A 56167-nucleotide genomic window follows, 5' to 3' on the forward strand; every position below is an offset into this window, starting at 1 on the left:
GAGAGGCACCCATGCCGGATCAAAACCGATCTGAACAGACCGACGTGCTTGTCATCGGAGCCGGCATGGCAGGTTACGCGGCGGCCATCGCCGCACGGGAGGCCGGCGCACGGGTCATCCTCGCCGAGAAGATGGATCACGACGGCGGCAGTTCGATCCTGAGCGGAACGACCTTCGCCTTCGCTGGCACGCCGCTTCAGGCGACGCAGGGAATCGAGGACGACGCCGAGACACTGAGAGCCGACCTGCTTGAAGTTGGCGGACACAAGAACGACCCTGCCATGGTCGATCTCTACGTTGCGCATCAACTCGAAACGTTCGGCTGGTTGCGCGACATCGGGGTCGTCTTTCAGGAGGTGCAACTCAGCTCGAACATGTCGCGGCCCCGCAGCCACCCGGCAGTGCCCGCGCAGATCTTTCAAAGCCTGCGTGAGCGCGGGGCGGCACTCGGTCTCGATCTTCGCACCGGCTATGCCGCGCGGCGACTGATCCAGAGGTCCGATGGCACCGTGGCGGGTGCGGAATTCGACACGCCAGACGGTCCGCTCGACATCCGCGCAAAGGGCGGGGTGATCCTGGCGACCGGCGGTTTCGCCCGCAGCGACAGGCTGGTTCAGACCTTCGCGCCCGATCAGGCCCCCGCGCTCCGCCTCGGTGGGGCAGGGTCGCACGGAGACGGCCTGACGATGGCCTGGGCGCTTGGCGCCGACATGGCCGACATGGGCTATGCCAAGGCGACCTTCGGTATCGCCTATCCCGATTACCCGGGGTCGGGCCGCGCCGCGTTCGAGGACGACCGCGCCCTGTTGCATGCGATGTATCGCGGCGCCATAGCCGTGAACCGCGAGGGGCAGCGCTTCATTGCGGAGTCGGCCTCCTACAAAGTGCTGGGCGACGCCTGCCTGAAGCAGCCCGATGCGCTGGCCTTCCAGATCTTCGACTCGCAGGTCATGGCGGAATCGCGAGAGGCCCCCCGCACCCACAACTACCGCGCCGCCGAGGCCGCCGGGGTGCTGATCCGGGCCGACACGATCGAGGCGCTGGCCGACGCGGCCGGACTTCCGGCCGAGGCGGTGACCGCTGCGGTCTCCGCCTACAACGCCGCCTGCGACGGCTCGCAGCCGGATGCCTTCGGACGCACGACGCTCGGCATGGGCTACGGCGCGCCGCGTCGGATCGACCAGGCGCCGTTTTACGCCTACCCCTGTACCTCGGGGCTCTTCAGTACCTATTCGGGGCTGCGGACCGGAGCCGACCTTCAGGTCCGCAGGGTCGACGGCACCACAATCTGCGACCTCTACGCCGCCGGAGAGGTCCTGGGCGGCTTTCATGGCAAGGGCTACATGAGCGGATCGGCCATGGGCAAATCGGCGGTCTTCGGACGCCTCGCCGGCCAGTCGGCGGCCAACAAGGCGCTCGCCGCCAATGCGCGTTACGATGAGATCGACGCCCAGTGAAAGAAGCTTGATCGCTGAAGACAGCCAGCGGGCCCGGTTCGGCACGCCGACCCGGCAGGAGAACCGTCTTTTGGCCGGACGTCAGCAGAGCGCACCCGATGGCACACGGACGCGACATCACCCGCAGCAGGATCCAGGCGCTTTCCCGGACGCCATCATCCGCCCGGCAGAGGGTTGCCGGCCCGTCAGGAACCGGCGATCAGGTCCTCGATGTCGCACTCGCCCAGTTCGGGCACATGCGGCCGCACGGTGACGCTGCTTCCTGTCATCCTGAAGGGCAGGTTGGGCACCAGGAAGGCGCCGCCCTTGTCCACGACCTTCTGGAACGCCTGCCGCAGCGCAAGCTGCGGGTCCTGCATCGCTTCGCTGACGGTGCGGTAGCGCGCACAGGGCACCGAGGCCGCAACAAGCTTTTCCTCGCAGGCCTTCGACGTGCGCTCGGCCGTCCACTTTTCGACCTCGTCAAACAGCCGGTCGAGATGGCTGCCGCGTGCCTGCGGGGTGGCGAAGTCGGGGTCGTTCGCCAAGTCGGGGCGACCGATGGAGGCGCACAGGTTTTCGAAGTTGCGCTGCGTGTTCGGCACCAGGATGACAAAGCCGTCCGACGTGCGCAGGGGCCGGTAGATCGGGCGCATGGCCCCGGTCGGAAACTGCGCCTCCTGCACCTCGTAGGGCATCATGTTCATCATGCATTCCATCAAGGACAGGTCGATATGCTGCCCCTCGCCGGTGCGCGTGCGCTGGTAAAGCGCGCTCGCGATGGCGCCCAGCCCGTAGACCGCCGACAGCACGTCCGCGAAGAAGAACAAGGGGTTGATCGGGCGGTCGATGTCGCGACCCACCTGGTAGGACAGGTTGGCCAGGTCGTAGCCCGAGGTCGCCTGGATGATCTGGGCGAAGGCGGGACGCTCGGCGCCCTCGCCCTGCTGGCCGAAGCCCGAGATGGAGCAGTAGATCAGCGCTGGCTGATCGCGGCGCAGGGTCTGATGATCCAATCCCATGCGCTTCATCACCCCGGGCCGGAAGTTCTCGACCACCACGTCGGCCGTGGCGATCAGCCGACGCACCGCGTCCACGTCCTGCGGGTTCTTCAGGTCTAGCACGACGCTTTTCTTGCCCGCGTTCAGGTGGCCGAAATAGGTGCTGGCACCATCGCGCATCGGTTTTTGGGTGCGGATGAAGTCGCCGCCCGAAGCCTCGACCTTGATCACTTCCGCCCCCATGTCGGCCAGATAACGGGTGCAGTAGGGGCCCGCCATGAAGGTCGTGAAATCGACGATGCGGATCCCCAACAAGGGGCGGTCTTCGGCTTGTTGCGTGGTCATGTCATCTCCTCACATGGCCGCATTGGCGCGGCCGCCGTCGGCCAGGATGACCTCGCCGGTGACATAAGCCGCCTTGTCGCTGGCAAGATATGCGACCAGGTCCGCGATATCCTGCGGCTGTCCCGCCCGGCCCAGAGGCGTGACGGCCAACCGTTTCCGAACGCCTTCCTCGCCGATGTTCTTCACGGCGGCGGGGGTCTCGATGAATCCTGGCGCGACGCCGTTGACCCTGATGCCTCGGGCGCCGAGGTCCGTGGCAAGCTGCCGGGTGATGCCGGTCACAGCGGCCTTGACCGCGCAATACCCAATCGAGTTCGGGGTCGCGCGAATGCCGGCGGAGGACGAGATGTTGACGATGGCGCCGCCACCGGCAGCGGCCATCGGCCCTTCGACCGCCTGGCACATCCAGATCATGCCCTTGACGCCCACGTTCAGCATTCGATCCAGGGCGCGCTCCTCGACATCGGCAAGAGGTTCGTACCGGATCCAGGCGGCGTTGTTCACCAGGATGTCGATACGCCCACCTTCCTCCGAGATGGCCGCCACGCCCTCGTGCACGGCGGCGCGGTCGCTTATGTCAAGAACGCGGTACTCCGCCTGACCACCGGCGTCGCGGATCGCGCCGACGGTTTCCTTCAGGTCGTCTTCCTTCAGGTCGAGGCACCAGACATGGCAGCCCTCGGCTGCAAGCGCTGCCGCAATGACCCGACCGATGCCGCGACCGCTCCCGGTGACGAGCGCGACGCGGTGAACAGTGTCACGTGTCATGATCTCTCCTCACGCCGCCGCCAGGTTGCGCCCGATGATCATGCGCTGGATCTCGTTGGTCCCCTCGAGGATCTGGTTCAGCTTGGCGTCGCGCATCATCCGCTCGACCGGGTATTCCTTGGAATAGCCCGCGCTGCCCATGGCCTGCACTGCTTCGGTTGTGACTTCCATGGCCACGTCCGTGACATAGCACTTGGACACGGCCCCGAGCATAGCCAGACGGCTGTGATCGCCCGAGTCGATCTCGGCACAGACCGAATAGAGCAGCGCCCGCGCCGCTTCGGTCTTCATGTGCATATCCGCGAACTTGAACTGCATGCCCTGAAACTGGGAAACGGCGCGCCCGAACTGGACCCGCTCCTTCGCAAAGGCCAGCGCCGTGTCGAGCGCGCCCTGTGCGAGACCCAGAGAGGATCCCGCGACGGTCGGCCGGTTGAGATCGAGGATCTTCATGCAACCCTTGAACCCGGTTCCCTCCTCACCGAGCATGCAATCCGCCGGGACCACCATGTCCTCGAAGAACAACTCGTGGTTCGGCGCGCCGTTGCGGCCCATCTTGCGTTCCTTGCGACCGACGCGGAAGCCGGGAGTTTTCGTGTCCACTAGGAAGGCGCTTATCGAGTCCGACGAGGTGCCCTCGGAAGTCTTGGCGAAAACGAGCACGTAGTCGGCAACCCCGCCCCACGTGATCCAGCTTTTCTGCCCATTGATGACATAGGAATCGTTGCCCTGCCTCTTCGCAAAGGTCTTCATCGAACGCACGTCCGATCCGGTGCCGGGCTCGGTCATGCCGATCGCCGTGATGACCTTGCCGGAGGCCGAGATCGGAAGGTACTTCTGCTTTTGCTCTTCGGTTCCCATGTGCAGCACGGGCAGGATCAGACCGATGGAATTGTTCGCAGCCAGGGCCGAGGCCGTCAGCGACGCGCGGCCAAGCTCCTCCTTGGCGATGCAGACGGTGGTCAGGTCGCCGCCCGCCCCGCCGTATTCCTCTGGCACCCAGAGTGACAGCAGGCCCAGCTCACCGAACAACTCGGCCAGCTCGTACGGAAATTCATCGGTCTCGTCGATCCTTGACGCAATTGGCGCGACTTCCTTTTCGGTGACCTTGCGCAGCATATCGCGAAAGGACTTCTGTTCTTCGGTGAACATGTGATGTCTCCAGTGTTGCCCCGAAGCCGATGAGACCGGTCCGGGATGTGAATTTCAGGGTCGTGCCTCTCAGGCAACGTGGCGCGGGCGTTTCTTCATAAGTGCGGCCCGTCCTTCCGCGCAGTCCTGGCCCAAGACACGGACCTTCTGGTGGTCGTCATCCCGCTTTTCCGCCAGCTCGGTCACCGCGGGCAGGGGGCCTGAATGGGGCACCTCGAGGCGCCGCAGCTTGTCAAAGCTCCAAACCCGGAGCCTTGTCTCACCCGCTGTCCGTGCCGTTGTCGTCAACCCGAAGCCTCCCCTTCGGCATCCAGCAGGTCCAGCGCGGTCCATGCGCCGCCGAAGGCCGCTCCGATGTATAGAACCCGTTTCACGTAATGGCCGATGGCCGTTTCATCCGACATTCCTCTGCATCCATGCATTTGGATCGCGGCTTCGCCGATCCGCCGCCCATGGCATGTGGCCACGTAACGCGCCTTCAGAAGCTGGCGGCGAGGCTCGTCCATGGTCTCTGCGGCGAAACTCGCCAGATCGGCCATCGAACTCACCATTTCGAAGTCCATGTGCATGTCGGCCGCCCGATGCCGAAGCACCTGAAACTCGGACAGCGCCCGACCGAACTGGCGCGGCTCCTTCAGGTGCTCGACGGTGCGCTTGCATATCTCGTCCAGGGCGCCTGTCAGTTCGTGGCAGAGCGCGGCAGAAGCGACATGCCCGGCCCGCTCGAGCGCGGCATCGGCAGTCGCACCTTCCGCGATGACCTCGTCCGGTTCGACCTCCACCTCCTTGAGCACCAGTGCCGCCAGCGGACGCCCATCGACGGCCCTGTAGGGATATGCGGACAGGCCCTTGCGGTGGGTCGGGAGCCGAACGAGCAACCTTTCCCCGCCAGGCGCGTCGAGACCCAGGATCACGTCGGTGGTCGCGTCGGAGTACTCGCAGGCCGCGACCCTTCCTCTCAGCAACAGCCGGGCGCCGCGTTCCTCGGCCTGTACGCGCACGTCAGTGCCGTTCGGTAACCCGTCACTCTGTGCCGAGACGGTCACGATGCGGTTCCCTGCCGCAATGCCGGAGAGCAGGGTTTCCACCAGCGCGCGACGCGGGACATATGACAGCAGGGTGGCCGCCACGATGGAAGACCCGATGTAAGGCATGGTCACCAGCGCCTCGCCGCACAGACGCGCCAGGGCGCAGGCCTCGCGGAGGGGACGGTTGAGTCCGCCGTCACCCTCGCCGACGCAAACACCCAGCCACCCGAGCTGCGCGATACCGGACCATTCGGACAGGTCGCTCCCGGCTGTCTCGGATCGCAGCCGAACCTTGCGATCCGCGACGAAGCCGGCCGCCGCATCGGTCAGCCTCCTGATGTCTTCGGAGGGCGCGAGATGATCCAGAAAGGTGCCGGGCATGTGCTCAGCCAAGGACCGTTCTCGCGATGATGTCGCGGTGGATTTCATTGGTTGTTCCAAACATGCTGAGCCTGCGGCTGTGCAGATAGTCCTGCATCACCCCTGCCGTTTCGGCGTGGTCGCTTTCATGCGGCACCGGACCGAACGCCACACCGCCGTGACCGACGGAGTCGACCAGCAGCGCGGTCAGATGCTGCTGCATCTCGCTCCCCCGTACCTTGAGCATCGAGGCCGCCGCCGGATTGGGGCCGTGGCTACGCATGCGAATCTCGCAGACCTCGAGGGCTGTCAGTTCGGCGTCCACCCGAGCGACTTCGGTCAAGAACGAGGGCGACGGACGTCCGGACGCACCTTGCATCATCGCCCGGTCCGCGTAGGTTTTCAGGCGCGCAAGCTGGCGACGGCTGCGCCCAGTGCAGGTCAGGCCAATGCCCTCATTCTGGAGCAGGAAGCGCGCGTAACCCCAACCCTTGCCCATGTCGCCGACAAGCCCGGACCTGGGCACCTCGACGTCCTTGAAATGGATCGAGTTCAGACTGTGGCTGCCGTCGATGCCGAGGATCGGACGCACCTCGATCCCCGGGAGGTCCATGTCAAAGACCAGACAGGTGAAGCCGTCCTGCTTGCGCTCTTCCTTCGACGTTCGCACGAGACAGAAGATGCGATCAGCGCAAAGCGCATGGGTGGTCCAGGTCTTCTCGCCGTTGACGAGAAAGTGGTCGCCCGCATCCTCTGCTCGGGTACTGAGACTTGCGAGGTCCGATCCGGCACCGGACTCCGAAAAGCCCTGGCACCACCAGTCCTCACCGGAACGGATGCGGGGCAGATAGAAGTCCTTCTGTTCCCGGCTTCCGAACGTGTAAATGACGGGCCCCACCATACCGGTGCCGAAAGGGGGAAGCGGCGGCGCGGCGTTCGCCCCCAGTTCGTAGTTGAACAGGAACTGCTGCATCGGGGTCCATCCCGTGCCGCCGTGCTCCTCGGGCCAACTGGGCGCGCCCCAGCCCCTCTCGTTCAGGGCGCGTTGCAGCGCCACGATTTCGGACTTGCTGGATGGGAGACCCCGGTCCACGCGCTCGCGCAGGTCTTCGGGAACGGCAGACCGAAGGAAACGGCGCACCTCGAGCCGGAAGCCTCTCAACCCATCATCCAGCAGAAGGTCGATGTGATCGGGCGCGCTCTGGTCCAGATGCGTGCCGGCCGGTTGGAACGAAACAACATTTTCCGGCACCATGACGCCCTTTCCTTGTCCTCTGGTTCAGCAACCTGCCTGCTCGCGGGACGACCGACAAATATCGAGACGCTATCACAGCATTCGGCAACGCTATCCCTCCAGGAGGCCGCAAGCGTGGCATGACCGCAGTCATATCTTTGCCATGGATGATGAAACGGTATCCGTCTCTGCATCGCCCACGGGCTGCGTTGACAGCGCGGGCCCGCAAACCAACGATACGGCATCGTTCACCGGCGGAGGCCGAGATCATGTCCGATGCAGCCTCAGGTGCCATCCTTGCCAAGTCGGACCGCAGCATCATTCGGAAGGAGCAGCACGAGAGGGCGGACCGTGCTTCGACGGGTTTCGCCCCGCTCGGGAGACTGCGTAACCGGTGTCCTGGCGCCATCTGTCGCGCGGCGCTCTGATCTCGGATCGCCGCCGTCGGACCGGATTCTGCGCACTGACCTTTCCTGGCGACATGGCACGGACAGAAATCCGGCAGGACTACGAGCGCGCAGAGTTCCTCCGTATCGCCGTCGAGCGCGTGTTCAGATTGCCCCCAACTACATCATGGAAAACTCAGGAGACCGCCAGCAATGACGCTTGTACTCAATGAAGAAATGGCCCCCGGTGTCGGATTGCTCACCCTCAATCGCCCGGACGTGCGCAACGCTCTGTCGTTCGAGCTGCGGCAGCAGCTCATTGACGCTCTGGCCGACTTCGCGCGAAACGAAACCATCCGCTGCGTGGTATTGACCGGCGGGCCCGACGTCTTTGCCGCGGGCGCTGACCTGAAGCAACTTAGCCGGATGGGGCCAATCGACATGCTCGAAGCCTCGCCGGAGCGATACTGGCAAGCCATCTCCGCGTTTCCCAAACCGCTGATTGCGGCCGTGAACGGCCTGGCTCTTGGCGGCGGGTTCGAACTTGTGATGCATGCCGACATCATCGTCGCGGGCCAGTCCGCAACCTTCGGGTTGCCCGAAGTCAAGCTGGGCCTCCTGCCCGGCGCAGGTGGCACGCAACGGCTGCCCCGTGCGATCGGAAAATCCCCTGCGATGCGCTTCCTGCTGACCGGAGACCCGATACCCGCTCCCCTCGCGGCCGAACTCGGTTTGCTCAGCGATGTCGTGCCGGACGATCAGGTGCTGGAGGCCGCCAGGGAGATCGCCAGCAAGATTGCCCGGCGCCCTCCGCTCGCCGTACGGATGATCAAGCAATGTGTTCTCAACGGCGCCGACCTGCCTCTGGACGCCGGATTGGAAATCGAGCGGAAGTCGCTGCAACTCCTTCTCGCATCCGAAGACAAGGCGGAAGGCATCGCCGCGTTCATCGAAAAACGACAGGCTGTATTCAAGGGACGGTGACAGGCTGTCGAGGCGAATGTCGGTCTCGTCCATTGCACGATGCACTGCCGGGCAGTGATACGAGATCGTGTTCGGCAGGCTCAAGGATTGGCGGCGTGTGGTGATCCGCTATGACCGATGCCCAAGCTATGCCCGTCGGCCCTCGCCCTCGCGGCGACCGTAATCCACTGGTTTCGAATCCTGACCCTAGCCGCGCCGGGGTCCCATGCCGTCGCGGTTCAGCCCAAGCCGCGTTGCATGCCATGACGCCTCGGCACGAGACGAAATGCCGAGCTTGCCGTAAATTGACTTGATGTAGCTGGCAACCGTTGTCTCCGCGAGACCGAGCTCACGCGCCACCTCGGAGTTGCGCAGCCCTCGTGAGATCAGCGCCAGAACCTCTGTCTCGCGATCGGTGAGCCCGTGGGTGGGCGGAGCACTCGGGCCGGTCAGACTGAAATGCTCCATGATGCGTCGCGCGATCGAAGGCGAAAGCGCGGGCAGGCCCAGATGGATCTGGCGCAACTGGTGGGCCAACAGCGAGGCCGGGTTCTCCTTGAGGAGGTAGCCCTGCGCCCCGGCAGAGAGGGCGCCTACGACGCTGGCATCATCACCGAGCACGGTGGTGACGACGCAGATCGTGGCGGCGCGGCTGTCCCTGATCTGCCTCAGCAGGTCGAGGCCCGACCCGTCCGGCAGCCCCAGATCGATAAGCGCCAGATCCTGCGGCTGTTCCAGCAGCACGCGTGCCTGCCGCAGCGTTTCGGCCTGTAGTATCTGCGCGCCTCCAAAAACCTCCTCGACGATGGCACAGAGCCAGCGGCGAGTCTCGGCAATATCTTCGACGACAAGGATCCGCATCAGCCCGCCGCCCTTTCCAGCCCGGCTGTGCTCGGAGCACGCAGCCTTGCAAGCGGCAAGGTGGCGAGCACCCGGGTGCCGCCCTGCGCGGGTTCGATCACGAGCGTGCCGCCGCAGGCCTCTACGCGAAAGCGCAGATTTGCAAGCCCGCTCCCCTGACGCAGCCATTCACCCTTGGTGCCGGTGCCATCGTCCTCGACGATCAGCCTGAGTCTTTCACCTGGCAGGGGAAGAAACCGGAGGCTTACGTTGCGGGCTTTGGAATGGCGCAGAGCATTGCTGACAGACTCCCGCAACAGCGCCCGAAGGGTTTGCGCCTGAAGCGCCGTGAGCGAGATGTGCGGCCTATCCGTGGCGCTTAGGCCGCAGTCCTGCCATTCCATCCCCAGTCCCGCCGCTTCGAGATGATCGCCGATCTCCCGCCGGAGGTCAGCCAGAAGTTGCGCCAGAACCGCTCCGTCCTCCGCCGGGTTCGACACGATCTGTCGCAGGTCCGAGAGGGTCTGTCGGATCAGCAGATCCTTCCGCTCCGGGTCCGAAGAGTGCAGCGCGCCCAGCAACTGAACCCCGATATTGTCATGCATGTCGCGGTTGATGCGGCTGCGTTCGGTTTCGACTGCGGCGTCATGTGCGCGCTGGCGCGCGATGGAGCGGTCGAGCATTCCGACCACACTGCGCGCCAGTCGCTCATCGCGTCGGTTGAACAAAGCGCGCCCCTGCCGCGCCCAGTGCAGGCGAATGCCCGGCAGACGGTGCGGCAACGGGATCTCGAGCGTTTCGCCGCCGTCGCGCAGGCCGACCGCATCGAAGGCCGGTGAGCCGTGCTCGATACGGAGCGGATCGAAAAGGCGACGCAACAGGGCATGAAGCGCGGCATCGCGGTCCTCCGCCCGGGTGGCAAGAGCCACATCGCTGACCAGCGCGAATAGTTCTTCTTGCCCCAGTCCGCGGTCGTTGCGCAACCAGCGGCCCAGCACATCGCGAAGCGGCAGATAGATCAGGCCCACCACGGCGAGCGCGAGGCCGAACGCAGGCGCCCGGTCGAGCGCAAGTCCAAGGATCATTGCCGCGTCGAGTACCAGCAGCAGAAGAACGCCACCCATGTAGAAGAGTATGCGGAAGGACCAGTCCGACAACTCGAAGAGCCTGTAGCGCGCGATCCCCATGGCGAGGCCAACAAAGATCACGAGGAAGAAGAGGAAGGCGTGTCCCTGCGAAAGGCGCGGCGGCGCGCCCATCATCAGGGGAAGCGTGACGGTCAGGCCGAAACCACCGGCACCCACCAGTACAGAAAGGCCGAACCATCCGAGCATTGCCCGCGCCGTGGGGTTGCGCCGGTTCACCACCGCCTGTGCCAGAACCGCGGCCAGCAGCATCAGCATTGCGAGGACGACGGGCGCCTGTCGGTTCTGCAGCGCATCCGGCCAGTCGACAAGGACGGTCAGGATGAAGACCGAGAACAGCGCAGCGACGGACCAGAGCGCCGCCCGCCCGGCAAGTCGTGCCGGATAGATCAGGAAAAGGTTGATCATCCCGATCCCGAAGACCAGCGTCCCTAGGTAGTTCAGCCGCGAAGCTATCGTGAAGACCTCGGTACTGAGCGCAAGCTCCCGGGTGCTGTAGAGCGCGGCCGCGTCAGCGGAGATCATCAGGCCGAGACCTGCAAGCCCGAAGCACTGAACCGCCCGGTCTTCGTGCCGCAATGCCATGACCCAGCCGCCCAGAACGATACCTGCGAAGCCCACGCCAAGCTGGACCCAGAAGACGCCCGGCAGGTCGCCAAGAGGCCGGGAAGGCGCCGGTCGGATCTCTTGCATGACGCGGTCGGGCGCGCCTTGGGGGTGCAACTTAAGATGGGTTGTGGGTGCTGCTATACGCGCGAGCAGCGCGTCCTGCTTCGCAAAGAAGGCGCGCATCTCTTCGGGGTCTGTCAGGGCGTCAGGCTCTTCGGTCAGGTCTCGCGCATTGACCGGCAGGGCCGGGAGGCCGGGCGCAGCAACCGAGAGGAGCGTCGCGCCTTGGGGGACGCGGCCTTCGGCGGGACCGTCAGGATGGACCGCATAGACTATGGCGCTGTTGTCCGGCCCCGCGACGAGCCGCACCCCGAGCCAAGGCTGACTGAGCGCGATCCAGAGCACCAGGGTCGCGACGGCAAGCCCAAGTGCCAGCGCCGACGCAGCGAGCAGAGCCGGAGAATAGGTTTGCTTCATGCGGTGGGTGCCATGTTTCGCGAAACACCAGAAACCAAATATTCCAAAAGTTTAGTGCCAGTATTTTTGCTTGAATACCCCTGAACAGGGGAGAGACAGCGCAATTTCTGGGCGCCAAAAAGATTCATTATCAATTATCAAGGATACGAGGGATGCGCATTGCAAATCTTGGGCGGCTTAGCCTCGCCCTGGTGCTTGGCACATCGCTGTCCGGCTGCCTGCAGGGCAGCAGTGGTGGCGGAGCTGGCGGTGGTGGAACTGGCGGTGGCGGCGGAGGAGGCGGTGGCAGCTCAAGCTTCGACACCGAGTTCGATCGCGTCACGGCCAAGGCGCCGACGTCGAACATGCCGACCGCGATCAACGCATCCTACGCCGGACGGCTTAAGGTTGACGTGACCGATCCTTCCAGCACCATCGGTGAGGTCGAGGGCGATCTGGACCTCGATGTGGCCTGGAATGATGGACAGGCCACCAACCCGTTCACCGGGACCGCGTCGAATTTCACCGGCACGCTGGTGACCGGCCAAACAGGCACCATTGACGGCACTCTGACCGTAGACAACAGCTTCGGCGGGTCCATCAGCCGGGTGGTCAATCCCTCGATGAACGTGGGCGGGGTCACCATCCCCGAGACACAGATCGGGGCGCTGAGCGTCACTCTCACCGGTGAGTTGAGCCAGGGCGGGACCGCTGCCGACACGCAGATAACGCTCGGCGGGTCGTTCTTCGGCGATGCCGGTGAGGCCGCGCTTGGGCCGGTGGTCGGCGGTTACAACCTGCCGAACTCGGGCAATCCGGCGGTGTTCGACGGTGCCATCGCAGGCACCTATTATATCGAACAAAAATGATGACAAGGCTCGCGGCACTTGGCGTGCGGCGCCTGCTCGCGGGCCTTTTTCTTGCACTGGCGCTTGTGTCGCAAGCACCGGCGCAGCAGTCTGACGTGCTTGCCCGTGCCGAGGCGCAGGTAAATGCCGGAGACTATGGCACCGCTATCTCCGCCCTGCAGAGAATGGGGCCTCAAGCGTTGCGCGAGGCCGAGTTGCGCCGTCTCTGGGCGCTGTCCATGGCGCATGTCCGGCAGGGCCGTCCACGCGCGGCACTGCCCTGGCTGGACCGACTGGTCTCCCTTGCGCCCGATGCCGTCACCTACCGTCTGGAACTCGCCAACACGCTCGAGGCTGCGGGGCAGGCAGAGCGCGCGCGCTACCACTATTCCCTGGCGCGCGGCGCCGCGCTGCCCCCGTCGCTGGCCGACGAGGTGACGCGGCGCATCGACCAGATTGATCGTGCCCGGATCTGGGAAGGCAATTTCCGCTTCGCGATCGTGCCCGAGAGTAATCCCGCGAAACGAACCGCGGCCGACACCATCATGATCGGCGACCTGCCCTTCAAGCTCAAGGACGCCTCCCGCGCACAGCCCGCCCGGGGTGTCGAACTTGGCTTCGGGCTTGCCGCCCTGCCCAGGGTGGGACCGGATCTGAGGCTTCGGCTGGGGGCGTCCCTCGATGCACGGCTTTACGAAGAAGGTGCGCCCGACGACGTTCAGGCACGGGCGGAACTGGGGTTGCTGCACTTCGGCGACCGCAACCGCAGACTGGGCGCCGGGATCACTCTGGGAAAGCGCTGGATCGACGGCGAGGCATACGCCAACACGCGTGGCATCTATCTGACCTGGGGCCAGTCCATCGACGCCCAGGCCCGGAGCATGCTTAACCTGACGCTGATCCGCGAGCGCACCGACTATGAACGCCCCGGAACCGAGCCCGCCACCCGATCCGTAGCAGCCGCATCGCTCAGCCACACGGTTACACCCCGGTTGCAACTCAGTTTCGGCTTGCAGGTGGAGCGGACCGAAAGCGCGCTTGCAACCGAAGCCGGGCAGGGGGGGGCGGTGACGCTTGGCGCGCGCTACGCCTTCGAGGGCGGGCTGCTCGCCGAGTTGTCACTGGCGCTTGGTCGGCACGAACGCGATGGGCCTGACCGCCTGCTTGGAATTGTACGTAAGGACCAGCGCGAGAGTCTCACCCTGAAGCTCACACACCGCGACTGGGCGGTCGCGGGCTTTGCGCCGGTACTCGAACTCGGAGCAGAGCGGCAGGACTCGAGCAACGACCTCTACAGCTACGAGAACAACCGTGTGCTGCTGGGCATCACCCGGCGGTTCTGAGACATGCGGAAGGCGATTGCGGCACCCGCCCGTGCTATCCGTGGGTCATTGCGGCCGAAGTTTGCCCGTCACCGGACATTGCTGGTCTTCATAGTGAGCAGATCAGACCGTATCGAAACGCAGGAACCTAGGCGCGGGCTTCAAGGCTCGCGTGGCGTCGAAAACCGTGAAGAGCGAGCGCACTGTGTCGGAGTTGGCCGCTATAATGCGGCGTGCATCTTTGACGGACAGTGCATTCGCACAGCGAATGTCACGACAGGCGACTATGATCCACCAGCGGAAGACGGCTCTCCCCAAGGCGGCAACGGACATCTTTGAACACGGCGGGAAGAAGAAGGCCGAGGTCGCCAAGGAGACTGCGCGGTCGTTGCACGCGGGGATCCGAGAACTGGCCACCCGCTTGCGAAAGGGTCATCCATGCGTCCCTTCCTTCACGAGACCCGCGAAGTGGTCGCCAAGGCGACGCTTGCCAAAGCGCGGCGCGACCATCTCCATCCCGAGCGCGGTCAGGAAGAAGCGCGCCGGGCCGCTCATGCGCCGTGGCAGTAACGGCAGCACCGCGAGTGCTGCGCGACGAAGCGCATCGGGCAGATGGGTGATGCGCGGCGCGGTCCCCAGCGCGTCAAAGGCGACGCGGGCGATCGCGTCCTGGGTCATCACATCGGGACCGCCGACATCGACCCAGCCGTGCCCGGAATCGGTGGCGTCAGCGATGACCTCCGCCAGATCGGCTCCGTGAATCGGGTTCAGCCGTTGCGCCCCGTCGCCGAAGAGCCAGACACGGCCGCCTTTGGCCATCTCCAGGATCTCGCCCATGTCGGAGAAGTACCCCGTCGGTGCGATCACGGTCGCGGGCATGTCGGAGGCCTGAAGCGCCTCCACAAAGGCGGACTTGGCATCGATAAGCGGCACGCCCGCCATGGCATCGGCATGAAGCACATGCACATAGGCAAAGCGCCCGACGCCCGCCGCCTCCGCCGCGCGCAGCAGGTTGAGGTTGGCCTGATAATCCACGTCGCGATAGTCCAGCCCATCCGCCTGCCGCGTGATGCCCAGCGACGAGACGACGAGGTCCACACCGTCCATCACCCCCGTCAGCGTCTCTGGCCTGGTGGCCTCGGCCTCGACCAGCACATCGGCAAGCCCTTCGGCCCGGGCGGTGTTGCGAACCAACGCGGTGACGTGATGGCCGCGCCGCGCATATTCGGCGCAGAGAAAGCGCCCGAGGTAGCCAGTCGCTCCGGCGATGAGAACGTTCATGGGTCTTCTCCGATCAGGACAGGCCGACACCAAGCGCGGCGGCAGCCATGAGAAACAGGACGGGCGTCCAAAGCAGGCGCTCCGGGCGCGAAGGGCTTGCGGCATTGGCGATCAGCGACAGCAGGGTCAGGCCGAGCGCAGGCCAGAACAGCGGTGCTAGCGGTACGGCCACGACACCGGACCGCGCGAGCAACGCCCCCGCCATAGTGCTGAGCAGCGCGGCCTGCACCAGCGCCAGCGCGCGCCAGACAGGAGGAAGCCGGCCGGGGAAACGCCCACCGACCGTCAGCCGCCCCAGCGGTGCACCGGCGGCGTTGGCAAAATGCATGAGCACCGGACAGGCGGCCAGCCCGGCATAGGCGATGGCAAGGGCAAATGGGAGAGGCTGCGTCATTGGTCGGTCCTTACCAAAACCGCAGCCAAGATCGAAGGGAACGACGCGATGTGCGCGCCTGTTGATCCCCAAGATCGATGTTGTGCCCAAGGTATCGGGGCGGATAGGTGCTTTGCCATCCCGGCTGGTGCGGTCCGCCAGTCAGCAGGTGGTGCAGACCGGCCATGCGCGTGTGGATGTCATACATCGCGCCCTCCCTCAATTGACCACCGTGTGGCCACGGCCGCGCAGGCAGTTCAGCACGATGGTCTCGCGCGTATCGCTCGCCTCGGATGCACCCGCCGCTGCGCCTGCCAGCGCGCCGACCACAGCCCCGCCGAGTGCGTCGCCTTCGTCGTCCACTTCGCCCAGAATACCGCCGATCCCGGCGCCAATGGCGGCTGCGGCCATCGTCTCCTGATCGAGTTGCTTCTGACTGCGGGCAAGGCTCCGGCAGGCGGACAGGTCGCTCTGGAACTGCGCGTTCGGAGCACCGTCCAGGATCGGATCCACATTCGTGCCCATCTCTGTGCAGGCGCCCAGAAGGGCGGTCAGGCAAAGCGGGGCAATCAGCATCGGTTTCATATCTTGTTTCCTTCGACTGTGTGTTTTGTCGAAGGGGGGTCTATGCGTCTGTATCGATCTGCGGCATGACCGCAAGGGCCAGAGGATTGACCTCCGGTATCAATTATCGAGCCAGGCGGTGGGACTCATGCCCGTCCACCGCCGGAAGGCCCGTACGAAAGCCGAGGCCTCCGAGAAGCCCAGAAGATAGGCCGTCTCCCCGACGGAGACCTTGCGCGTGCTGAGATAATCCATCGCCATCCGGCGGCGCAGGTCATCATGGACCTCGGCGAAGGTGACGCCTTCGTCCTTGAGCCGGCGGTAGAGCGTCTGCCGGCTCATGCCGAGGTCACGCGCGATACGGTCCATCGAGAGCGTACCCTCGTGCAGATCGGCCAGCACCCGCGCTTCGACGGCGGCACGCAGGGTGTCATTTTCCGCGAGGGCCTGCATCAGGCCATCGGCATGGCGCGTGAAGACGCCAAAGACATAGTCCTTGCCGCCGTCGAAGGCCTCGTCGAGCCAGACCGGATTGATCCGCAGCGCATTGCGCGAGGCGCGGAAGGTCACCGGCACGCGGAACAGGTCGGGGTAGCGATTGGCGTGTGGCGGCGGGGCGTAGGTCACCTCCAGCGCCAGCTCGAAGGGGTGTTCGGGGGCGGAGCGGCGGAATTCGGAGATGAACCGCGCGAAGCTCGCCTCCGTCGCATTCCAGCTTCCGTCGCCGGGGTGGTGATCGATCAGCCAGACCGTATCGCCTTCTCGCGCGATTTCGAAGCGGTCCCGCCCGCCGGGGATCGGCACGTCCGCCATGAGCCGCGCATAGCGGTTGAGCTGACCGAGGCTGTGCGGGAAGGAGGTGGAGGCATGTACGATCTGGCCCACGATGGACATGGTCTCCAGCCGGGTTTCCAGCACGTGGCGCAGAAGCAGCGAGGTATCGTTCAACGCCTCGATCCCCGCGGCGATAAGGGCCTGATAGGCGGCAGTGGGAATGCGGGTGTCCTGATCGGCGAGATCGTCTTCGCAGAGTCGCGCTGTCGCAAGCAGGCCCGCACGCGGCGCACCCTCGGCCACGGCATAGTCGAGAAAGGCCGAGGCGAAACCGGCGGCCATGGTCTGATCGGACATGCGGCAGTCTCCAACCGTCAAGAACTTGGTCCGCCCGGTTATGCCACCACCGAACAGCCGTCGGCAGAATGAGACGAGACACAACGTGGGGACAAGCCCTATGCTGCGCCCCCTGATTGCATTGCCCGTCATCCTGCTCTGTCTCTGCATGCGGATCTTCGCATTCCGGATGTGGATCACTTGGCAGCCACCGGAGGTCTGCGCGACCGCAATCGCTGCCCTGTTATCTTCGCCCTTGCCCGGGTCTGAAACCGGATTTGCGAACCCATGTTCATAACGTCTTGTTCATGGACTTTCAGAGCGCCGTTCGAAGACAGCGAAACGAAGATCGTGCGGACCTCTGGGTGGCCGATCGGCGCAGGGGGCGGCTTTGACAGCCATCATGGGAGCGCGGGCCCATGGGGCTGACGCGCCGGTTCCATAGGTGTGCCGTTACTGCAATTTTCCGCTTGCCAAAAAGTAACGTTATAAAATAACAATCCTCGACATGACTGGATGGGCATGCCAATTTTACCTCGCTAAAGCAGTCCCTTGGCGGGCTTTACCATTGCGACCGACAGTCAGGATGAAACGAGAAAACGGCGCAAACTCTTCGGTACGCCTCGCCGGGCGTCCTGCCTTTCTGCGCCCAAAAGAGAGGGTTCACCATGCAAGACAACGGGCTTCCGATCACGGCGTTGTCAGGCTTTCCGGGTGTAGGAAAGACCACCGTTGGGCGTTTTGACAGTCTGCTCATCGAATCCTTCGGGATGCCCGAGCCGTTCCCCGTGCCGACCACCCTCGCGTTTCGCGACGAGGCTGGCCACAGTCTGTCCGACGTTGCGCGGTTGCATAACATGGTCACGGTGGCCGACGCGATAAATCCGCTTCGCGACTTTTCCGGCCACCATTGCCAGTCGGACAAGGGTGAAACCGCAGGCGGCGGCGACATGCGCACCGATGTGCATCTGCTCACGGACCAGAACGACTTCGCCGATGGGGTGGTGCTGAACCAGGTCACGGATGCCGGCCCTCAGCGCGTCGATGCCGTGCGTCCGGTCGTCGAGGCGGGCATCGACATGCCCAAGTTGCAAAAGAGGCTGGACGATTGCCTGATGGACGGGGCCACCGGGCCGGACGTCCTGCCGGACCCGCCCGATCCCTTTCCGCTTTGGCGCCGCGCCGAGGAGGCGGCGTGATGCTGGATCTGCCCAGGATCGCCACGGCGATGAACGCCAGCGCTGACCCGCGCGTGTTGCAGACACTCGGGATGGACGGGGTCTCGCTGGCGCTTTGGCAGCGGGACTTGCCCGAAGGGTTGGCGGACTGGCTGGACTTACTCTCCCCCGACCAGTTGCCGCAAATGCGCGCCACAATGCCCGCGTCAAAGGTGGCCAAGGCGGTACGCGAGGCCTGCCATGCTGACCACGCGGCAGCGCAGGCAGAGTGCTTTGCCGAAGAGATCGCGACCATCGCGCGGCACGCGACATTGGCACTCGGCGCCCCCCTTCTGGAGGTCCGCCTGAAAGTCGCTACTGGCCAATCCTGCCCGAAATGGCACGTCGATGCGGTGGCGGGTCGGGTGCTTTGCACACTGCGCGGACCGGGAACGGAATACGGCCCGATCGACGCGGATGGCCACGCGCAGAGCGTGCACCAGATGGCGCGGGGCGCGGTGGCGGCTTTTCGCGGCGCACTCTGGCCCGGGCGGGAACTGGCCGGGATCGTGCATCGCTCGCCGCCCGCAACCGACGGCGCACCGCGCCTGCTGCTGGTCATCGACCCGGTGGACGACTGGGGGCGCTGTTGATGCGACCGTGCTCGAACCTCGGGAAAACCCGCCAGCGCCAGAGCCGCCGCAGCGGCGATCCGATGCGCGCCTTTGATGCGCTGCCCGTCCCTTTGCGCCGCTGGATGGCTCAGGCCGCGCTGCCGTGGTCGCCCACCTCGTGTCGCCGCATCTGGACCCGCGCCCGCAAGCGCGGTGAGGCGGTGGAGGTCGTGCTAGAGCGACTGACCCGCGCCGAGGCCGCCTGCCTCGCTCGTGAAAGGTTTGCGCGCCAGTTCTCCGCCGGTGCTGAAGACAACACCTGAAACAAGGATCCGGAAGATAGAACGAAACGCCTCTCTCAAAGCCGCCCTGCTGGCATGATTGCGGCCCTGCCTCTCGCTGTCATGGCGCAAGACGACACGTTGACCGTTGCCGCGCAGTTCGAGCTTCTGCGTCCGGAGCCCTCGACCTCCAGCTATGTCTTCGCCCGCTTGGGGCTGGTCGAGATGCTGGTGAATGCCGAACAGATCCCAAGTCCCGGCCAACAACTGGTAGATGCGCCCGCCCGTTGTGGGGTTGGACGTGATCGTCGACCGTTTCCAGACTATCTGCTGACGGGATAGAGCCGGGGCGGCTCCGATCCGTCCCCGGCACTCCATGGGTCAGTCCTTGCGCAGGTCATCCAGCAGTTTGCGGGCTTCGGCCTCCGTCACGCGGCTATGGGCGCGCAGGCCAGCTGCGACGGCCTCGATCTCGTCGCCTTCCGCGCCGGCGGCGATGGCCACGTTCTGTGCGTGCAGCGCCATGTGGCCCTTCTGGATACCGTCCGTCGCCAATGCCCGCAGCGCGCCGAAGTTCTGCGCCAGGCCGACGGCGGCGGTGATGCGCGCCAGCTTCTCGGCACTGTCGGCACCGAGGATCTTCAGGGAAAGCTGTGCTACCGGATGCACCCGGGTCGCGCCGCCGACGATGCCCAGCGAGAGCGGCAGTTCGATGGTCCCGGCAAGATCGCCCTCGGCGGTCTTCTCCCAATGGGTGAGCGGGCCGTACTGGCCACCGTGCGCGGCATAGGCATGGGCGCCGGACTCGATGGCGCGGGTGTCGTTGCCGGTGGCCAGCACCACCGCAGAAATGCCGTTCATGATGCCCTTGTTGTGGGTTGTCGCGCGGTAGGGATCGGCTTCCGCGAATTCGGCCCCTAGCAGCATCGCCTCCACCACCTCCGGTCCGCCGATCTGGTCGGCGGGCCAGACGGCGCGGGCGCGGGTCAGGCGGCGGTCGGCAAGGTTCGACAGGATGCGCAGCAGAGGCCGCGCGCCCGTCCAGCCTGCCAGCACGGGCGCCACACGTTCGGCCATGGAGTTGACGGCATTGGCCCCCATCGCGTCCAGCGTGTCGACCACAAGGTGCACGATCACCATCGTGCCGGAACGCGCCTCCACAAGCCGCACGTCGACCTCGCGCAGGCCGCCGCCAAGCGAGGTGAGCTGCGGGTCGACTTCGTCGCAGAGCGCGCGGATCTCGTCGGTGCGGCCAAGGATCTGCGCGCGGGCGTTGCGCGGATCGCTCAGGCCGCAAAGCTGCACCTGAGCGATGGTCAGCGAGCCGGAGTAGGAAGTGAAGAAGCCGCCGGTGTCCCGGCAGCGCTTGGCGGAATTGCAGACCGCCGCGATGACGGAGCTTTCCTCGGTCGCCATGGGCACGAGCATCTCTTCGCCATCGACGATCATGTTGGTGGCAAGCCCGAGCGGCACTGGCATCACACCGATGGCGTTCTCGATCAGCCGGTCGACGAGGCCGCCCTCGATCGGGCCGAGGTTGTCAAAGAGCTGCAGCGCCTCGGCGTTTCCGCCAAGCCGTTCAGCGAGGATGCCGATGCGCTCTTCGCGGCTGGCTTGAGCGAAACCGGGCAGGCGGGACGTGTGGTCTGTCATGAGGGGCTCCTGCGAGGGAAGGGCGGGGTCAGCCGCGAATGAGATAGCCGCCGTCCACGGGGATCGCGGCCCCCGTGACGAAACGTGCCGCCGGCGATGCGAGGAAAAGCACTGTGCCGGCCATTTCTTCCGGCAGGCCCCAGCGGCCCAGTGGCGTGCGGGAGGTGACGCGGGCGTCGAGCCCGGGCATGTCCTTGCGGGCCTGCAGGGTCAGCGGCGTGTCGATCCAACCCGGCAGAATGGTGTTGGCGCGGATGCCGTCCGACGCCCAGGACACGGCGAGGCTGCGGGTGAGTTGTACCACCCCGCCCTTGGCCGCGGCGTAGGCGCTGCTGGCCTCGTTCGCGAGAACGGACATCATGGAACCCACGGTCACGATGCAACCCTCGCCGCTTTCCTTCAACAGGGGATAGAGCGCGCGGCAGGTCAGGAAGACCGAGGTCAGGTTGGTGTCGATCACCGCTTCCCAGTCGTCTAGGGTCAGGTCCTCGGGCGGCATCCGGCGGTTGGTCCCGGCGGCGCAGACCAGCGTGTCGAAGCCGCCCAGAAGGTCCGTCACGGCCATTTCCAGCCGCGCCGCGCCGTCTTCGGACCCGGCGTCCCCGGCGACGAAATGCACCGTGCCGTGGGGCGTCAGGGCGGCGAGGGCCTCGGCGCCGCGCGCCTCCGACCGGCCGGTGATGATCACCTCCACACCGGCCTCGAGGAAGGCCCGCGCGATGGCGAGGCCGATGCCGCTGGTGCCGCCGGTCACGACGGCACGACGGCCTTTCAGGTCGAACAGGTCAGACATGGATGTCCTCAGTTTCCAAGCGCCGCGGGCAGCCACAGCACAAGCGATGGGAACAGGATGCAGAGCATCAGCCCGAAGATCTGGATCAGCACGAAGGGCACGATGCCGCGGTAGATCTGGCCGATGCCCAGTTCCGGCGGCGCGATGCCCCTCAGGTAGAACAGCGCGTATCCGAAAGGTGGCGTCAGGAACGATGTCTGGAGGTTGACCGCCACGAGCACCGCGAACCACGTCAGGGTAATGCCGGAGTTGCCCAGCCCGAAATCCAGCCCCGCGATGATCGGCGCAAAGAGCGGCAGCACCACGTAGGAGATCTCGATCCATTCGAGGAAGAAGCCCAGCACGAAGATCAGCGCCATGATGAGGAACAACGTCTGGTAGGGACCCGACGCGATGGCCATCACCGCGTCCTCGATCATGTAGTCGCCGCCCACGCGCTTGAAGATCGCCGAGAAGACGGTGGCGCCGATAGCGACCGACAGGATCATGGCGCTGGTGAGCGCGGTTTCCTGCACGCACTCGACGAGGTTCTTGCGGGTGAGCTGCCCCATGACGGCGGCGAGCAGCGTGGCCCCCAGCGCACCGATGGCGGCAGCCTCGGTCGGGGTGGCGACACCCGCGACGATGGAGCCCAGGACACCCAGGATCAGCAGGACCGGCGCCACCAGGTGCTTGGCCAGCGTGACGATCAGTTCGCCGATCGGGGTGGCCTCGGACTTCGGTGCCGGGGGCGCCTTCGACGGGTCGAGCCAGGTGGTCACGAGGATGTAGGTGGCGTAGAGTCCGCCCAGCACGACGCCGGGTATCACCGCGCCCATGAACAGGTCGCCGATGGAGATCGACAGGATGTCCCCCACGAGGACCAGCATGATGGAGGGCGGAATGAGGATGCCCAACGTCCCCGCGGAACAGATCGTCCCGGCGGCCAGCGACATGGAGTAGTTCTGCTTGATCATCACCGGCAGCGCCATCAGGCCCAGCATGACGACGGAGGCCCCGATGATCCCGGTGGAGGCTGCCATGACGACACCCACGATGGTCACCGACAGGGCAAGCCCGCCAGGTCGTTGCGCAAACATCTTTTCCAAAGACAGCAGCAGGTTCTTGGCGATGTCGGATTTCTCCAGCATCAGGCCCATGAACACGAAGAGCGGCACCGCCAGCATCAGCCAGTTGGTGAGCGTGCCGGTGAAGATGCGCGACGACACCGTGTTCAGGAACAAAAGCGGCACGTCGCCGATGAAGGTGAAGAGGATGCCGACACCCGCCAGCACGAAGGCGACCGGGTAGCCCGAGAAGATGCCGGCGATCAGCACCCCGACCATGGCAAGGGGAAGCACGTATTCAGCCATTCCGGTCCTCGTGTGCTGCGTGTTCTGCGTGCGCGGGCGAGAAGATGCGCCCGAGATGGATCAGGATGCGGCCGATCCCGGTGATCCCGAGAAAGACGAACCCGAGCGGCAGGAACGATTTGATCAGGTAACGGTCGGTCAGCCCGCCGTAGTCGGAGCGTTCGCCGGTGTTAAAGGAAAACTCCACGAAGTTGAGGCTCAGCCAGCCGATGATGACGCAGAAGGGGAGCAGGAAGATGACGTCGCCCAAGAGGTCGAGCACCGCCTTACCGCGCGTCGAGAGCTTGTCATAGACAAGATCCACCCGGACGTGCTGATCCTGCGCGAGGGCATAGGACATGCCCAGCATGATGATGATGGCCAGAAGGTGCCACTGCAGCTCGGCAAGGCCGGTCAGGGTCAGCTCGGTGCCGAACAGCGGCAGGTCGGTCTGCCACGTGGCGATCTGGCCCACATGCATGAGCGACCCGATCACGGCCACGAGCACAAGCGCGATCATCGGCAGCAAGAGCCACGCCGCGGCGCGTCCTGGCCATGCGCCCGTTTGCACGAGCGCATGGCCGACGCGCTCCAGTCTGGAACGCGAAGTCATGGCAGGATCAGTTCGCTGCGGGGATCTGCTGCAGGTCGTTCCAGACCTGTGCCTTGGCCATGTAGTCCTGGATGGACTGGTACGCCTCGGCGACGATCGGGTCGGCGGCGGCGGCCTCTTCCAGAACTTCGGTGGACGCTTCGCGCAGCGCGGCCAGAACCTCGTCCGGGAAGCGCTTGGTCTCGACGCCCATCGAGCGGAACTCCTCGATGATCTCGCCCTGCGGTTCCGGTGCCGCGGCCAGCGACCAGGTCACGGTCGCCTTGCAGGCAGTCATGATCTGCTCCTGCACTTCTTCGCCGAAGCCGTCCCAGACGTCCATGTTCACGATCAGGGAGTTCCAGCTTGCAGGCTGATGCCAGCCCGGGAAGTAGTAGTACTTCGCGATCTCGGCAAAGCCGAGCGACTTGTCCACCACGGGCAGCGAGAATTCGGTCGCGTCGATGCGGCCACGTTCGAGCGCGACGTACAGCTCACCGCCGGGGATCAGCTGGGTCGATGCGCCCAGCTTGTTCAGCACCTGGCCGCCCATGCCGGAAATCCGCATGCGAAGGCCCTGCAGGTCCTCGACGGTGTTGATCTCCTTGTTGAACCAGCCGCCCGGCTCGGGCGCGGTGACGTGGCAGGGCAGCAGTTTGACGTTCAGCGGGGTGTAGGCCTTCTGGACGATCTCCATGCCGCCGCCTTCCCACATCCAGCCGGTGAACAGGTCCGGGCCGGGGCCGAAGGGCATGGCACCTGCAAGCGCGGCAACCGGGATCGTACCCCCCCAGTAACCGATGAAGTCCCAGCCCGCCGGGATCGCACCGGAACTGACCTGGTTCAGCACTTCCAGCGCCGGGACAAGGTCGCCCGCGCCGTGCACGCGCAGTTTCACTTCGCCATGCGTGGCAATATCGATGTTCTTCGCCAGAACTTCCGCGCCCTCACCGAGGAACGGCATGTTCTTGGGGAATGTGCTGGCTACGTCGAGCGTCTCGGCCTGCACGAAGCTGGCGGTGGAAATGGCGAGCGCTGCAGTCAGTGTCGCAACAGTTTTCAAGTCGTGTCCTCCCAAATAGGTCCGCCCGGTGTCTCCTCCCCGGGTCGGATAGATCTGATTCGCCCCAGCAAGGGGCCGGTGGCATCGCAGGTTTTCCTTGCCTCGCTTGACTTTGCCCTAGGCGCTCGGCACACTGCGATCTCAGATCAACGATAACCAAAGGGCGCCACGATGCAAGGCGATTCCGTCACCGGCCTCGATTCCATTACAACGCCCCTTCAGCGCGACAGCCTTCAGCAACAGATCTACAACAGGCTCTTCAACGGGCTTGTGACGGGCGCCTATCTGCCGGGCGACGTCATCTCTTCGCGGCGGATGGCGCAGCAACTCGGGGTCAGCGCGATGCCGGTGCGCGAAGCGTTGACGCGGCTCACCGCCGAAGGCGCGCTGGAACTGACGAGCAGCCGCACGCTTCAGGTCCGCACGCTCACACCCGAGAATTTCGACGAGGTCACCGCCCTCCGCATCGCCAACGAGGGCATGGCCGCCGAACGCGCCGCGCGGCAGGTCACCGCCGCCGACATCGGCCGTGTGCGCGCCCTCCACAAGGAGCTTTCGCGCGCCGCGGAAGGGCAGGAGACCGACCGTTACCTTGCCGCGAACGCTGCGTTTCACGGCGGGATCTACCGCGCCGCGCACTGGCCGCTTCTGATGGACATCATCAAGCGGCTGTGGCTGGCGGTCGGCCCCTCGATCCGGGTGAGCGTGCCGGACCACCATCATATGGCGACCTCGATGACGTTTCACGACGCAGCACTTGCCGCGCTCGAAGCGCGCGACGCGGAAGGACTCCGGACCGCCATCGTCGAAGACATCCGTACCGCGGCCACCGATATCCGTGCCCGGCTCGAGGAAGAGGCCGGCCCGGCGCCCGACCAACAGGGCGGCTGACGCCGTCCCGGCCATTGCGCCGGACATCACCACAGGGAGGACACCACAATCATGAGCATTCTCGGATCATTGACGCCTGCCAAGGGCCTGCGCGTCCTGATCACCGCCGGGGCAGGGGGCATCGGTCAGGCCATTGCCCGCGGCTTTGTCGAAACCGGCGCCCGCGTTCACATCTCGGACATCGACGAGGCGACGGTCAATGCCGCGACCGGCGGCGCGATCACCGGCAGCGTGGCTAACGCCGCCGACGAGGCGCAGACGAAGGCCCTGTTCGAGGAAGCGCGCGAGCAGATGGGCGGTCTCGACGTGGTCGTCGCCAACGCCGGTGTGGCCGGGCCGACCTCCCGCGTGGGAGAGATCAGCCAGGCCGACTGGGACGAATGCCTCGAGATCAACCTGCGCGGTGCCTACCTGGCCGCCCGCTTCGGTGAGGCCGAGCTGAAGGCCAACAAGGGCCTGTTCATCGCCATGGCCTCGGTCGCCGGGCGGCTGCCCTATGCCTTCCGCACGCCCTACGCCGCGTCGAAATGGGGCGTGATCGGACTGGCCAAGAGCCTCGCCGCCGAGATGGGGCCGGACGGCGTGCGCGCCAACGCGATCCTGCCCGGCATCGTAAAGGGCCCGCGCATCGACAGGGTGATCCAGGCCCGTGCCGACCAGGTGGGCGTCTCTTTCGAAGAGATGCGCGAGCAGTACCTCGCAAAGGTCTCGCTCCGCCGGATGGTGACGGCCGAGGACATCGCCGCCATGTGCCTGTTTCTCGCCAGCCCGGGCGGCAGCAATGTGTCGGGTCAGGCGCTCAGCGTCTGCGGCAACGTGGAGACGCTGTGATGGCGGTGCCTTCGATTGCGATCGTCGGCAGCGGCCTGATCGGCTGCGCTTGGGCCGTGTCCTTCGCGCGCGGAGGCTGTTCCGTCGCGATGTACGATGCGACGGAGGGGGTGGCCGCGGCGGCCCCTGACCACATCCGAGCGATGGCGGAAGAGATGGCCGCCGCCGACCTGCTGATGGGTGAGACGCCGGATGCGGTCGCTTCCCGCGTCCGCGTCGCGACCGACCTTGCCGATGCGCTGAAGGGCGTGTCCCACGTGCAGGAAAACGTGCCGGAGAAGCTGGAGATCAAGCAGGCCGTCTGGGCCGAGCTCGACCGGCTGGCGCCCAAGGATGCGGTGCTGGCCAGCTCCACCTCGGCGCTGCTGCCCTCCGCCTTCACCGAGGGGCTGGCCGGGCGGCATCGCTGCGTCGTGGCCCATCCGATCAACCCGCCCAGCCTGATCCCCGCAGTCGAAGTTGTCCCGGCGCCCTGGACCGATCCGGAAGTGGTCGAACGCACCGCACAACTCATGGAGCGGATCGGGCAGAAGCCCATCCGGATGAAACGCGAGGTCGACGGTTTTCTGATGAACCGCCTTCAGGGCGCGCTCCTGCAGGAGGCGTTCCGCCTGGTGGATCAGGGCATCGCCGCGCCGGAGGACGTGGACATCGGCATCCGCGAGGGGCTGGCGCCGCGATGGGCCGTAGTGGGTCCGTTCGAGACCATCGACCTGAACGCACCCGGCGGCGTGCGTGACTACGTCGCCCGCTATGGCGGCATGTATAGCAACATGGCCCCCAGCCAGCGCGACCCTGCCGACTGGTCCGGCACCGCACTCGACCAGATCGACGCCGCGCGGCGCGCATCCGTGCCGCTCGACGATATCCCGAAGGCCCAGGCCCGGCGCGACAGCCGCCTGACGGCCCTGATGCAATTCCTGCGCGGCCAGAGCCGCGCCTGAGATTTTCCCGGAGGAGAACGGGCATGCCCAGAACCAGCAACAAGATCATCATCAGCTGCGCCGTCACCGGCGCGATCCACACCCCGTCGATGTCGCCGCATCTGCCGGTGACACCGCAGGAGATCATCACCGACAGCCTCGCCGCAGCCGAGGCCGGCGCGACCATCCTGCACCTGCACGCACGCGACCCGGAAACCGGCAAGCCCACGCAGGACCCGGACGCCTTCCGCGCCTTCCTGCCGCAGCTCAAGCAAGCGAGCGGCGCGGTGCTGAACCTGACCACCGGCGGCTCGCCCCACATGACGGTGGCGGAACGGATGCGCCCGGCGGCCGAGCTGAAACCCGAGGTGGCGAGCCTGAACATGGGTTCGATGAACTTCGGTCTCTACCCGATGCTGAACCGTTTCACCGAGTTCAAGCACGAGTGGGAACGCCAGCACCTCGAGAACAGCCGCGACCTTGTGTTCAAGAACACCTTCGCGGATATCCAGCACATCCTCGAGGTTGGCAACGCCAATGGCACGCGCTTTGAATTCGAGTGTTACGATACCTCGCATCTCTACAACCTGGCGCATTTCGTGGACCGTGGCCTGGTGAAGGCGCCGTTCCTCGTCCAAACGGTCTTTGGCCTGCTGGGCGGCATCGGTGCGCATCCCGAGGATGTGGCGCACATGAAGCGCACCGCCGACAGGCTTTTCGGCGACGATTACGTGTGGTCGGTGCTGGGCGCCGGCCGCAACCAGATGAACGTCGCGGCGCAGGCTGCGGCACAGGGCGGCAACGTCCGCGTCGGGCTGGAGGATTCGCTCTGGATCTCGAAGGGCAAGCTGGCGGAAAGCAACGCCGACCAGGTGCGCAAGGCGCGTCTCTTGCTGGAAGGGCTGGGTCTGGAGGTCGCGACACCGGAAGAGGCGCGCGGCATGCTGGACCTCAAGGGCGCGGACAATGTCGCGTTCTGAAGCCTTCCCTGTTGTCGTCACAGGCGGCAGCCGGGGCATCGGGGCGGCCACGGTCGCCCTGCTCGCGGCGCGCGGCCATCCCGTCGTGTTCTCCTACGCCTCCAACGACGCTGCCGCGCAGGCGCTCTGCGACCGTGTGGCGGAGGAGGGTGGCCAGGCAGTAGCCTGCAAGGGCGATGCGGCGGATGAGGGCGCGGTTGCCGCGCTCTTTGCCGCCTGTGTCGACCGCTTCGGCCCACCCGGCGGCGTCTTTGCCAATGCGGGCATCACCGGTCCGGCCTGCGGTCTGGACGACCTGTCGGCGGAAGATCTGCGCCGGGTACTGGATGTGAACGTCGCGGGCAGCTTCCTGACCGCACAGGCGGCCCTGCGCAGCATGCCCGACGGCGGCGCCATCGTGCTGATGTCGAGCCGCGCGGGGCGGTTGGGCGGCGCGGGCGAATGGCTGCACTACGCCGCCAGCAAGGGCGCCATCGACACGCTCTGCGTCGGGCTCGCGCAGGAGGCCGGACCGAAGGGCTTCCGCGTGAACGCCGTGGCGCCCGGTCTGATCGAGACGGAGATCCACGCCGCCGCGGGCCGGGGTGACCGGTTGAAGACCGCAGGAAGTTCCGTGCCGATGGGCCGGACCGGCACGGCGGAGGAGGTCGCGCGCACGGTGGCCTGGCTCATGTCCGACGACGCGTCCTACATCTCGGGAACGATTGTGGACATCAGCGGCGGGCGCTGAGCGGAAGCCTTGATAACAGGGTCGCAAATAGACGCCTTCAGGTGCAGGAGGTCCTCCACGGCCAGATCCGCGAAATTAGCAGCCGAGACGCTGGTGGAAGACGCCCGCGTCATTTCCGAACTGCAAAGCCGCTCGCTGGCCGGTCAGATCACCCATAGGGCCCGCACCGGCCGCGCCATCGAACGTTTCGGAACTTTCGATCACGCGTCGATGTCATCGCTGACCCTGACAACGCGGGGCCATTAAAACTGCCGCTGCAATGAAAGGCCGCTATTGCAAGCATAGCCTTGTAAACCTCGCAGTTAAGCACTACTTAACAACTGCTGACGTTTCTTCTCTTCGCTATTCCGCCGCCACTGGCTTGGTATCGGTTGATCGACTTGGATCGACTATGCCGGGCTGCCGCGATCTTGTGGGCAGCGTTTATCAAGGAGACCACGGATATGGCCAATGGCACCGTGAAATGGTTCAACAGCACCAAAGGCTTCGGCTTCATCCAGCCCGAACATGGCAGCAAGGATGTCTTCCTGCACATCTCTGCCGTCGAACGCGCCGGGATCAACCGGATCGAAGACGGTCAGGCTGTTACTTTCGACGTCGAGAGCGGCCGTGACGGTCGCGAATCCGCCATCAACCTGGCACTCGCGTGAAGACAAAGCTGGAAGACCTGCTCAAAGGTGTTCCGGCTCGGGAGGGGAACGGTGGGCAGCTTTTGGCTCCCAGCGTTTCCGCTTCGGAGGCAAAATCCGCAGAGCGGGTCACTGCGCTTGACAAGACCACCGCGAGCGCAAAGCGCTTGTTGGATGACGAGGCCTTGGCCCGTTCTGAAAAGACTGCGCGCCTGAAAGCTGCGCGCGAGAAACGCGACATGGGCGACGAAGACTGATCTCAGTCCCCGCGACCTAGCTTTCCACGATACCGCCCGCGCGAAATTCCCTGAACGAATTTGCGCGGTACATCAAACCACGATGACATTAGGAGACGATGATGGGCTATTCCCAGCCGAAGAAGCAGCTCGATCTCAAGGAATTCTTGAGTACGCCTGCGAAAAAACGTCCCTACGGTCGCAAGTTTGGAGCGATGAAGCCGCAAGCCGCGACTGCCAAGCCGGACGAAACGCCGGCGGCTAAACAGGACGACGCGGCAAGCTGAGCCTCGATAACTTTTGCCTCCGGAACCCGGAGGAGAACAACAGGATCGGTTCCGCTCAAGCGGAGCCGACAGTCTCGCCGATGCGAGACAGGGCGCAACCGTCGTTGCACCAGAAATGGCGATCCTTTCCATCTTCGATGAGGGGTGCTGACTGCCTTAGCAGGCAGGCCGTGCCGGGATCGCGTTACCAAACAAGGACAAATGATTGATCGAAATACAATGGGGCACGCCGATCGCCCTTTACACGCCGCATAATGATGTCGCCGAACGCTTTTGCACGATCGAGAAGGCGCGTCACTGGCTGCGCAGGAAGTGGCCCGTCGCCGACAATACGCGTCAGGCCGCGCTGGAAACAATCGACTCCGCAATGGACTGCATGTGCCCGGTGAAAGATGCACGCATCGCCTTCGTCGTTGCTGCATTGTCCGCTGGATTTGTGCCGGTCCGTGCGTCTTGAAGCGCGTAGCGTATGTAACCTATGCATTCAAAGCGGAGCCACCTATGCTCCACTAACTGTACCTCATCGACCAAGCGCATGTTATTCGAAAGCGAAGCCCTTCATCAAAGTATCCGTCAGGTCGAGCTTGTCTCGGATATTTCCATGATCCTCGATGCCTGCGGCACCGCAACCGGCATGGGGTTTGTCGCAGTTGCTCGAGTCACCGATGACCGCTGGATGACCTGCGCGTCTCGGGACAACGTGAACTTCGGCCTGAAGCCGGGTGACGAACTCGACGTCGCATCGACCATCTGCTGCGAAGTAAGGGCCTGCCGTAGCATTATTTCGATCCCGGATGTGGATGATAGCGAGATCTACCGCAATCATCCTACGCCCCGGCGGTACGGCTTCAAGAGCTATATCTCGGTTCCGATCATCCGGAGCGATGACAGTATCTGGGGCACCCTATGTGCCCTGGATTCCGAACCGCACGAGATTGGCCCGCAGGCGGAACAGCTTTTTACGATCTTTGCCCGGATTATTGCCCGCGAGCTCGACCGCCAGGACGAATTGGCCGCAGGTCGGCAAGAGATCGAAGAGGGGCACGCGAGTCTTCAGACCGAACGCGATACCGCACGGCTGCGTGAAGAGTTCATCGCCATCGTCGGACACGACCTGCGCAATCCGATCGCAGCCGTCACCTCCGGCTTGCGAATGATCGAGGAACGCGACCTGTTGCCCGAGCGTAGGGCGATGCTGGTGCTAGAGATGCAGCGCGCGCTGACGCGGGCCAGCCAGATCATCACGAACCTGATGGATTTCGCCCGTGGCCGCCTTGGCGCCGGGATCGAGATGAATGCGCCCGCGCCGGTCGATCTTGCGCCGGTGTTCCGCGACGTGATCGGCGAGATCGAGCAGGTTGCCGGTCAACCCGTCTATTCCTCGATCGACCTGCCGCGAGCGCTGGTCGCCGATCCGCAGCGGCTCGGCCAGCTCTTGTCGAACCTATTGGGCAATGCCGTGACTCACGGCGCCCCCAGTCAACCGATCACCGTCGATATCGCCGAGCGTGACGGTGAGCTGGTCGCCAGCGTCACGAACCAGGGCGCGCCGATCCCGCCGGATGTGCAGGCGTCATTGTTTCAGCCGTTCTCACGCAATGAAAGCAAGCGGAAAAGCCTTCAAGGCCTTGGGCTGGGCCTCTACATCGCGTCGCAGATTGCCTTGGCGCACGGCGGACGGCTCCATGTCTCGTCTTCGGAGGAGGCAGGCACAACCTTCACCCTGCGCATGCCGGCCAAACCGGCCTGAGGTCACGAAACCGACAGAAGCGCCGCGACGATATCTTCGGCGACGAGGGGTTTTGCAAGAAACCGGCTGTGTCGCGGAATGGCGTGAGGCTCGGGGGACTTGCCGCCCGACATGATGATGATACGGCAGCCACCCGACCGCTGCCGCACTTCCGCCGCGAGGCCGAGGCCGTCCATTTCGCCCGGCATGTCGATATCGGTGACAAGTAAGTCGACCGCACCGCTGCCGTCCATGACTTGCAGTGCCGAGGCCGCATTTCCCGCTTCCAGAACGTTGTATCCCAAGTCGCTAAGGCCAAGCGACAGATCCATTCGAATGATCGGCTCGTCGTCGACAACGAGGATCGTCAGGGTCTTGTCGGTCATGCGGGCGCTCCAATGAAAAAGGTGAACTGCAACGCAGCCAGCACTCGAACGCCCTACGATACATGCGCTCAACGGCTCGGCGGGCACATGCGTTCCGGTCTCCTTTCGCGGCGGGGCGGTTTTGCAGGGGAGCCTGGCGGCAAAGGCCAAACAGAGGCCATCACGCCATTCCAAACGCGCCGCGATGGACAGTGCGGGCTGGAGCCGTGGCGGCGGCTTGGCGACACGTCCCCCCCAACAAAAATACCGTGCGCTCGCATTTTACGATCATTCGCTCAGCGCTCCCGGACGAAGCCGATTGTGACCGTCTACGCAGTTGTAAATCGGGCAAGGCACCCCATCTTACATTAAATCCTGAAGTGCATATTCCGAAATGGGTGCATTTGAAAGAATATCGGATCCCGCCGATTTCCACTCATTTGCTGTCCGAATGCTGAATCTCTAACTGGACTGTGCGATCGACCGGGACGCGGCCGCACAGACTGCCACGACCGGTCGGACTGGGCTGCACGTTTCCGTGTAACGATCCTATCCTCAGACACTTTCAGGGCGCGCGTGGAAGCGCTTGGAAGGTACGGCTCTTCGGCAGATCAGATCTGCGTCGCCCACGATCAATCCACTGAAACGACCTCTTTCGAGGTGACTGAAAGGACCGTCCGTGAACAAGGACACCCGCCCCTCGTCGATGGCAGACCGCAAACCGGCGCTGCGCATGAATATCGGGTGCCGCATCACCCACACCCTGACTCAGCCGACCCCTTTGATCGCGCTGCTGAATGTGCATTATTCGCGCTTCGGCGACCTCGAACGTGCGGATTACCTTGTCACACAGCCGAGCGTTCCGCTCGAAAGCTACCGCGACGGGTTCGGCAACTGGTGCACGCGCATGGTTGCCCCCGCTGGCGAGTTCACACTGACGACCGATGGGATCTTCCGGGATGCTGGCCATCCCGATCCCCATAGCCCCGACGCGCAACAACATGCCGTGGAGGACTTGCCCTTCGATACGCTCGTCTACCTGCTGGGCAGCCGCTACTGCGATACCGACCTGTTGTCGGAGCGCGCCTGGGAGCTCTTCGGAACGACCGACCAAGGCTGGTCGCGCGTACAGGCAATCTGCGATTACGTGCATGACAGCATAGCCTTCGACTACATGAAGGCCGACTCAACCCGTACCGCAGCGCAGACACTGGCCGGGGGATACGGAGTCTGCCGCGATTTCACCCATCTCGGCATCGCGCTGTGTCGCTGCATGAACATCCCGGCCCGGTACTGTACCGGCTACCTGAGCGAAATCGGCGAACCGCTGCCCCATGCCGAAGACGACTTCGCCGCATGGATGGAGGTTTACCTGGGCGGCCAATGGTGGGTGTTCGACCCGCGAAACAACAAACGGCGTACCGGGCGCATCCTCGTGGCGCGCGGCAGGGACGCCGCAGACGTGCCGCTGACACAGATCTTCGGGCCGGGCACCCTGTCCGGGTTCGAAGTGTGGACCCAGGAAGCGCAAGGCGAATGGCCCGTGACCACCAATACCTGACCGTCGGGACCAGAGACCACGGATCCCAGATTATGGAGCGCGTGGAGACCGGCCGTGTCCCGTCAACATTTCCAAGGATATTTCAAATGAACCTCCAAATCGATATGATGACTCTTCCGCGCATGTCGGGCGATTGCCTTTCTGGCAGACTTGCCCCGCCGGCCGGTGCTTTCGGTGACCGACCCGCCCCCTACGTACGAAAGGGTGAAACCGCCAAGCCTCCTCGTGCGCTGCGGCGGTCAGACCTCGTTGGAAGCAGCGTCACCCAGATTTTGCCCACCTCAAAGAGCGCTGACGGTCAGGTTCAGGGCCGCGAACCGGACGCAATCTTCGTCGACCGAATGTTGGCCGATCCAATGATCCGCCTCGTAATGCTGGCGGATGGTGTGTCGGAACACGAGATCAGGACCCTTTACAGGACGCGCGCGCCCATGATGGTACACGGGCGCGGCCGATCCAATACAATGGAATTGTCCTTGCAGGAGGGCGCCGTTACCGCACCGGGGCCGCGACCGGGCACCCTTCGCCCGGGTATCGGAGAATGACCCTTGCAGACGAACGCCTCGCCCACCGAGCCGCCACTGCGCAGCCTTCGTTGCGAGGATGAAACGGCACATGACAGAAGAGTGCCCCGCGTCCCGATACGATACAATTGCGCGTGCCAAAGCGGACATCGCTGCGGACCGTTTCTGTCTATGTTGCCGCAGGACCTTTCCGAGCGAGGGCTTCGGGCAACGGATTTGCCCCCGCTGCAAAGGGTCGAGTGCCTGGCGAAGCGCCGTTCCGGATCGCGGTTCGAGCGGGCGCCAGCGCGGTATCCGGTCGTCGTGATTTCGCCATGACCCATCTCTCGATCACCCACAGGACCCGTTATCGCTTTCACAACGCGGTGGATCTGGCCCCGCACCGCATGATGCTGCGCCCCCGTCAAACACCCGACCTGAGGCTTCTTTCTTTCAGCCTGGATATACGTCCTGCAGCGGTCATCGACTGGTCGAATGACGTGGCAGGAAATGCCGTTGCTTTGGCAAGTTTCCGGTCCAGGGCGCACGAGCTTGAAATCATCTCGCGGGCCCGCGTCGATTTGCGCGCGCCGGAATGGCCTGTCTTTCCCATCTCCGCCTCCGCAGCCTCCTATCCTTTCGCCTATTCGCCTGATGAGCGGACCGACCTCGGCGCGCTCCTCTTGCCGCAGTACGAAGATCGCCGGAAACGTTTGCAGGCTTGGGTCGAGCCTATCGTCGCGGCGCGGCCGACCGACACACTGGCCCTTCTGAAGGACGTCAGCAACGCGATCACAACGCAGATCGCCTATCAGGGACGCGAAACCGAAGGCACACAGGGCCCGCTTGAAACGCTGGACCGTGGCTGGGGCACGTGCCGTGACTTTGCCGTGCTCTTTGCAGAAGCCGTCCGGACCTTGGGATTTGGAGCCCGGCTTGTTTCGGGTTACCTGTTCGATCCATTCGAAAACAGGGTCGGAACCACGGAGGCGGGCGCAACCCATGCCTGGGTGGAGGTTTTTGTCCCGGGAGCGGGCTGGATCCCTTTTGATCCAACCAATAGGTCCATCGGTTCCGCAAATCTCGTATCCGTGGCCGTTGCCCGGAACATCCACCAGATCTCGCCCGTTTCAGGCAGTTTCAGAGGCACGAACTCGGATTTCCGCGACCTCGATGTTACTGTAGATGTCCGCGCTGATGACAATCACCAGCAAGCAGGCGTGAGCGAAGAATGCTGATGTGTTGATACCGGATCGTTGGGGCGCAGCACACGCTCTCAATTCGGTTGCGTCACTTGTATCACCCCGCCCAGTTCCCGCTCTTCTATGCAGCGCAGGAACTCGGTCGAGAAAGTTTCCGCTTCGGATGGACCGCAGGCACGGCCCGGCACTTCGTGTTTGCCATCCTTGATGAACGCCCCGCGACTTGGCCGCCTCCGTCAACGAAAACGCCCTCTCGCCGGGCGCCACGGGCAGCGGCGAACACGCCATAAACTCCGGCAATCACAAATCCACGGAGAACGGGCACCATTGTGTTTGGGCCCTGAAGCGCCGCCCTGAGGCCGCCATCGACCCGGACGGCATCGTGATCCCCGTGAAGATGACGTGGTCCTGATCTGTTCCGCTTGTGCGCCACGCCGAGAGATTGGCCCGTTTCGTCGCCCGGTCCTCTTTGACCGATGAAACTCTTCCCGGTGGTGTGATCCGGGCGTGGTGCGCCATGTTTTGGAACCAGACCGGCAACCTGTGGCGCGCGGCCGGTCCGGCGGCGCATTTTCCGGAAATGACCTCTTGTCTGCAGACCTGCTCCGGGAACCCACGCCAATGGACAGCGGGACCATCCATGCCGCTCGGGAAACGCCTGGGCTGCTGCAAACCCGATGGCCTGATCGGCACATTTATTGGCCGGTCCCGTCATTTCCCGATCCGACCCTTCATGACACTTTCGGCACACCACGGAATGAGAAGAGTGTTTATCGATGCTTCAGACGACCCGCGACCAAGACCCGGAAAACCCGCAAGCATCGACCCGGATAGATTTCATCTACCTGTCCGAGCCCGACATGATCCGCGCCGGTGTGACCGACATGGCGGCCTGCGTGGACACGATGGAAGAGATGTTCGGCCTGCTCTACCACGGCGACTATCGCATGGCGGGGGCCAACAACAATTCTCATGGCTCCGTCATCGTCTTCCCCGAAACCTCGCCGTTTACGACCATGCCCAAGCCCACGCCCGACCGCCGCTTCATGGCGATGCCGGCCTATCTGGGTGGGCGGTTCGGCACGGCGGGGATGAAGTGGTACGGCTCGAACATCGAGAACCGCGACAAGGGGCTGCCGCGCTCGATCCTGATGTTCATGCTCAACGATGCCGACACCGCCGCGCCGCTGGCACTCATGTCGGCCAATCTGCTCTCGGCCTATCGCACCGGCGCCATTCCCGGCGTGGGCGCGCGCCATCTGGCGCGGAAGGACGCCCGCAGCGTGGGTATTCTGGGGCCGGGTGTGATGGCAAGGACCTCGCTTTCGGCCTTCATGGCGGTGCGTCCGGCGATCGACACGGTTAAGGTGAAGGGGCGCGGCAAGGCCAACCTCGACGCCTTCCTGGGATGGCTCTCCGAAACCTATCCGCAGATCACCAACGTGACGGTGGTGGACACGGTGGAAGACGTCGTGCGGGGGTCGGACATCGTCACCTTCTGCGGTTCGGGCGCGACCGGCGACCCCTCGACATATCCGACGGTCAAGCGCGAGTGGATCAGCCCAGGCACCTTTCTGGCCATGCCCGCGCTCTGCAACATCGACGAAGCAATGGCGGCGCCCGAGATCCGCAAGGTCCTCGACAATCCGGGACTCTATCACGCCTGGCACGAGGAAAACCCGAAGCCGGTCCACAAACACATCCCCGCCATAGGCATTCGCTGGCTGGATCTGGTGGACGAGGGGCGGATCGCGCTCGAGACCCTCGAAGACCTCGGGCAGATCGTGGCCGGAGAGGCCACGGGGCGGTGGAATGACGACGAAATCATCATGCTTTCGGTCGGAGGTCTTCCTGTCGAGGACGTGGCCTGGGGCACGGTGGTCTACCGCAATGCCATAGAGCGGGGTCTCGGGGTTTCGCTGAACCTCTGGGACGAACCGGAACTGAGATAGCGCGCGCCGCGAAACTCTATCTGAACAAGGCAAGACCGATGACCGAAATCGTGAAACTCAAGACCGGCTCGAAATTCGAGGACCATGGCAGCTATTCGCGCCTTGTGGCGGTCGACAATCTGATCTTCGTCTCCAACACAGCAGGGCGCAATCCGCGTACCAAACTGATCCCCGAGGATCTGGCGGAGCAGACCCGTCAGGTGCTGGCCAATATCGAGACCGCGCTGAAGGCAGTGGATTCCTGCCTCGAAGACGTCGTGCGGGCGCGCGTCTTCGTGCAGTTCACTGACGATATAGACACGATCATGACCGCGTACGGGGAGCGGATGCGTGGGATCAACCCGACCCTGACCATGACCTGCCCGCCGCTGGGGTCCACCGAATACAAGGTGGAGATCGACGTGACGGCCTATCGCGGCGCGTCGAAGGCCGAGATCAAAGAGATGGTCATCACGCCGTGAGCCTCTTCCCGATTGCCAGCGATGTTTTCGAAAGGTCCGCGCCATGGCCCCGGTGATCCGGCCCGTTCAGACGGCGCTCGACCCGCCGGCACAGACCAGCGTGGTGGTGATCGGCGGCGGGATCGTCGGCCTGAGCACCGCGCTGACCCTCGCCGAGCGGGGAATTTCCGTCGTCGTGCTGGAAAAGGGGCATCTGGCTGGGGAACAATCGTCGCGGAACCTCGGCTGGGTGCGCAAGACCGGGCGCCACATTGCCGATCTGCCGCTTTCCGTGGAGTCCGACAGGCTTTGGGCCGAGATGCCCGAGCGGGTGGGTGCGGATGTGGGCTATCGCAAGGCGGGGATCATGTATGTCGCCCGCAGCGAGGCCGAGATGGCCAAGCACGAGACCTGGATCGGCTCGGATGGCGGGCGGGCGCTGGATTCGCGCCTTTTGAGCGCGGACGAGATTGACCGGCAGGTGCCCGGCGGGGCAGAGCGCTGGTTTGGTGGCATCCACACGCCCTCGGACGGCCGCGCTGAGCCTACGCTCGCCAGCAGCGCGATCGCGGCGGCAGCGATTGCCAAGGGCGCGGTCATTGTCGAGCAATGCGCGGTACGGCGGCTGGTGACGTCTGCGGGGCGGGTTTCGGGGGTGATGACCGAGCGCGGCGAGATCCGCTGCGAGCATGTCCTGCTGGCGGGCGGGATATGGTCGCGGCGGTTCCTGGGCAACCATGGCGTGGACCTGCCAACGCTGCCGCTGGTCGCCTCGGTGCTGCGCACTGCGGCGATGGAAGGGCCGACCGAGACTGCCGTGGGCGCCGCCGATTTCTCGTTCCGCAAGCGGCTCGACGGGGGATACACGATTACCCAGCGCGGCGCGCTGTTTGCGCCGCTGATGCTGGATCACCTGCTGATCGGCCATCGCTACCTGCCGGTTCTGAAAGCGGAATGGAAGAATGTGCGCCTCGCGTTCGGCCGCGATTTCCTGCGCGATCTTTCGATGTCGCGACGCTGGAAGGGAGACGCACGCTCGCCGATGGAGCACGTGCGCACAATGGACCCGCCGGTCAATGACGGGCTGAACGCCGAGGCTATGACGAACTTGTGCCGGGCCTGGCCAGTCTTCAAGCAGGCCGAGATCCGGCAAAGCTGGGCCGGGATGATCGACGTGACCCCGGATTCGAACCCGGTGATCTCACCGGTGGCAAAGTTGCCGGGGTTGACGCTGGCCTCGGGCTTTTCCGGGCACGGCTTTGGCACCGCGCCCGCCGCAGGGCAGTTGGCGGCCGATCTGATCACCGGCGACACACCCATCGTGGACCCCAAGCCCTACCGGCTCGACCGGCTCTGACGGGGGCGTGGCCACAGCCAAGCAGGAGAAGACTGACCATGACGGCGATGATTGAACGGGCAGGCGGCCCGGCTCTGCGGATTCCGGCGGCCAGATTGTTGATCGACGGCGATTGGTGCGACGGCGGCGACGGGCGCAGGATCGCGGTCTACGACCCCGCGACAGAGGAACGGATCGCCGAAGTGGTGGCCGCTACGGCTTCGGATGTCGAAAGGGCCGTGCAGGCGGCGCATCGGGCTTTCGAAAGTGCGGCGTGGCAGAAGATGCGCCCGCTCGACCGGGGCAGGCTGCTGGAACGGCTCGCCTTGCTGATCGAACGCGACGCCGATGACCTCGCGCGGTTGGAAACGCTGGACAATGGCAAACCCTTCGCGGTGTCGCGCAACGTGGACATGCAGTTCGCCATCGACGCCCTGCGCTATTACGGCGGGTGGAGCTCGAAGATGGCGGGCGAATACATCCAGCTGTCCCCCCTTGGCGAGGATGGCGGCACCTATCGCGCCTATACAGAGCGCAGGCCGGTCGGCGTCGTGGGCGGGATCACGCCCTGGAACTTCCCCATGGGGCAGGCGATCCAGAAGATGGCGCCCGCGATTGCCTTTGGCTGCACCGTGTTGTTGAAGCCTTCGGAAGAGGCCTCGCTTACCACGCTGCGGCTGGGGGAGCTGGTGCTTGAGGCAGGCTTTCCCGAAGGCACGGTGAACATCGTCACCGGCCATGGACATGAGGCCGGGCAGGCGCTGGTCGATCATCCGCTGGTGCGCAAGATCGCTTTCACCGGCTCGACGGCCACTGGACAGAAGATCCTTGCTGCCTCCGTGAAGACGATGAAGCGCGTGACGCTGGAGCTTGGCGGCAAGTCGCCCACAATCGTGCTGGCCGATGCGGATCTGAACGTGGCGATCCCCGGAGCGGCCAATGCGATCTTTCCCAATTCCGGGCAGATCTGCACCGCTGGCTCGAGGCTCCTGGTCGAGGCGCCGATCTACGACGAGGTTGTCGAAGGCGTGGCCGAGATTGCGCGGGGGCTGAAGCTGGGCAGCGGCTTCGACCCGTCGGTGCAGCTTGGGCCGCTGGTCTCTTCGGGACAGCTCGACAGGGTTTCGGCACTGGTCGGGCAGGGGATCGAGGAGGGGGCCGAGCCGCTCTGTGGTGGAGCGCGGGCGGCGGACAAAGGGTACTTCTACCAACCGACCGTTCTGGGCGGGGGCCGCACCGGGATGCGGGTTGCCCAGCAGGAGGTGTTTGGCCCGGTGGTTCTGGCGATGCCGGTGCTAGACGCGAAAGAGATCAGGATGTTGGCGAATGACACCGCCTACGGGCTCGGTGCCAGCATCTGGACGCAGGACATCAATAAGGCGCATCTTCTTGCCGCGCAGCTCGATTGCGGGACAGTCTGGATCAACACCCACAACGTCTTGGACCTTGCGATGCCCTTCGGTGGCACCAAGCTCTCGGGGCTTGGCCGTGAATTCGGCACCGAGGTGATCCACGCATATACCGAGCCGCGCGCTGTCTGCATGCGGCTGCAGGCACCCGGCTACGGCTGAGCCCTTGTCGCGATATCATCGGTCTCTGGCGCGTTGGCCTTGCCGATTGAACGGCGGGCCCGACGCAGGGCCGCCATCGGCGTTTCGCCCGTCCATTCGCGGAAGGCGCGGGAGAAGGCAGACTGGTTTGCATAGCCCAGGTGCGCCGCAAGCTGGCTGACCTTGATGCTGCCAGTGCTCAGCAGCATCTCGGCTTTTCTGAGACGTTCGCGGTTGAGGATCTCGGAAAAGCTGGTGCCGAAAGTGCCCAATTGGCGGCGCAGTGTACGCGGCGCCATACCGAGGATGTCGGCCAGAGTTTCAAGATCGACGCTCTCCCGCCCCAGCCGCTGGTCGACCAGTTGCGACAGCCGCTCGGGCACAGAGCGAAATTCGTCTTCGGGCGGGCGCAAGAGGTCGAAGAGATGGGTCTCGACGATGGCTCGCGCCGGAGCGTTGGAGCTGACCCAGGTCTGCATCGGGCGGTCAAGGTCGGCGTCGCCGATCCAGATGATATTGGACGCGGCGTTGCCGCTGACGGGGCAGCGGAAAAACCGCTTCAAAGGGCCCTCGCGCCCGGCGATGTCATGCTCGAAGCAGACCTCGACCGGGCTCCAGCGCTCAGACAGCAATTGCCGGATGAGCGCGCAGAGACCGGCGATTGAATTCTCGGCGTCCTGAACCCGGGGCCAGATCTCCATGTCGTTGATCGCGTAACCGTAACGGGTTTGCCCGAACTCCTGATGCACGCTGCTGGTGGTGTGGCTTTGCCAGCTTGCCTGAAAGCGCAGGAACACCGCCAGTGCTTCGCGCAGGGTGGGCGCCGTGGCCAGAAGCGGGTAGACCGGCCCGATCTCCCAGAGGCGGAAGTTCTGGCCGAGTTCCAGCCCGAAGTAGGGCCTGTCCAGCACACGCGCGGCCTCTTCGAAAAAGGCGGCGTAGGCCTTGAGCGGGTAGGTGGCATAGGGATTTTGCGACTTGCCGGCCTTGAGGTTGAAACGTGCCAGGGCCTGCCGGGTCTCCGGCGCGGTGCGGGGCATCTCGCTGACGATCTGGTCGAGAAAGAACTGCCGAAGCGTTGCCTCCGCAGGCGCGGAGGCCTTGCGGCGTCCAGCCTGCGCTGTGTCTTGCCGTGCGCCCTGTTCGCTCATGAAGCACCTCCTCCCGGTAGCGTAGTTTATCTATGAAATATTGCAACGGCATATTGTTTCATGCAGGCCTTGAGGGGCTGTTTCAGCCCCGAAATGGCCTCTTCCGCACAATTATCGGCCCTTGCTGACATAGACCGGGGGTTTGGCGCGACATACCCTTGCTTCAGACCGCCGGAAAGGCGGGCGGGTTTTGGCACCCTCCAGCGGCCTGCGCCGGGCGGACCAAGACAGGCCCGGACTTTCCGAAGGCGGCACCGGATCGACGGACACATAAACAGGGAACACAAGATGAAAACCATAGACAGACGTCTTTTCATGCAGCTTGCGGCGGTCGGCGGCGGTGCCCTGATGGTCAAGCCGGACTTCGCCTTTGCCGGCGAGATCGACAATCTCTCGATCGCATGGACGACGGATACCGCAAGCTGGGATCCGAACCAGCGGCTGTCCCCCGATCCGCAGACCATTCTGAAGATGGTCTTCGACCAGCCCATCGACATGACCAGCGACCTCAAGCTGGTTCCGGGCCTGCTCACGGAGTGGGAACTGGCGGATGACGCGATGAGCTTGCATGTCACGCTGCGCGACGACGTGACCTTTTCGGACGGGACGAAAATGACCGCCGAGGACTTTCGTTATACCTTCTTCGAGCGCGTCCAGAACGGCGAGGAGATCGACCTTGCCGTGGGCTTCGGCAATGTGACCGACATCGAGGTCCTGTCGCCGACCGAGGCGGTGATGCGCTTTGCCAAGCCCTTTCCCATCGTGGCGCAATGGCTGAGCTTCAGCGCGAGCTACATCGTCTCGAAGGCCCATGCCGAGAAGGTGGGACCGGAGGGGATGAAGACCGATCCGGTGGGGACCGGCCCCTATGTGCTGACGGAGTATCAGCGCGACAGCCGTATCGTGCTGACGCGGCGCGACGACTACTGGGGCGAACTGCCCTCTGCCAAGCAGATCACCATCGAGATCATTCCCGACCCGACAGCCCGGCTGGCGGCGCTGGAGTCCGGCACGGTGGATATCGCCACCGAGCTTTCGATCCGGGACGTCAAGCGGTTGCAACAAAGCGGCGCCTTCAACGCGGTGACAAACCCGATTGCCCGCATCATCTACATCACCATCCGCGAGGATGGCGTGTTTGCGGATCGCAACGTCCGTCTGGCGGCCCACCACGCGGTGGACAAGGCGCTGCTGTCGAAGGCCTTCTTTGGCGGCGATGCGGTGACGATCGACCTGCCGACCATCCCCGGCATGCCCAGCTTCCTGCCCGATTTCCACTTCGACTACGATCCAGACAAGGCCATCGAGATGCTGGCCGCTTCGGGCTATGGTCCGGACAATCCGGTGACGCTGGAATTCGCCACGACGAACGGTCAGTTCCCCGGCGATTACGATATCGCCCGCGCGGTCGTGACGATGTGGGAGAAGGTCGGTATCAAGGCCAATCTGACGGTGATTACCGAGTCGCAATGGTACGATCTGAACGCTTCGGGCAAGCTGCCGGCGGCGTCCATGTTCGTCTGGGAAAACGGCACAGGCGACCCCGAGCTCTTTGCAGGCAACATGTTCGACGCCGATCTGCCCTTTGCCACCTATCGCACCGATGAAGTGACCGCGATGATCAAGCCGCTTCTGCAAGAGCCGGACTATGAGACGCGGATCAAGGGCTACGAAGAATTCAACAAGTACCTGATCGAAGAAGGGGCGATGATCCCGCTGTTGCAAGCGATCCAGACAATCGGCTACCGCAAGGGGATCGAGTTGCAGCCCTGGGCAAACGGCCTGATCCGTCCCGAAGCGATCACGGCCGATTAAGGCGAAGGCGCACCATCATCCATGAGGGAGCGGCAGCTTTGATCTTGGCTATTCTACGCGTCATCGCCCGCAGGCTTCTGGCGATTGTTCCGGTTTTTGCAGTGGTGACGGTGCTGGTCTTCGTTGCCCTGCGCATCCTGCCAGTGGATCCGGCGCAGATGTCTCTGCCGCCCTCGGCGACCATCGCACAGGTGGAAGCCAAGCGCGAGGCGATGGGGCTGAACCAGCCGATCTGGGAGCAATATGCGATCTGGGCCAAGGGCGCGCTTGCGGGCGACCTTGGCAAGTCCTCGCAATACCGCATGTCGACGGTCGGTCTGGTGCTGGAACGCCTGCCGGCCACCATCGAGCTGGTGGTCAGTGCGCTGGTCTTTGCGGTGTGTGTCGGGATGGCGGGCGGGCTGCTGATCTTCGCCGCACGCGGGACGGTTCTGGAGTCGGCCGGGCTGGTGGTCACCTCGGCGGTGATGGCCTTGCCCGACTTCCTGCTGGCGCTTCTCTTCATCCTGCTCTTCGGCGTGCTGATCCCGATCTTTCCGGTCAATGGCCGGCTGGACCCCGGAATGCAGGTGCCGTCGCAGACCGGCTTCCTGCTGATCGACGCGGTGCTGACCGGGAATTTCAGGATCATGCTCAGTGCGATCGAGCATATCGCCCTGCCGGTCATGGCGCTGGGTCTCGCCTTTTCGCCGACCATCGTACGGGTGCTGCACGCCAGCCTCATCAATACCTATCAGCAGAGCTATATTCTTCAGGCGCGTCTCCGCGGCCTGAGCGGACGCGAGATCCTGTTCGGGCAAGCCCTGAAGAACGCCATCCTGCCGGTCGTCATTCTGGTCGGCACGCAATTCGGAGGGCTCTTCGGCGGCACGCTGCTGGTCGAGATGATCTTTTCCTTTCCCGGGCTGGGCAACCTGATGGTCAAGGCGATGCAGACAGCGGATCTTTCGGTGATCATGGCCATCGCGCTGATCTATTGCGCGACCACTCTGATCTTCAACTCGATTGCGGATGCCATGGCCTATCTGCTGAACCCACGATTGAGGGCCGGATGATGGGCCGCAAGCGCAGATTTGCCGATCCGGGTCTGATCATCGGCGGTGGCTTTGCCGCTCTGGTGCTGATCTGCGCGATATTCGCGCCCTGGATCGCGCCGTATCAGCCCAACGACCAGGAGTTGCTCTATATCCTCGCGCCCCCGGTTTGGGTCGAGGGCGGCACCTCGGCGCATCTCTTCGGCACCGACAGCCTTGGGCGGGATACGCTCTCGCGGATGATATATGGCGCGCGCACGGCAATGACCGTGGCGGTCGCCGCCTCTTTCGGCGCGATGCTGCTGGGGGCGTTCTTCGCGCATCTGGCAGGGTATTTCGGCGGCTGGGTCGACTGGATCATCAGCCGGACTGTCGAGGTCTGGCTGTCCTTTCCGCCGGTGGTGCTGTCGATGCTGCTCATAACCGGCTTGGGCATCGGAATAGACAAGGTCATCCTCGCCATCGTGCTGGTGGACTGGACCCGCTTTTGCCGCGTCCTGCGCAGCGAGGTGCAGGTGGTTCGGGGGCAGGATTACGTGGCCTTTGCACGGCTCATCGGCCTCTCGCACATGCGGGTCATCCTAAGGGAGGTCTTTCCGGCGACCCTGCCGATGCTGATCACCCTGATGAGCTTGCAGATGGGCATTTCGGTGGTGGTCGAGTCGATCTTGTCGTTCGTCGCGATGGGAGTGCCGTCCGATGTACCGGCCTGGGGCCAGATGATCGCAGATGCGCGGATCGACATGTACTATGCGCCGTGGGGGCTGGCCTTGCCGATCTTTGCCATCTTCCTCACGGTCCTGAGCTTCAACCTGATGGGGGACGGGCTGCGGCGCACACTCGATCCGCGCCATCGTGCCGAGCGGGGGGCCTGAGCGATGACGCAGCCGGACGTGCTTCACATCAACAATCTCCAGATCGCGCTCAAAACCGGGCAGTGGATCCTGAGCGGCGTGGAACTGGCGCTTCAGCCGGGGCGGATCCACGGCGTGATCGGTGAATCCGGTGCGGGCAAGTCGATGATCGGTAGCGCGATTGCGGATACGCTGCCCCGTGGACTGGGTATTTCGGCCGGGTCGATCGAATTCGACGGGCTGACCCTGACCGACATGACTGCCCGCACCCGCCGCGACCTCTTGGGGCGGGACATCGGCTTTATCCCGCAAGAGCCGATGAGTGCACTCAATCCCAGCCTGACCATCGGCCATCAGGTCTGTCATCACCTCGCCCGGATTGGCCTGCGCAACGCCAGGGCCCGCACCGACCGGGCGGTAGAGCTTTTTGCCGAGGTCGGTCTGGACCGCCCGCGCGCCCTGTTGACCAGCTATCCGCACCAGCTGTCCGGAGGGATGCTGCAACGGGTCCTGATTGCCATGGCATTTGCCTCGAACCCGCGTCTGGTGATCGCGGACGAGCCGACGACGGCGCTGGATGTGACCATCCAGAAGAAGGTCGTCGAGCTGATCGCCCGCACCCGCGAAGCCCACAACACGTCGGTTCTGTTCATCACCCACGACCTGCAACTCGCGGCAGAGATCTGTGACGATGTCTCGGTGCTTTATGCCGGGCGGATCGTCGAGACGGGCGCGGCGGGGGAGATCATCAACGCCCCCCGGCATCCCTATTCGCGCTGCCTCAACCTGGCGACGCCAAACCTGACGGGGCCTTTGTCGCGGTTGATGATCCTGCCCAAAACGATGCCCGGACCGGCAGAGCGCTCTGCGATGCAAGGGTGCGAATTTGCAACCCGGTGCCCGCTCGCGCAAGATCCGTGCCATACGACCCGGCCGTTGCTGGCCGAGATCGCGCCTGGACATGCCTCGGCCTGCCACTGGCCGGAGCGCACCGGATCGGTCGCCGTGCCAGAGGCAAAGGAGGCGCCGGAGGGATTTGCCCGTGGCAGCGCGCCCGTCTTGCGGGCGACGGGGCTGGGAAAGGCTTATCTTCAGCACGATTGGCTGGGCCGTGTGCGTGAGGTACAGGCGCTGCGGGACCTGAATTTCGAGATCCGCGAAGGTGAATTCGTCGGGATTGTAGGCGAGAGCGGCTCGGGCAAGAGCAGCCTGACCAAGATGATCGTCGGGCTCGAAGACGTGACTTCCGGCAAGCTCGAAGTGGCCGGGATGGACCGGACCACGACGCCCCGCGAAGCGTTCTTCGACAAGGTGCAGCTCGTCTTTCAGGACCCGCAATCGGCGCTCAACCCGCGCCGCAGTATCGCAAGCCTCGTCACTCAGGCACTGGAGGCGCGGCCCGGAAGCATGCCGAAAGCGGAGCAAAACGCGCTGGTGACGGAGTTGCTGGGCAAGGTGATGCTGCCGCCCGAAGTGGCCGGGCGCTTTCCCGATCAACTGTCGGGCGGGCAGAAGCAACGGGTGAACATCGCCCGCGCGCTCTGCTCGAACCCAAGCCTCCTGATTGCCGATGAAATCGTTTCGGGGCTGGATGTATCGGTTCAGGCGCAGATCCTGGAGCTGTTGCGCGCCTTGCGCCGGGAGGCATCGTTTTCGCTCTTGCTGGTCTCGCACGACCTTGCCGTCGTGCGCCACGTCTGCGACCGCACGCTGGTGATGTGTAAGGGCGAAATCGTGGAGCAGGGCCCAGTCGAAGAGGTCTTTGCGAATCCGCAGCACCCGTACACCCGCGAACTGGTGGCGGCGGCGCAGGGCATTTCGGATGCAAGCGCGGACACCGGGTACGCCTTGGGCTGACCGCTGGTGCGGGCCGTGGGCACGGGCCGGCAGATGCACCGACCGAACGATGTCTCGACGCGATCCGTCAGAGATCGTGGACGCGGATCTTCTTCAGCATCGCCTGCAAGACGCGGACGCAGACTTCCAGATCCGCAGGGTCGATGCCTTCGATCATATGCTGGTAGTTGCGGCTGACAACCGGAACCGTTTCCTTGAGCTTCTTTCGGCCCTTGGCTGTCAACGAAACGCGGCGCACACGCTGGTCCGCCGGGTCGATCTCGCGCTGCGCCAAGCCCTGGGTAACAAGCTGCTCGACCAGGCGGCTTACGGTGGATTGCTCGGTCACCGACAGTACGGAAACCTCGTTGACCGTGAGCTTTTTGTAGGCTGCGAGGCAGGACATGATCCGCATCGTGGCGCCCTGAATGCCGATATCCTTGAGATCGGCATCCTGCTTTACGTGCCACCGATGGACCAATCGGGTCATGAGATACGGCAAATACCGCGAAAGCTGCTGTGCCGACTTGAACGTGACTTCGGAGGAAACCGGGTTGTCAGTCATTGGCCGGTATCCCCTTGTCCCTGGGCTTGCGAATAATGGCTTTCAAGACGCCGGTCGTTTCAGCCAGATCCTCAGCGTTCAAGTGGCGAAAGCACTCTGATAGCACGGCGGCATGCACCTTGGCCGCCTCTTCGAACCGCTGCTGTCCTGCATCCGTCAGAACGGCGACAAAGGATCGCCGGTCTTCAGCCGACATCGACCGATCGACAAGCCCGTCCTTGCGCAACCTGTTGACCAGCCCCGAGACATTGCCGTTGCTGACCTTCAATCTTGCCGAGAGATCGCCCATGCTCAGGCCGTCGGGATAGCGTTTCAGCTGTGCGAGGACATCGAATTTGGAAACGCTGATACCCGACCGCTCCTTGAGTTGCCGGTTCAGTTCGGGATAGACGAAATTATATGCGTCGAGCACGCTGAGCCAGAGCCGCGTTTCGTCCTTGCGATAGTCTGAAGTGTCCTGGGCAGGATCACGCACCGTCATGGATCTATCTGCATTCCCATAGATTTACTGATTAGGTATTATCCGAGAACAGATACTGGTTCAATGCACTCCGTAGGTCGGACGGAATGTCGATCGGGCGGTGCGTTTCGAGGTCGGTGGTCACGGTTGTAAAGAGCCCGCGCAGGGCCTCCATATCGCCCAGCATCGCGTTGAGCTCCAGCGCGTATGACTTGCCGCCGATCCTGGTAACCCGGACGAAATACTCGACCTCCTGCCCCATCTTGATCGGCGAAAAGAACTCGGCGTGGGCATTGACGTAGCCAAGCCCGATGCGGCGCGGGCCAAGGAATTCGTAGTAGGACAGCTTCAGGCAGTCGCCGAACCAGGCTTCGATGGCACGGTTGAAGACGTTGAAGAACTGGGGCGTGTAGACAATACCCGCAGGATCGCACTCGCCGTGCCTGAATATATGTTTGTAGCTCCAATTCGGAAACGGAATATCGGTCCGAATAACGGGGCGGGGAAAGGAGGCCGGTTTATTTGATTGGTTCATTTGCCCGAAAACTCTCAATTGTCCTGATAGTCCCGTCCAAATCCTCGCTGGACGCGTCCTTTATCGCAGAAGTCAAAAGGCGCCGCGCCCATTCCGCCGCGTCGTCGCGATCGGCGATAGACTTTGTCGTCTGCATGGCTTTCTCGAATTTCGAATGGCCCCGGACATGGGTATCCGAATAGCCCTTGATCAGCCGGCGGAAGGTGAGCATCGCGACGCCGAGGGCGTAGTTTCGAGGCAGCGCCTGGGTGGCATCGGCCAGCCAGGCGTCGCGGTGTGCGGCTTCCGTCTGGTGACGCAGGGACTTGCGCCGCAGCCCCTTGAGAGCGCCCGCAACATGCAGCGGCAGGAAGCCGGATAGACGGTACGTGCTGATCCGGCGACCTTTGTCGATGCGGCGGTCGAGCCAGTCATAGAGGCGCTTTCGAGACTTCAGCCAGTTTGCCAGACCGACCGGTAGGGTAGAGGCGACCTCTTCCATGCGGGGGTGCATGAATTCGGTGGTATGCAGCACCTGATCGTCCTTCAGGCCCACCTCGTCGGCCACCCGTTGACGGCGCGCGCTTTGCGTCTTGATCCGGGCGACGCGGATCACATCGTCATAGACCATCGCATTGGCGAGGTATTTCGTGGCAGTCGCGGTGAATTCGAAGCCATGGGCCTCGCCTCCGGCCGCGCGGTCGGCCCGGGTGAGATCGCTCAGGATATCGAGGTATTCGTCGCCATAGGCGGCATCCTGAAAATCGACGACCTTTTGGAGCCCGAGCCAGGCCATTTCATGTGCCTGTTCGGGAAGCTCAGAGCGCAGGCGCGCGAGCAGGGCGTTGGCCCGTTTGTCGCGCAGGGTGGCGGGCAGGGCGGCTTGCGTGGGGGCGGGCTCGGGCGCCCCGGCGGGCGGGCGGGTCTCGGTGCGCTCATGGGCGGCATCGAAGGCGCGGATGCTGGCCTCCACGCCCTTGCCGCCCTTGCGGATCACCTCGTAATAGGCCTCCCGTGGAAAGGGCAGGGTGCCCGAGGCCGCGAGGCTGCCGAACATGGACGACGAGATGACAGAGCCGTTCGCCACCGCCATCGCGTTCATGTCGAAGACGATCTCCTGTTTGGCCACCACGCCGATGGCCTCGGTCACGGCGCCGCTGTCAGCGATGCTGTCGCCGGGGGCCATCTTTTCGCTCACCGCCAGCGCGCGGTGACTGGAGGCGATCAGGGTCGTGCGGTCCGGCGTCACGATCCCGCGCAGGATCGAGCGGCCGGCTTCCATGAACTCGGAGGCGATCACCACATCCACATCGCCGGGCGTGGGCATCTGCGCCAGCACGGGCTTTTGCCCACCTTCGCCTGGACGCATCATCTCGACGTAGTAGATGGTGGCCCCGGTGCGTTGTGCCACGCCGGGGACCGATGTGGATTGCGCCACCCAGCCGTGCGCTTCGGCCAACGCCACGATCCAGCCGGTCAGGACTCCGCCGCCCTGGCCGCCCATTGCGACGATGGCGATGGAGATCGGCCGTTCGGTGGCGGGGCCGCCGGGCTTCAGGCCCAGTTTCACGGTGTCGTCTTTCATGCGCCTAGACCTCGAAACTGACTGCGCGCTTTTCGCGGCGGGTTTGCAGGAAGCGGATCACCGAACCGGAGAACCGAGCGCCGAACCTGTCCCATGCGCTGGGGTTGTGGGTGACTTCGGCACGGAAGAAGGAGGGGCAGAGCACGGCGGCATCCGCGACCTCGCCGCAATTGCCGCAGGCCACGCAGGTGTCGTCGATGGAGGCGACAGGGTCATCGCGTAGTGGATCGTCCAATTCCTTGACCGAGAGCGAGGGGCAGCCCGACAGACGCATGCAGGCGTGATCGCCGGTGCAGACATCTTCATCGACGCCGAATTTCTCCTTCACCACCCGCTTGCCGCCCTTGATCGCCTTGGCGACCTGCGGCTTCACCCGGCGTTGCTTGTTCAGCATACATTCGGAGGAGGCCACGATGATCTTGGGGCCCTCGGCCTCGGTGGTCAGCGCCTCCTTCAGCACATCGCGCATGCGGGTCACGTCATAAGTGTGATCGACCTGGCGAACCCATTTGGCACCGATCCCCTTCACCGCATCGACGATGGAATTGTTGGTGTTGCGGCGCTTGTTCTCGGCGCGGGACGACAGGATGTCCTGACCGCCGGTGGCGGAGGAATAGAAGTTGTCGACGATGACGAAGACGCCGTCGTGCTTGTTGAACACCGCATTGCCGATTCCGCTGGTCAGCCCGTTGTGCCAGAACCCGCCGTCGCCCATGATCGAGATCGACCGCTTTGCCCCCTTCACGTTGAAGGCCGCCGCCGAGGCGGGCCCGAGGCCGAAGCCCATGGTGGTGGCCCCGAGGTTGAAGGGCGGAAGGATCGAGAACAGGTGGCAGCCGATGTCGGCCGAAACGTGGTGCGTGCCGGTTTCCTCGAAGAGCATCTTCATCGCGGCAAAGATCGGGCGCTCGGGGCAGCCGGTGCACAGGCCCGGCGGGCGCGCCGGCACCACCTCGGACAGCCGCTCGACGGCAGGGTTGGTCAGGATCGGGACCGGATCGGGCACCGGGGCGCGGTTGCCGAGCTGTGCGGGTTCATGGTCATCGAGGAAGCGGCCGATGCCCTCGGTCAGCACGGCGGCGGTGTAGTCGCCGCCCATCGGCAGGTAGTCCTTGCCATGCACCTCGGTCGGGCTCTTGGAGCGGGCGAGTATGGTGGAGATGGACTGCTCGATATACTCGGGCTGGCCCTCTTCGACCATCAGGACGGCATCGAGGCCTTCGCAGAACGCATCGACCTCGGATTTGATCGTGGGGTAGGCCACGTTCATCACGTAAATCGGCACGCGGGAATTGCCGTAGGCGTCGCAAAGCCCAAGGAACTGAAGCGCGCGGATCGTGCTGTTATACATGCCGCCGACGACGATCAGCCCGGTCTTGCCGGTCTTTTCTTCCCCGGTCGGGCCGAAGAATTCGTTGAGCTTGTGGTCGCGGATGAAGTCGATGGCCGTGGGCATGCGCACCTTGATCTTCTCGACCTCGTGCTCGTAGGCGGCGGGCGGAAGGACGATGCGGCCGAGATCGCGCTTGGGGTTGTCCATCGCCTCGCGCAGGGAGACCTTGGGGCGCTGGTTGTTTTTGCAGGCAAACTCGCCCGTCATGTGGCAGGAGCGGACCCGCACTTGCAGCATGACCGGCGTGTTGGAGGCCTCCGACAGCTCGAAGCCCTTTTCGATCAGGTTGACCATGCAGGCCTGATCCGGGCGCGGATCGAGGAGCCACATCTGCGACTTCATCGCGAAGGCATGGGTGCGCTCCTGCATGATCGAGGAGCCTTCGCCGTAGTCCTCGCCAACGATGACCATCGCCCCGCCGGTCACGCCGCCCGAAGCGAGGTTGGAGAGCGCATCGGAGGCCACGTTGGTGCCGACCGTCGACTTCCACGCCACTGCGCCGCGCAGAGGGTACATGACGGAGGCCGACAGCATCGCGCCTGCCGTGGCCTCGCTGGCTGAGCTTTGGAAGACCACGCCGAGATCGTCGAGGATGTCGTTGGCGTCGGCCAGCACATCCATCAGGTGAGAGATTGGCGAGCCCTGGTAGCCGCCGACATAAGCGACGCCGGATTGCAGAAGGGCCTTTGTGATCGCCAGAATCCCCTCGCCGCGGAACAGATCACCGTCGCCCAGCTTCAGGTCTTCTACCTCTTTCGCAAAGGATCGTTCGGCCATTGCAGTCTCCCAAAAAAAGTATGGTAATGAATAGATTTATATGTAAAGTAAGTCAACGATCAGTTTGCTCCGGCGTGTGAATAATTCAGAATCGCCGCGAAAAGCAAAGTTAGAACAATCTGTTAACGGGAGGCCCGGATGGTCGGGCGCGCGCTTACCGCGTAGCCCCCGACCGACTCTCCTGAGGGGAATTTTCACGTGACGAACGAACGAGAGGGGGAAGACACTCATGCTTCCATTGAATGATTTTCCAAGGTTCACGGCAGCAGCAGTTCAGGCAAGCCCCGTGTATCTGGATGCCGGGCGGACCGTGGAAAAGGCGGCAAGCCTGATCGGTGAGGCGGCGGCGAATGGTGCGCGTCTGGTGGTGTTTCCGGAGGTCTTCATCCCCGGATACCCCTATTGGAACTGGATCACCGATCCGGTGACGGGCAGCGCGTGGTTTGAAGAGCTTGTCCGCGCGTCGGTCTTTGCCGACGGGCCGGAAATCGCCAGGGTGCGTGCCGCAGCCAAGGCGAATGATTGCTATGTGGTGATGGGCCTGAACGAACGCAGCCCCGTGTCGCTGGGCGCTTTGTACAATACCCTGTTGTTCATCGGACCCGATGGCGGGGTCCTCGGCAAGCACCGCAAGCTGGTGCCGACCTGGGCGGAGAAGCTGACCTGGACGGGCGGCGACGGGTCCAGCCTCAGGGTCTACGATACCGCGATCGGCCCGCTGGGCGGTCTGGCATGTGGTGAGAACACCAACACCCTCGCCCGCTTCACTCTGCTGGCGCAGGGCGAGCTGGTGCATACGGCCAGCTACATTTCGCTGCCGGTGGCCCCGCCCGATTACGACATGGCCGAGGCGATCAAGCTGCGAAGCATGTCGCACAGTTTCGAAGGCAAGGTCTTCACGATCACCGCCACCTCGACGGTTTCGGATGAGATCATCACCGAGATGGAGAAGATCCGCCCCGATGCTCGGGCCCTGCTGGAGCGCAAGTCGAGCGCCTATTCGGGGATCATCGGGCCTGATGGGCGCGAGGTGGTGCCCGGGCTGATCGACGACGAGGGCATCGTCTATGCCGAGATCGACTTGGGAAAATGCATTCAGCCCAAGCAGATGCATGACATCACCGGCTACTACAACCGCTTCGATATCTTCGACCTGAGGGTAAATCAGGCGCCGCAAGCCGCCGTTCAACTGAAAACCGATCCGGCCACCACGCCGGACGTAAACGCTGCGCCGATGCCGGACGACAGCGAGCAAGAGTAGCCAATCAAGGCAGGAGGAAGACATGGCTGATATTGCCAAGGAAGACGACATTCTGGGCCGCGCGCGAGTGCGCGATACGCCCGAGCTGGAAGCCTACTACGAAGATTTGGCCAAGCAGGAGACCGGCGCGCTCTGGACCGTTGCCAACTCCATCGAACCCTGGCAGCCGACGCCCACATCCGCCCCCGTGCTCTGGCGCTGGGAAGACCTGCGCCCGCAGGTGCTGCGCGCCATCGACCTGGTGCGCCCCGAGGATGCGGGCCGGCGCGTGGTCTACCTGCGCAACCCCAAGCGCAAGGAGGTCAGCGCGGCCTGCGGGTGGCTGTTCTCGGGCATCCAGACGATGAAGGCAGGCGAACGCGCCGGGGCGCACCGCCACGCGGCCTCGGCCTTGCGGTTCATCATGGAAGGCACCGGGGCCTACACGGTCGTCGAGGGGCACAAGATGAGCCTCGGCGCCAAGGACTTCGTACTGACGCCCAATGGCACCTGGCACGAGCACGGCATCGAGGAGGACGGCAGCACCTGTCTTTGGCAGGACGGGCTCGACATTCCGCTGACCAACGCGCTCGAGGCGAACTTTTACGAAGTCCACCCCGACGATTACCAGACCACCAACCTGCCGCTGGACGATAGCCCCGCCACCTACGGCTCACCGGCCCTGATGCCCGAGCTGGACAAGTGGGATCAGCCCTATTCGCCGCTGCTTAAGTTCCGTTGGGACCAGACTTACGAGGCGCTGCAAGCCTACGCCCGCGTCACCGATGGCTCGCCCTATGACGGGGTGATCATGCGCTATATCAACCCCAAGACCGGCGCCGACCCGATGCTGACCATGGGCGCGAACATGCAGCTTTTGCGGGCGTCCGAGCACACCAAGGCACATCGCCACACCGGCAACATCATCTACCAGGTGGCCAAGGGCGAAGGCTATTCCGTGATCGGCGGCAAGCGCTTCGACTGGAAGGAAAAGGACATCTTCTGCGTGCCGCCGTGGACGTGGCACGAGCATTGCAACACCCAAGGCGGCGACGATGCCTGCCTGTTCTCGTTCCACGACCTGCCGACCATGAGAAAGCTCGGCTTCTACGCCGAGCAGGCTCTCGAGGACAACGGCGGCCATCAGGTCGTCACTGGCTAAATACAGGATATCAAATATGAAACTCGTTACCTACCGCGACGGCGCCGTCGCCGAGGGGCGTCTTGGCGCCGTGCTGGACGGTCTCGTCATCGACGTGGAATTTCTGGGCGATGCGGTCGGGACCGCCCTGCCTTCGGACATGCTGACGTTGATCGACCTCGGGCCGGATGCTTTGTCCGCGATCCACCGCGCCCTGGCCGAGACCGAAGGTGCCCGGCCCCCCGGCATCGCTGTACCCGAGGAAAACGTGCGCCTGCTCGCGCCGATCCCGCGGCCGCGCAAGAACATCTTCGGCATCGGCCTAAACTATGTCGAGCATGTCGCCGAAAGCGCCAAATCGCTGGACACGTCCAAGGACCTGCCCAAGCAACCCGTGGTGTTTTCCAAGCCGCCGACCAGCGTGATCGCCACCGGTGAGCCGATCCAGCACAACGCGTCGATGACGCAGATGCTGGACTGGGAGGTGGAGCTTGCGGTGATCATCGGCAAACGCGCCACGCGGATCTCGAAGGATGACGCGATGAGCCATGTCTTTGGCTATTCGGTCATCAACGACGTCTCCGCCCGCGACAACCGCCGCGCCGGGCAGTGGATCTTCTCGAAAGGGCAGGACAGCTATTGTCCCTTCGGCCCGGCCATCGTGACCGCTGACGATGTGGCAGACCCGCATGACCTGACGCTGTGGCTCAAGAAGAACGGCGAGGAAAAGCAGCGCTCCAACACCAAACACCTGCTGTTCGATATCCCGACGCTGATCTCCGACATCTCCTCGGGCATCACGCTGGAACCCGGCGACATCATCGCCACCGGCACGCCATCAGGTGTGGGCGCGGGACGCGATCCGCAGGAGTGGATGTGGCCCGGCGACGTGATCGAATGCGGGGTCGATGGCATCGGCGTGCTGCGCAATCCCGTGGTGAAGATCGGGGAC

At 64.2% G+C, this 56167-nt stretch carries 55 protein-coding genes and 2 pseudogenes (1 of these 57 cut by a window edge); 34 read left to right on the forward strand and 23 right to left on the reverse strand.

From position 1 onward, the window contains the following. Positions 1-11: 11 nt before the first annotated feature. Positions 12-1457, forward strand: a complete 1446-nt coding sequence (locus ABFK29_RS21970; RefSeq protein WP_040604958.1) for an FAD-dependent oxidoreductase — start codon at positions 12-14, stop codon at positions 1455-1457. 185 nt (positions 1458-1642) lie between these two features. Here ABFK29_RS21970 and ABFK29_RS21975 read toward each other — a convergent pair whose 3' ends face one another. The 5 genes from ABFK29_RS21975 to ABFK29_RS21995 form a co-directional block, all read right to left on the reverse strand. Next, positions 1643-2782: a CaiB/BaiF CoA transferase family protein gene (locus ABFK29_RS21975; RefSeq protein WP_005861980.1), complete on the reverse strand. Its 1140-nt coding sequence runs from the start codon at positions 2780-2782 to the stop codon at positions 1643-1645. 9 nt (positions 2783-2791) lie between these two features. After that, positions 2792-3550 (reverse strand): SDR family NAD(P)-dependent oxidoreductase, encoded by a 759-nt coding sequence (locus ABFK29_RS21980; RefSeq protein ID WP_005861979.1) that lies wholly within the window; start codon positions 3548-3550, stop codon positions 2792-2794. 9 nt (positions 3551-3559) lie between these two features. Further along, positions 3560-4702 carry an acyl-CoA dehydrogenase family protein gene (locus tag ABFK29_RS21985; protein WP_005861977.1) on the reverse strand — a complete coding sequence of 381 codons (1143 nt, stop codon included), beginning with the start codon at positions 4700-4702 and terminating at the stop codon, positions 3560-3562. 284 nt (positions 4703-4986) lie between these two features. Further along, positions 4987-6123, reverse strand: a complete 1137-nt coding sequence (locus ABFK29_RS21990) for an acyl-CoA dehydrogenase (protein WP_157136570.1) — start codon at positions 6121-6123, stop codon at positions 4987-4989. Continuing rightward, on the reverse strand, positions 6116-7345 hold the full coding sequence (locus ABFK29_RS21995; RefSeq protein WP_005861970.1) for an acyl-CoA dehydrogenase family protein: 1230 nt from the start codon (positions 7343-7345) through the stop codon (positions 6116-6118). Before ABFK29_RS21995 ends, ABFK29_RS21990 begins: the two co-directional genes overlap by 8 nt. 578 nt (positions 7346-7923) lie before the next feature. On the opposite strand from ABFK29_RS21995, the gene ABFK29_RS22000 reads away from it, so the two are divergent. Next, positions 7924-8694 (forward strand): enoyl-CoA hydratase-related protein, encoded by a 771-nt coding sequence (locus ABFK29_RS22000; protein WP_005861967.1) that lies wholly within the window; start codon positions 7924-7926, stop codon positions 8692-8694. Between the two features lie 61 nt (positions 8695-8755). Next, positions 8756-8865, forward strand: a pseudogene (locus ABFK29_RS22005) (IS5/IS1182 family transposase); the annotation flags it as partial. Positions 8866-8880: 15 nt separating this feature from the next. On the opposite strand, the gene ABFK29_RS22010 reads toward ABFK29_RS22005, so the two are convergent. Then, positions 8881-9534 carry a response regulator transcription factor gene (locus tag ABFK29_RS22010; protein WP_005861965.1) on the reverse strand — a complete coding sequence of 218 codons (654 nt, stop codon included), beginning with the start codon at positions 9532-9534 and terminating at the stop codon, positions 8881-8883. Beyond that, entirely contained in the window at positions 9534-11744 is a 2211-nt protein-coding gene (locus ABFK29_RS22015; RefSeq protein ID WP_005861963.1) for a sensor histidine kinase, read from the reverse strand. The genes ABFK29_RS22010 and ABFK29_RS22015 overlap by 1 nt, the downstream gene beginning before the upstream one ends. 152 nt (positions 11745-11896) lie before the next feature. Between ABFK29_RS22015 and ABFK29_RS22020 the strand changes: the two genes are divergently transcribed. Next, positions 11897-12592, forward strand: coding sequence for a hypothetical protein (locus ABFK29_RS22020; protein WP_005861961.1), 696 nt, complete (start codon positions 11897-11899; stop codon positions 12590-12592). Next, positions 12592-13914, forward strand: a complete 1323-nt coding sequence (locus ABFK29_RS22025) for a surface lipoprotein assembly modifier (RefSeq protein ID WP_198135740.1) — start codon at positions 12592-12594, stop codon at positions 13912-13914. Before ABFK29_RS22020 ends, ABFK29_RS22025 begins: the two co-directional genes overlap by 1 nt. A 411-nt stretch (positions 13915-14325) precedes the next feature. Here ABFK29_RS22025 and ABFK29_RS22030 read toward each other — a convergent pair whose 3' ends face one another. From ABFK29_RS22030 to ABFK29_RS22045, 4 genes are all read right to left on the reverse strand, one after another. Beyond that, a complete protein-coding gene (locus ABFK29_RS22030) occupies positions 14326-15174 on the reverse strand; it encodes an SDR family oxidoreductase (protein WP_005861958.1) in 849 nt (282 codons plus the stop codon). Between the two features lie 13 nt (positions 15175-15187). Further along, on the reverse strand, positions 15188-15568 hold the full coding sequence (locus tag ABFK29_RS22035) for a hypothetical protein (protein ID WP_005861955.1): 381 nt from the start codon (positions 15566-15568) through the stop codon (positions 15188-15190). A gap of 198 nt (positions 15569-15766) precedes the next feature. Continuing rightward, on the reverse strand, positions 15767-16132 hold the full coding sequence (locus ABFK29_RS22040) for a glycine zipper family protein (RefSeq protein ID WP_005861953.1): 366 nt from the start codon (positions 16130-16132) through the stop codon (positions 15767-15769). Between the two features lie 99 nt (positions 16133-16231). Then, positions 16232-17242: an AraC family transcriptional regulator gene (locus ABFK29_RS22045; RefSeq protein WP_005861951.1), complete on the reverse strand. Its 1011-nt coding sequence runs from the start codon at positions 17240-17242 to the stop codon at positions 16232-16234. Between the two features lie 713 nt (positions 17243-17955). On the opposite strand from ABFK29_RS22045, the pseudogene ABFK29_RS25185 reads away from it, so the two are divergent. From ABFK29_RS25185 to ABFK29_RS22065, 4 genes and pseudogenes are all read left to right on the forward strand, one after another. After that, a pseudogene (locus tag ABFK29_RS25185) lies at positions 17956-18291 on the forward strand (GTP-binding protein); the annotation flags it as partial. A 128-nt stretch (positions 18292-18419) separates the two neighbouring features. After that, a complete protein-coding gene (locus ABFK29_RS22055) occupies positions 18420-19031 on the forward strand; it encodes a DUF1826 domain-containing protein (RefSeq protein ID WP_005861948.1) in 612 nt (203 codons plus the stop codon). After that, the gene (locus ABFK29_RS22060; protein WP_083803499.1) at positions 19031-19315 is read left to right on the forward strand and encodes a DUF6525 family protein; all 285 of its coding nucleotides are present in this window, start codon (positions 19031-19033) and stop codon (positions 19313-19315) included. The genes ABFK29_RS22055 and ABFK29_RS22060 overlap by 1 nt, the downstream gene beginning before the upstream one ends. Positions 19316-19369: 54 nt before the next feature. Next, positions 19370-19615, forward strand: coding sequence for a hypothetical protein (locus ABFK29_RS22065; RefSeq protein ID WP_005861944.1), 246 nt, complete (start codon positions 19370-19372; stop codon positions 19613-19615). Between the two features lie 39 nt (positions 19616-19654). Here the strand turns inward: ABFK29_RS22065 and ABFK29_RS22070 are convergent, their stop codons facing one another. Genes ABFK29_RS22070 through ABFK29_RS22090 form a run of 5 tightly spaced genes read right to left on the reverse strand, consistent with a single transcriptional unit; the run spans position 19655 to position 24705 of the window. Next, on the reverse strand, positions 19655-20926 hold the full coding sequence (locus ABFK29_RS22070) for a hydroxymethylglutaryl-CoA reductase, degradative (protein WP_005861943.1): 1272 nt from the start codon (positions 20924-20926) through the stop codon (positions 19655-19657). A 28-nt stretch (positions 20927-20954) separates the two neighbouring features. After that, complete coding sequence (locus ABFK29_RS22075) at positions 20955-21719, reverse strand: SDR family NAD(P)-dependent oxidoreductase (protein ID WP_005861942.1); 765 nt, start codon at positions 21717-21719, stop codon at positions 20955-20957. A gap of 8 nt (positions 21720-21727) precedes the next feature. Beyond that, the gene (locus ABFK29_RS22080) at positions 21728-23071 is read right to left on the reverse strand and encodes a TRAP transporter large permease (protein ID WP_005861938.1); all 1344 of its coding nucleotides are present in this window, start codon (positions 23069-23071) and stop codon (positions 21728-21730) included. Next, entirely contained in the window at positions 23064-23663 is a 600-nt protein-coding gene (locus tag ABFK29_RS22085; protein WP_005861936.1) for a TRAP transporter small permease subunit, read from the reverse strand. The genes ABFK29_RS22080 and ABFK29_RS22085 overlap by 8 nt, the downstream gene beginning before the upstream one ends. A 7-nt stretch (positions 23664-23670) precedes the next feature. Further along, entirely contained in the window at positions 23671-24705 is a 1035-nt protein-coding gene (locus tag ABFK29_RS22090) for a TRAP transporter substrate-binding protein (RefSeq protein ID WP_005861935.1), read from the reverse strand. Positions 24706-24876: 171 nt separating this feature from the next. Between ABFK29_RS22090 and ABFK29_RS22095 the strand changes: the two genes are divergently transcribed. The 11 genes from ABFK29_RS22095 to ABFK29_RS22145 all read left to right on the forward strand — a co-directional run bounded on the left by ABFK29_RS22095 (position 24877) and on the right by ABFK29_RS22145 (position 31962). Next, positions 24877-25596, forward strand: a complete 720-nt coding sequence (locus tag ABFK29_RS22095; protein WP_005861933.1) for a GntR family transcriptional regulator — start codon at positions 24877-24879, stop codon at positions 25594-25596. 51 nt (positions 25597-25647) lie between these two features. Beyond that, entirely contained in the window at positions 25648-26427 is a 780-nt protein-coding gene (locus ABFK29_RS22100) for an SDR family oxidoreductase (RefSeq protein ID WP_005861931.1), read from the forward strand. After that, complete coding sequence (locus tag ABFK29_RS22105) at positions 26427-27371, forward strand: 3-hydroxyacyl-CoA dehydrogenase (RefSeq protein WP_005861929.1); 945 nt, start codon at positions 26427-26429, stop codon at positions 27369-27371. The genes ABFK29_RS22100 and ABFK29_RS22105 overlap by 1 nt, the downstream gene beginning before the upstream one ends. Before the next feature lie 23 nt (positions 27372-27394). Next, the gene (locus ABFK29_RS22110) at positions 27395-28330 is read left to right on the forward strand and encodes a 3-keto-5-aminohexanoate cleavage protein (protein WP_005861927.1); all 936 of its coding nucleotides are present in this window, start codon (positions 27395-27397) and stop codon (positions 28328-28330) included. After that, positions 28317-29060: an SDR family oxidoreductase gene (locus ABFK29_RS22115; protein ID WP_005861925.1), complete on the forward strand. Its 744-nt coding sequence runs from the start codon at positions 28317-28319 to the stop codon at positions 29058-29060. The genes ABFK29_RS22110 and ABFK29_RS22115 overlap by 14 nt, the downstream gene beginning before the upstream one ends. Positions 29061-29153: 93 nt before the next feature. Then, positions 29154-29306 (forward strand): TA system antitoxin ParD family protein, encoded by a 153-nt coding sequence (locus ABFK29_RS22120; protein WP_005861924.1) that lies wholly within the window; start codon positions 29154-29156, stop codon positions 29304-29306. A gap of 197 nt (positions 29307-29503) precedes the next feature. Further along, entirely contained in the window at positions 29504-29710 is a 207-nt protein-coding gene (locus tag ABFK29_RS22125) for a cold-shock protein (protein ID WP_005861922.1), read from the forward strand. Further along, positions 29707-29946, forward strand: a complete 240-nt coding sequence (locus ABFK29_RS22130) for a hypothetical protein (RefSeq protein WP_005861920.1) — start codon at positions 29707-29709, stop codon at positions 29944-29946. Before ABFK29_RS22125 ends, ABFK29_RS22130 begins: the two co-directional genes overlap by 4 nt. Positions 29947-30047: 101 nt before the next feature. Then, positions 30048-30212, forward strand: coding sequence for a hypothetical protein (locus ABFK29_RS22135; RefSeq protein ID WP_198135739.1), 165 nt, complete (start codon positions 30048-30050; stop codon positions 30210-30212). A 205-nt stretch (positions 30213-30417) separates the two neighbouring features. After that, on the forward strand, positions 30418-30669 hold the full coding sequence (locus tag ABFK29_RS22140; protein WP_005861916.1) for a DUF982 domain-containing protein: 252 nt from the start codon (positions 30418-30420) through the stop codon (positions 30667-30669). Between the two features lie 144 nt (positions 30670-30813). Continuing rightward, the gene (locus ABFK29_RS22145) at positions 30814-31962 is read left to right on the forward strand and encodes a GAF domain-containing sensor histidine kinase (protein ID WP_005861914.1); all 1149 of its coding nucleotides are present in this window, start codon (positions 30814-30816) and stop codon (positions 31960-31962) included. 2 nt (positions 31963-31964) lie between these two features. Here ABFK29_RS22145 and ABFK29_RS22150 read toward each other — a convergent pair whose 3' ends face one another. Beyond that, positions 31965-32327, reverse strand: a complete 363-nt coding sequence (locus ABFK29_RS22150) for a response regulator (protein WP_005861912.1) — start codon at positions 32325-32327, stop codon at positions 31965-31967. A 706-nt stretch (positions 32328-33033) separates the two neighbouring features. On the opposite strand from ABFK29_RS22150, the gene ABFK29_RS22155 reads away from it, so the two are divergent. From ABFK29_RS22155 to ABFK29_RS22185, 7 genes are all read left to right on the forward strand, one after another. Then, positions 33034-33867, forward strand: a complete 834-nt coding sequence (locus ABFK29_RS22155) for a transglutaminase domain-containing protein (RefSeq protein WP_040604950.1) — start codon at positions 33034-33036, stop codon at positions 33865-33867. A gap of 838 nt (positions 33868-34705) precedes the next feature. Beyond that, entirely contained in the window at positions 34706-35608 is a 903-nt protein-coding gene (locus tag ABFK29_RS22160; protein WP_005861906.1) for a transglutaminase family protein, read from the forward strand. Between the two features lie 187 nt (positions 35609-35795). After that, positions 35796-35984 carry a hypothetical protein gene (locus ABFK29_RS22165; RefSeq protein ID WP_005861904.1) on the forward strand — a complete coding sequence of 63 codons (189 nt, stop codon included), beginning with the start codon at positions 35796-35798 and terminating at the stop codon, positions 35982-35984. 364 nt (positions 35985-36348) lie between these two features. After that, on the forward strand, positions 36349-37524 hold the full coding sequence (locus ABFK29_RS22170; RefSeq protein ID WP_005861902.1) for a tyramine oxidase subunit B: 1176 nt from the start codon (positions 36349-36351) through the stop codon (positions 37522-37524). Positions 37525-37562: 38 nt separating this feature from the next. Next, positions 37563-37985, forward strand: a complete 423-nt coding sequence (locus tag ABFK29_RS22175) for a Rid family hydrolase (protein ID WP_005861901.1) — start codon at positions 37563-37565, stop codon at positions 37983-37985. Between the two features lie 43 nt (positions 37986-38028). Further along, entirely contained in the window at positions 38029-39321 is a 1293-nt protein-coding gene (locus ABFK29_RS22180; protein WP_005861899.1) for an NAD(P)/FAD-dependent oxidoreductase, read from the forward strand. Positions 39322-39359: 38 nt separating this feature from the next. Next, positions 39360-40871 (forward strand): aldehyde dehydrogenase family protein, encoded by a 1512-nt coding sequence (locus ABFK29_RS22185; protein WP_005861897.1) that lies wholly within the window; start codon positions 39360-39362, stop codon positions 40869-40871. On the opposite strand, the gene ABFK29_RS22190 is transcribed toward ABFK29_RS22185, so the two are convergent. Next, a complete protein-coding gene (locus ABFK29_RS22190) occupies positions 40862-42001 on the reverse strand; it encodes an AraC family transcriptional regulator (protein ID WP_005861894.1) in 1140 nt (379 codons plus the stop codon). The two genes, ABFK29_RS22185 and ABFK29_RS22190, sit on opposite strands and share 10 nt — an antisense overlap. A 288-nt stretch (positions 42002-42289) precedes the next feature. Between ABFK29_RS22190 and ABFK29_RS22195 the strand changes: the two genes are divergently transcribed. From ABFK29_RS22195 to ABFK29_RS22210, 4 genes are read left to right on the forward strand one after another with little or no spacing between them, the layout of a single operon-like run. Further along, a complete protein-coding gene (locus ABFK29_RS22195; RefSeq protein WP_005861892.1) occupies positions 42290-43816 on the forward strand; it encodes an ABC transporter substrate-binding protein in 1527 nt (508 codons plus the stop codon). A 44-nt stretch (positions 43817-43860) separates the two neighbouring features. Further along, complete coding sequence (locus tag ABFK29_RS22200) at positions 43861-44871, forward strand: ABC transporter permease (RefSeq protein WP_157136568.1); 1011 nt, start codon at positions 43861-43863, stop codon at positions 44869-44871. After that, positions 44868-45725, forward strand: a complete 858-nt coding sequence (locus ABFK29_RS22205; protein ID WP_005861888.1) for an ABC transporter permease — start codon at positions 44868-44870, stop codon at positions 45723-45725. Before ABFK29_RS22200 ends, ABFK29_RS22205 begins: the two co-directional genes overlap by 4 nt. A 3-nt stretch (positions 45726-45728) precedes the next feature. Then, positions 45729-47561, forward strand: a complete 1833-nt coding sequence (locus tag ABFK29_RS22210) for an ABC transporter ATP-binding protein (protein ID WP_005861886.1) — start codon at positions 45729-45731, stop codon at positions 47559-47561. A gap of 67 nt (positions 47562-47628) precedes the next feature. On the opposite strand, the gene ABFK29_RS22215 is transcribed toward ABFK29_RS22210, so the two are convergent. The 5 genes from ABFK29_RS22215 to ABFK29_RS22235 are packed head-to-tail and all read right to left on the reverse strand — an operon-like array spanning position 47629 to position 52834. Then, on the reverse strand, positions 47629-48105 hold the full coding sequence (locus ABFK29_RS22215) for a MarR family winged helix-turn-helix transcriptional regulator (protein ID WP_005861885.1): 477 nt from the start codon (positions 48103-48105) through the stop codon (positions 47629-47631). Next, positions 48098-48586 (reverse strand): MarR family winged helix-turn-helix transcriptional regulator, encoded by a 489-nt coding sequence (locus ABFK29_RS22220; RefSeq protein WP_005861883.1) that lies wholly within the window; start codon positions 48584-48586, stop codon positions 48098-48100. Before ABFK29_RS22220 ends, ABFK29_RS22215 begins: the two co-directional genes overlap by 8 nt. Before the next feature lie 31 nt (positions 48587-48617). Next, a complete protein-coding gene (locus tag ABFK29_RS22225; RefSeq protein ID WP_005861881.1) occupies positions 48618-49100 on the reverse strand; it encodes an acyl-CoA thioesterase in 483 nt (160 codons plus the stop codon). Further along, positions 49084-50664 (reverse strand): indolepyruvate oxidoreductase subunit beta family protein, encoded by a 1581-nt coding sequence (locus ABFK29_RS22230; protein WP_005861879.1) that lies wholly within the window; start codon positions 50662-50664, stop codon positions 49084-49086. The genes ABFK29_RS22225 and ABFK29_RS22230 overlap by 17 nt, the downstream gene beginning before the upstream one ends. Positions 50665-50668: 4 nt before the next feature. After that, positions 50669-52834: an indolepyruvate ferredoxin oxidoreductase subunit alpha gene (locus ABFK29_RS22235; protein WP_005861877.1), complete on the reverse strand. Its 2166-nt coding sequence runs from the start codon at positions 52832-52834 to the stop codon at positions 50669-50671. A gap of 238 nt (positions 52835-53072) precedes the next feature. Between ABFK29_RS22235 and ABFK29_RS22240 the strand changes: the two genes are divergently transcribed. The 3 genes in view from ABFK29_RS22240 to ABFK29_RS22250 are tightly spaced (at most 22 nt apart) and all read left to right on the forward strand, a layout consistent with a single transcriptional unit that may run on beyond the window. Further along, positions 53073-54095: a carbon-nitrogen hydrolase family protein gene (locus tag ABFK29_RS22240; RefSeq protein ID WP_430459351.1), complete on the forward strand. Its 1023-nt coding sequence runs from the start codon at positions 53073-53075 to the stop codon at positions 54093-54095. 22 nt (positions 54096-54117) lie between these two features. Then, entirely contained in the window at positions 54118-55236 is a 1119-nt protein-coding gene (locus tag ABFK29_RS22245) for a cupin domain-containing protein (RefSeq protein WP_005861873.1), read from the forward strand. Positions 55237-55252: 16 nt separating this feature from the next. Next, positions 55253-56167, forward strand: partial view of a fumarylacetoacetate hydrolase family protein gene (locus ABFK29_RS22250; RefSeq protein ID WP_005861871.1) — the 5' portion only. Its footprint extends 3 nt past the window's final position; 915 of the gene's 918 nt are visible here — the first part of the coding sequence; the start codon lies at positions 55253-55255; the stop codon falls past the right edge of the window.

It is taken from the genome of Sagittula stellata E-37 (assembly GCF_039724765.1).
GTDB lineage: Bacteria > Pseudomonadota > Alphaproteobacteria > Rhodobacterales > Rhodobacteraceae > Sagittula > Sagittula stellata.

What these genes read in the sequence shown, in the direction of transcription:
- ABFK29_RS22055 (WP_005861948.1), top strand. Translation starts at nt 18,420, where the DNA reads ATGCTGGATCTGCCCAGGATCGCCACGGCGATGAACGCCAGCGCTGAC.
- ABFK29_RS22040 (WP_005861953.1), bottom strand. Translation starts at nt 16,132, where the DNA reads ATGAAACCGATGCTGATTGCCCCGCTTTGCCTGACCGCCCTTCTGGGC.
- ABFK29_RS22150 (WP_005861912.1), bottom strand. Translation starts at nt 32,327, where the DNA reads ATGACCGACAAGACCCTGACGATCCTCGTTGTCGACGACGAGCCGATC.
- ABFK29_RS22105 (WP_005861929.1), top strand. Translation starts at nt 26,427, where the DNA reads ATGGCGGTGCCTTCGATTGCGATCGTCGGCAGCGGCCTGATCGGCTGC.
- ABFK29_RS22110 (WP_005861927.1), top strand. Translation starts at nt 27,395, where the DNA reads ATGCCCAGAACCAGCAACAAGATCATCATCAGCTGCGCCGTCACCGGC.
- ABFK29_RS22195 (WP_005861892.1), top strand. Translation starts at nt 42,290, where the DNA reads ATGAAAACCATAGACAGACGTCTTTTCATGCAGCTTGCGGCGGTCGGC.
- ABFK29_RS22230 (WP_005861879.1), bottom strand. Translation starts at nt 50,664, where the DNA reads ATGAAAGACGACACCGTGAAACTGGGCCTGAAGCCCGGCGGCCCCGCC.
- ABFK29_RS22180 (WP_005861899.1), top strand. Translation starts at nt 38,029, where the DNA reads ATGGCCCCGGTGATCCGGCCCGTTCAGACGGCGCTCGACCCGCCGGCA.
- ABFK29_RS22135 (WP_198135739.1), top strand. Translation starts at nt 30,048, where the DNA reads ATGGGCTATTCCCAGCCGAAGAAGCAGCTCGATCTCAAGGAATTCTTG.
- ABFK29_RS22100 (WP_005861931.1), top strand. Translation starts at nt 25,648, where the DNA reads ATGAGCATTCTCGGATCATTGACGCCTGCCAAGGGCCTGCGCGTCCTG.
- ABFK29_RS22020 (WP_005861961.1), top strand. Translation starts at nt 11,897, where the DNA reads ATGCGCATTGCAAATCTTGGGCGGCTTAGCCTCGCCCTGGTGCTTGGC.
- ABFK29_RS22205 (WP_005861888.1), top strand. Translation starts at nt 44,868, where the DNA reads ATGATGGGCCGCAAGCGCAGATTTGCCGATCCGGGTCTGATCATCGGC.
- ABFK29_RS22210 (WP_005861886.1), top strand. Translation starts at nt 45,729, where the DNA reads ATGACGCAGCCGGACGTGCTTCACATCAACAATCTCCAGATCGCGCTC.
- ABFK29_RS22225 (WP_005861881.1), bottom strand. Translation starts at nt 49,100, where the DNA reads ATGAACCAATCAAATAAACCGGCCTCCTTTCCCCGCCCCGTTATTCGG.
- ABFK29_RS22170 (WP_005861902.1), top strand. Translation starts at nt 36,349, where the DNA reads ATGCTTCAGACGACCCGCGACCAAGACCCGGAAAACCCGCAAGCATCG.
- ABFK29_RS22245 (WP_005861873.1), top strand. Translation starts at nt 54,118, where the DNA reads ATGGCTGATATTGCCAAGGAAGACGACATTCTGGGCCGCGCGCGAGTG.
- ABFK29_RS22015 (WP_005861963.1), bottom strand. Translation starts at nt 11,744, where the DNA reads ATGAAGCAAACCTATTCTCCGGCTCTGCTCGCTGCGTCGGCGCTGGCA.
- ABFK29_RS22010 (WP_005861965.1), bottom strand. Translation starts at nt 9,534, where the DNA reads ATGCGGATCCTTGTCGTCGAAGATATTGCCGAGACTCGCCGCTGGCTC.
- ABFK29_RS22145 (WP_005861914.1), top strand. Translation starts at nt 30,814, where the DNA reads ATGATCCTCGATGCCTGCGGCACCGCAACCGGCATGGGGTTTGTCGCA.
- ABFK29_RS22115 (WP_005861925.1), top strand. Translation starts at nt 28,317, where the DNA reads ATGTCGCGTTCTGAAGCCTTCCCTGTTGTCGTCACAGGCGGCAGCCGG.
- ABFK29_RS22125 (WP_005861922.1), top strand. Translation starts at nt 29,504, where the DNA reads ATGGCCAATGGCACCGTGAAATGGTTCAACAGCACCAAAGGCTTCGGC.
- ABFK29_RS22185 (WP_005861897.1), top strand. Translation starts at nt 39,360, where the DNA reads ATGACGGCGATGATTGAACGGGCAGGCGGCCCGGCTCTGCGGATTCCG.
- ABFK29_RS22085 (WP_005861936.1), bottom strand. Translation starts at nt 23,663, where the DNA reads ATGACTTCGCGTTCCAGACTGGAGCGCGTCGGCCATGCGCTCGTGCAA.
- ABFK29_RS22175 (WP_005861901.1), top strand. Translation starts at nt 37,563, where the DNA reads ATGACCGAAATCGTGAAACTCAAGACCGGCTCGAAATTCGAGGACCAT.
- ABFK29_RS21985 (WP_005861977.1), bottom strand. Translation starts at nt 4,702, where the DNA reads ATGTTCACCGAAGAACAGAAGTCCTTTCGCGATATGCTGCGCAAGGTC.
- ABFK29_RS22030 (WP_005861958.1), bottom strand. Translation starts at nt 15,174, where the DNA reads ATGAACGTTCTCATCGCCGGAGCGACTGGCTACCTCGGGCGCTTTCTC.
- ABFK29_RS22080 (WP_005861938.1), bottom strand. Translation starts at nt 23,071, where the DNA reads ATGGCTGAATACGTGCTTCCCCTTGCCATGGTCGGGGTGCTGATCGCC.
- ABFK29_RS22215 (WP_005861885.1), bottom strand. Translation starts at nt 48,105, where the DNA reads ATGACTGACAACCCGGTTTCCTCCGAAGTCACGTTCAAGTCGGCACAG.
- ABFK29_RS22190 (WP_005861894.1), bottom strand. Translation starts at nt 42,001, where the DNA reads ATGAGCGAACAGGGCGCACGGCAAGACACAGCGCAGGCTGGACGCCGC.
- ABFK29_RS22235 (WP_005861877.1), bottom strand. Translation starts at nt 52,834, where the DNA reads ATGGCCGAACGATCCTTTGCGAAAGAGGTAGAAGACCTGAAGCTGGGC.
- ABFK29_RS22065 (WP_005861944.1), top strand. Translation starts at nt 19,370, where the DNA reads ATGATTGCGGCCCTGCCTCTCGCTGTCATGGCGCAAGACGACACGTTG.
- ABFK29_RS22095 (WP_005861933.1), top strand. Translation starts at nt 24,877, where the DNA reads ATGCAAGGCGATTCCGTCACCGGCCTCGATTCCATTACAACGCCCCTT.
- ABFK29_RS21970 (WP_040604958.1), top strand. Translation starts at nt 12, where the DNA reads ATGCCGGATCAAAACCGATCTGAACAGACCGACGTGCTTGTCATCGGA.
- ABFK29_RS21980 (WP_005861979.1), bottom strand. Translation starts at nt 3,550, where the DNA reads ATGACACGTGACACTGTTCACCGCGTCGCGCTCGTCACCGGGAGCGGT.
- ABFK29_RS22035 (WP_005861955.1), bottom strand. Translation starts at nt 15,568, where the DNA reads ATGACGCAGCCTCTCCCATTTGCCCTTGCCATCGCCTATGCCGGGCTG.
- ABFK29_RS22220 (WP_005861883.1), bottom strand. Translation starts at nt 48,586, where the DNA reads ATGACGGTGCGTGATCCTGCCCAGGACACTTCAGACTATCGCAAGGAC.
- ABFK29_RS22000 (WP_005861967.1), top strand. Translation starts at nt 7,924, where the DNA reads ATGACGCTTGTACTCAATGAAGAAATGGCCCCCGGTGTCGGATTGCTC.
- ABFK29_RS21975 (WP_005861980.1), bottom strand. Translation starts at nt 2,782, where the DNA reads ATGACCACGCAACAAGCCGAAGACCGCCCCTTGTTGGGGATCCGCATC.
- ABFK29_RS22060 (WP_083803499.1), top strand. Translation starts at nt 19,031, where the DNA reads ATGCGACCGTGCTCGAACCTCGGGAAAACCCGCCAGCGCCAGAGCCGC.
- ABFK29_RS22075 (WP_005861942.1), bottom strand. Translation starts at nt 21,719, where the DNA reads ATGTCTGACCTGTTCGACCTGAAAGGCCGTCGTGCCGTCGTGACCGGC.
- ABFK29_RS22025 (WP_198135740.1), top strand. Translation starts at nt 12,592, where the DNA reads ATGACAAGGCTCGCGGCACTTGGCGTGCGGCGCCTGCTCGCGGGCCTT.
- ABFK29_RS22160 (WP_005861906.1), top strand. Translation starts at nt 34,706, where the DNA reads ATGACCCATCTCTCGATCACCCACAGGACCCGTTATCGCTTTCACAAC.
- ABFK29_RS22045 (WP_005861951.1), bottom strand. Translation starts at nt 17,242, where the DNA reads ATGTCCGATCAGACCATGGCCGCCGGTTTCGCCTCGGCCTTTCTCGAC.
- ABFK29_RS21995 (WP_005861970.1), bottom strand. Translation starts at nt 7,345, where the DNA reads ATGGTGCCGGAAAATGTTGTTTCGTTCCAACCGGCCGGCACGCATCTG.
- ABFK29_RS22070 (WP_005861943.1), bottom strand. Translation starts at nt 20,926, where the DNA reads ATGACAGACCACACGTCCCGCCTGCCCGGTTTCGCTCAAGCCAGCCGC.